Origin of the sequence: Kitasatospora sp. NPDC059160, assembly GCF_042755465.1 — a bacterium.
GTDB lineage: Bacteria > Actinomycetota > Actinomycetes > Streptomycetales > Streptomycetaceae > Kitasatospora.
Map to the genome: position 1 here is coordinate 11,670 of NZ_JBHZCN010000023.1, position 57,671 is coordinate 69,340.

A 57,671-nucleotide genomic window follows, 5' to 3' on the forward strand; every position below is an offset into this window, starting at 1 on the left:
GTTCATCGCCGGCCACTCGGATGTCGTCCTGGGTGCAGTCGTCACCGCGGACGACGACCTGTGGGCCGCCCTGGAGTCCAGGCGCCGCACCCTCGGCGCCCCGGCTCAGGACCGGGCGGCGAGCAGCGCGGCCAGGCCGTCCAGGCCCCGGTCGACGGTCGCCGGGTCCACCTGGCTGACGGAGAGCCGCAGTTGGCGCTCCCCGCCCGCACCGGGGTAGAAGTGGGACATCGGCGTCCAGATCACCCCGTACCGCGAGGCGGAGAGCTCCAGCAGGGCGTCGTCCACCACGCACGGCACCGTGAGCACCAGGAAGAAGCCGCCGCGCGGCTCGTTCCAGGTCACCCCGCCGCCCGGCGGGAAGCGCCGGGCCAGGCCCGCCAGCACCAGGGCGAGGTTGCGCCGGTAGAGCGCGGCGACCTCGGTGTTGGCGGCCCGCAGGCTGTGGCCGTGTTCGAGCAGCGCGCCGCCGATCACGGCCTGGGCGATCGGCGAGGTGTTCACCGTGGTCATGCTCTTGACCATGCCGAGCAGGTCGGCCAGCAGGACGCTGCCGCCCGCGCCGTCCGCCACCAGCTGGTCCGCGACCACGTAGCCGACCCGGGCGCCCGGGAGGGCCGTCTTGGCGAAGGACCCGAGGTGGACCACCCGCCGTGCGGTGTCCAGCGCCTTGAGCGAGGGCAGCCGCTCCTCGCCCGCGAACACGCAGTACGGGTTGTCCTCCAGGACCAGGAAGTCCTCCTCGGCGGCCAGCTCCAGCAGCTCCCGGCGCAGGTCCAGCGGCAGGCTGGCGCCGCTCGGGTTGGCCACGTCCGGGACCAGGTAGAGCGCCCGGGGGCGCAGCCCCTCGGCCCGGGCGTCGGCCAGCTGCCGGCGCAGGTCGGCGAGGTCGAGCCCGTCCGGGCCGTCGGCCACCGGCCGCACCGGCAGGTCCGCCAGCAGGGCGGCGCCGGTCAGCCCGACGTAGGTGGGCGAGACGGCCAGCACCACGTCCTCGGGGCCGCGGCGCAGCGCCCGCAGCACCAGGAACATCGCCTCCTGGCAGCCGACCGTCACCACGACCGACTCGGCGGGCACCTCGATGCCCTCGTCCACCGAGAGGTGCGCGGCGATCAGCTCGTGGATGATCCCCTTGGTCCGCCCGTACTGGAGCACCTGGCGCCGGGCCTGCTCCTCGGACAGGCCGCGCTCGCCGCGCAGGTGCGCGGTGTAGCGGTCCAGGTACCGGTGGACGGCGTCCAGGTCGAAGAACTGCTCGGCCGGGCGGCCGGCCGCGAAGGAGACCGCCTCCGGGTAGCGGATGGAGATCTCGTTGAGCAGGTTCATCGAGGTCATCGCCGGGTCGGCGAGGGAGGGGTGCAGGTCGGTCAGCCGCAGCTCGTGCGGCGGGGCGGTGACGGTCACGGGGCACTCCAGGCGGGGCAGGGCAGGGAGGTGGTGCGCAGCTCGGCGGCGGCGGTCAGGTCGGCGCAGCCGGCCAGGCCGAGGGCGTGGCGAAGCTCGGCGGCCAGCAGCTCCAGCACCCGGGCGCAGCCCGGTTCGCCGGCGGCCGCCAGGCCCCAGATCGCCGGGCGGCCGAGCAGCACCCCGGACGCCCCGAGGGCCAGCGCGGTGAGCACGTCCGCGCCGCCACGCACCCCGCTGTCCAGCAGCACCTGGCAGCCGCGCCCGGCCAGCGCCTCGGCGACGGCCGGCAGGGCCGTCAACGAGGGCACCGCCCGGTCGAGTTGGCGGCCGCCGTGGTTGGAGACCACCACCGCGGAGGCGCCCAGCTCGGCGGCCCGCAGGGCGTCCGACGGGTCGAGCACCCCCTTGACCACCAGCGGCAGCCGGGTGTGCTCGCGCAGCCAGCCGAGGTCCGCCCAGGTGACGGCGGGGGAGAGCAGCTCGGCGGTGTGCGCGGCCACCGCCGAGACCTCGGCGGTGCTCCGGTGCGCCCGCCCGGCGGCGCCGCCCTCCAGCAGTGCCGCGCGGACGTCCCCGGGCAGGGCGAAGGCGTTGCGGGCGTCGCGCAGCCGGCGGCCCATGTACGGCACGTCGGCGGTGACGACCAGGCACTCGCTGCCCGCCGCCTCGGCCGCCGCGACCAGGTCGAGCAGCCGGGCCCGGTCGCGCAGCCAGTACAGCTGGAACCAGAGCGTGGCCCCGGTCGCGGCCAGCTCCTCGAAGCCGACGCTGCTGAGCGTGCCGACGGTGAACGGCACCCCCGCCGCGGCGGCCGCCCGGGCCGAGGCGAGTTCCCCCTCGGGGTGGAACAGCCGGTGGTAGGCGATCGGCGCCACCGCCACCGGCAGGGCCGAGCGGCTGGCCACCAGGGTCGCGGAGGTGTCGCAGGCGGAGACGTCGGCGAGCACCCGGGGCACCACGGCCTGCCGGTCGAAGGCCGCCCGGTTGGCGGCCAGGGTGCGCTCCTGCTCCGCACCGCCGGCCAGCCAGTCCCAGACCGGGGCGCTCAGCGCGGCCCGGGCCACCCGCTCGTACTCGGCCACGGACAGCGGCTGCCGCGGCGCGGCGGTGCCCGCGCCCGGCGGGGTCAGGACCGGCGCGCTCATCCGGATACTTCGCTGGCGTTGCGCTGGAGTTCGACGGCCTCGTAGAGGGCGCGGATGTTGTTGCTGCCGAAGTTGCGGGCCCGGATGCGCTCGATCACCTCGAAGAAGAAGGTGCCGCGGGGGTGCTGGGAGCGGGTGAAGATCTGGAACAGCTGGCCGTCGTGGTCCTGGTCGACCAGCAGGTTCAGCTCGCGCAGCTGGTCGAAGGAGTGCCGCAGCGGGGTCAGCCGGGCGGGCAGGGCGTCGAAGTAGGTGCTCGGGGTGCGCAGGAAGGGCACGCCGCGGGCGGCCATGGTGGAGACGGAGTGGACGGCGTCCTGGGAGGAGAAGGCCACGTGCTGGACCCCGGCGCCGCCGTGGTCGGCGAGGAAGGAGGCGATCTGGCCGCCGGCGTCCGGGGTGAGCGGCTCGATCAGGGTGAGGGTGACGCTGTGGTCGGGGCTCTGCACGACCATCGAGTCCATGCCGAGGGCGCCGACCTCGATCCGCTCCTCGAAGACCATCCGGAAGCCGAAGACCTCCTGGTAGTGCCGGACGGTCGCGCGCAGCTCGCCGGAGGGGACGCAGACCGCGAAGTGGTCGACGGAGCGCAGGCCCACCTCCGCGGCACCGGTCACGGGCGGTGCGTCGGGCAGGCCGGGGATCCGGTCGGCGGGGACGTCCGGGCCCCGCTCGATCAGGGTGTGCACCACGTCGCCGAAGGCGCCGACCACGGCGGTGACACAGCCGTCCGCGGCCTGCGGCGGGCGCAGCCCGTCGGCGCCCCGCCCGGTCAGCGCGCGGTAGGCGGCGGTGGCGTCCGGGACCCGCAGGGCCAGTGCGGCCACGCCGTCCTCGTGCCGGGCCAGGTAGGCGGTGGCCGGGTGGCCGGCGGCCAGCGGCTGGGTGAGCAGCAGCCGGATCGCGGCCTGGCCGAGCAGGGCGGAGACGCAGCGCTCGGCGCTCGCGCCGCGCTCGGTGGGCGGGACGAGCAGGTCGAAGCCGTACTCCGCGGTCAGCCGGGCGACGTCGGCGGCGAGGTCGGTGACGTAGAACTCGACGTGGTCCAGGGCGAGTTCGAGCGGCTCCCCGGTGTCGGTGGTGAGGTCGGTGAGGTCGGTGAGGTCGGTGGGGAGCTCGGGAGAGGAACGGTCGGGCATCTGAGGGGCTCTCTCGTGAGGAGTGCGCGGAGGCCCGCCCCGGCGGCGGTGCGGTGCGGCAGGGCCGCCGCCGGGTGGGCCGGTGGCGTGGTGCGGGCCTGGGTGGTGCGGGACGGGAGGTGCGGGACGGTCAGGTGGACTGGAGGCGCGGGGCGGGCTCGGTCTCCTCGGCCGGGGCCTGGGCCTGGGCCGGGGTGAGCTCTCCGGCGGGCTGCTCCGCCGACTCCACCTCGTCCTCGTCGTCCTCGATCGCCGCGTCGGGCTTGCCCAGCAGGTAGAGGCCGGACAGCAGCGCGCCGATCACCATGGCGACCAGCACCGTGCGGAAGTCCAGCGCGGCCACCAGGCCGGCGCCGACGCCGATGGCGATCGCCTGCGGGGCGGTGAGGGCGAGGTTGACGGCCGCCTGGGTGCGGCCCATCAGCTGCGGCGGGGTCAGCGACTGGGCGGCGGTGGCCAGGCCGACCACGCCGGCCGGCATGCCGGCCCCGGCGATCAGCAGACCGGCCGCCACCACCCACACCGAGGGCGCCAGCAGCAGCAGGGCGCCGACCCCGAAGGTGGCCGAGCCGAGCATGACGGTCCTGCGGGGGCCGAGCTTGCCGATCAGGACGCCGCCCAGCACCGAGCCGCCGAGCGCCCCGACCGCCTCCACCGTCTCCAGCACGCCCAGGAACTGCGGCGAGCGGCCCAGTCCGTGCTGGATGAGCGAGAACAGCACCGGCTGGAGGAAGCTGAGCACGGTCGCGGTGGCGGTGGTCGCGATCAGCAGCGGCAGCAGCGAGGCGGTGGAGCGCAGGTGCTGGAAGCCCGCCAGCACCTCGGTGCGCCAGTGCCGCCCGGACGGCTCCGGCTTGGACTCGGGCACCCGCAGCGCCAGGAAGGCGAGCGCGGCCGCGAGCAGGATGCCGATGTCGACCAGGGCGACGGCCCGGCCGCCGAGCCACCCGTACAGGCCGGAGCCGACCAGCGGCGCGACCAGGGTGGTGCCCGCCCGCATGGTCTGGGTGAACCCGACGGCCGCGCCGAAGTCTTGACGCTCCGTCAGAATGGTGCGCAGCATCGCGCTCTGGGCCGGGGTGAGGACGGCCCCGGCCAGCCCGTAGAGCACCGCGGTGCCGTAGATGATCCACAGGTGGCCGCGGCCGTCGACCAGCAGCAGCGGCGAAACCGCCACCGCCAGACCGAGGTTGACCGCGACCAGCAGCGGCCGTCGGCGGACCCGGTCGGCGACCAGGCCGCCGAGCGGCAGCAGCAGCATCGGGACGGCGTAGCAGAACATGACCAGACCGGCCGCCGAGCTGCTCCCCGTCAGGACCTTGGCCCAGATGCCGAGGGCGATGAAGAGCGCGCTGTCCCCGAGGACGGACAGCGTCTGTCCCGCGATGTAGAGCCGGAACTCCGGCCGCGCCAGAAGTGGGTGCATGTCCTGTCCTGTCCTTGACTGCTGCGTGTGCGGTGGGTGGTGCGGGTCCAGCGGGTCCAGCGGGTCCAGCGGGTCTGGCAGGCCTAGCGGGGCGGTGCGCCGGCGGCCCGGTGGGCGCGGGTGAAGCCCTCGATCACGGCGTCGACGGCGTCCTTCTCGCCGACGGCGATCCGGATGCCCTGGCCCGGGTAGAAGCGGACGGCCACCCCGAGCCGCTCCAGCTCCGCCTTGACCGGGAGCTGCTCCTCGGGTGAAGGTGCCGTCACCCAGAGGAAGTTGGTCAGGCTCGGCGGCACCGACCGGCCCAGGGCGAGCAGTTCGGCCCGCAGCCGGTCGCGTTCGGCGGCGATCTCGGCGATCCGCCGGTCCACCTCGTCCTGGGCGGCGACGGCGGCCAGCAGGCCCGCCTCCTGGAGCCGGTTCACCGCGTACGGCACCTGGACGTCGCGCACCCGCCGCGCCACCGACTCCTCGGCGACGGCGTAGCCGATCCGCAGCGCGGCGAGGCCGTGCGACTTGGAGAGGGTGCGCAGCACCACCAGGTTGGGCCACTCGGCGATCCGGTCGGGCACCGCCGGGGCGGCCCAGCCCCGGGCGAAGTCGACGTAGGCCTCGTCCAGCAGGATCAGCGCGGTGGCCGGCACCTTGCGGAAGAAGTCGGTCAGTTCCGCCCAGGAGTAGACCGTGCCGGTCGGGTTGTGCGGGTTGCACAGCACGATGATCCGGGTGCGCCCGTCCACCCGGCCGGCCATCGCGGCCAGGTCGTGCCGGGCGTCCGGGCCGAGCGGGACGGACCGGGACTCGGCGCCGGCGATCGCGCAGAACAGCGGGTACGCGTCGAAGCAGGGGTCCGAGTGCACCACGTTGTCGCCGGGGCGGACGACGGAATGGAAGAGGTCCAGGGCGACGCCGGCCGAGCCGTGGCCGACCACGACCTGCGCGGCCGGGACGTCCTGCCAGTCGGCGATGATCCGGGCGAAGCGCTCCGGGCGGAAGTCCGGGTAGCGGTTCAGGTCGCCGACCGCCCCCGCCAGGGCGGTCAGCACGGACGGCAGCGGCGGGTACGGGTGCTCGTTCTGGGCCAGCAGGTGTGCGGCCCCGGCTGCGGCGGCCATCAGTCGGCCTGGAGGACGTAGAGCCAGCTGTGCGGGGTGGCCAGCGCCTCGACCCGGTCGATCCGCAGCCCGGCGTCGGTGAACAGCTGCTCGTAGGTCTCCTTGGTGTGCAGCGGCACGCCCATCATCGCGTGGGCCAGTTCGAAGCCGACCGAGAAGACCGGCATCGCGCTCTGGGACTCGCCCGGGCCGCGCAGCATGGTGTCGCCGAGCACGAAGGTGCGGGCCTTGGGGAAGGCCTCGCGCATCCGGGTGAAGATCGAGGAGCGGGTACTCGGGTCGGCGAGCAGGTCGTGCAGCAGGAAGAAGCTCATCACGGTGTCGACCTCGGCCACCTCGGCGGCCTCGGCGTCGTTGTCGATCTGGGTGCCGAGCAGGCCCAGCACGTCGGCCCGGACGGCGGTGACCCGGTCCTGCATCCCGGCGGCGGCGATGTCGGCGCGGGCGATGTCGGTGGCCGGGCGGCTGATGTCGATGCCCAGGCCGCGGCTGCCCTCGCGCTGGGAGACCACCCGGCGCACCCGGGCGGAGGTGCCGCTGCCCAGGTCGGCGATGGTGCGGAAGTCGATGCCGGAGAGCACGTCGGTGAGCTGCGCGGCGAACATCGACTGGTCGCACTGGGCGGAGCCGAGGGCGACCATCGCCTCGTCGCGGTACACGTCCTGGTTGTAGTGGTGCGAGCCGGTGCTCAGGTGCCCGGCGCGGCCGAACACGTCGTGGTAGCCGCCGACCGCCCAGGTGAAGTAGCCGCGGGCGGCGGCGATCTCGATGCCCGCCTCGGTGGGCAGGTAGCCGGCGCCGTCGGCCTTGAGGTAGCCGTAGTCGGCGGCGGCGCGCAGCACGGCCTCGGTGCGGGCGGTGTCGCCGCGCTGGGAGGTGGCCGTGGCGGCGGACAGCGCCTCGCCGCGGCCGATCTGCTCCAGCACGCCGATCCGGTCCAGCGCGAAGATCACGTTGGCGGCGATGAAGCCGTTGTAGGCGTCGGTCGACGAGATCGGCGCCGGGGTGACGCCGCGCCAGGTGTCGGGGATGACGGCAGTCTGCATCGGTGTGTCCATTCCTCGTGTGGGCCGGGTCGCGGCCGCTTGGCGTGGTGGTGCGGGGGGTGTCGCGGTGGTGCGGGGTGGTGCGGTGGTGAGGGGAGGCTCAGGGGCGGGGCGTGGGGGCCTGCGCGGGGTCGCGCAGGCGCTGGGCGAGCACCGGGCCGATGACCGCGAGGGCCTCCGGGCCGGTCATCGCGCCGTGGGTGCTGGGCACGTGGTGGACCTCCAGCCGGCCGCCCACGTGGGGCCGCCAGCTCTCGGGGTCGGGGGCGTCGGCCGGGCGGTCCTGGGTGGCGACGAAGACCAGCGCGTCGCCGTCGTAGCCGGGCAGCGGGGCGTCGCCGGCCAGCGCCAGGTTGGCCAGGAAGACCTCGACCACCCGGGCCACCCCGGCGCCGCTCAGCCCGGCCAGCGGGCCGGCGCCGTGCCGGACCAGCTCGGCGTAGCCCGCCTCGTCGGCGGGCCAGTCGGTGATCTCGCCGGCCTGCTGCCCGAGGGACTCCAGGATCGCGGCGAGCAGCGCCGGGTCGCGGTCGGGGGAGCCCTCGGTGGAACGGGGGCGGGAGCCGCCGGTGATCCGGTCGGGGGAGGCGCCGGTGATCCGGGCGTACTCGTCCAGCTCGGGGTAGCCGTCCAGCACGGCGAGCAGGTCGACCCGCTCGCCCTGTTCCCGCAGCAGCGCCGCCACGGCGTGGGCGACCGGGCCGCCGAAGGACCAGCCCAGCAGGGCGTACGGGCCCTCGGGGCGCACCGAGCGCAGTTCGGCCAGGTAGTCGCGGGCCATCTCCGCCAGGCTCGCCGGGTGGCGGGAGAGGTCGGCCAGGCCGGGGGCCTGGAGGCCGTAGATCGGCTGCTCGGCGTCCAGGTGGCGCAGCAGGCCGGTGTACACCCAGCTGATCCCGGCCGCCGGGTGCACGCAGAACAGCGGCGGGCGCGTGCCGCGGGTGCGGATCGGCAGCAGCACCGGGAAGTCCTCCTCGGCGGGGGCGCCGTCCCGGGCCGCGGCCAGCAGGTCGGCCAGCCCGGCGACGGTCGGCGCCCGGAACAGCGCCCGGACGCCGAGTCCGGCGCTGCCGGTCAGCTCGCGCAGCCCGGCGACCAGGCGCCCGGCCAGCAGTGAATGGCCGCCCAGCTCGAAGAAGTTGTCGTCGATGCCGACCCGCTCCAGGCCGAGCACGTCGGCGAACAGCCCGCAGAGCACCTCCTCCAGCGGGGTGCGCGGCGCGCGGCCGCCGCCCGCCCGGCCCGGCTCGGGGGCGGGCAGCGCCCGCTCGTCGAGCTTGCCGTTGGGGGTCAGCGGCAGGCGTTCCAGCGGCACCAGGGCGGCGGGCAGCATGTAGTCCGGCAGCTCGGCGGCCAGGTGGGTGCGCAGCGCGTCCAGGTCCGGCGCCCCGGCGTCCGGGGCCGGCACCAGGTAGCCGACCAGGCGCTTCTCGCCCGGGGCGTCCTCGCGCACCACCACGGCGGCGGAGGCCACTTCGGGACGGCGGCTGAGCACCGAGCCGATCTCGCCCAGCTCGATCCGGAAGCCGCGGATCTTCACCTGGGCGTCGATCCGGCCCAGGTAGTCCAGTTCGCCGGAGGCCGTCCAGCGGGCCAGGTCGCCGGTGCGGTACATCCGGGTGCCGGGGGCGCCGAACGGGTCGGCGACGAAGCGCTCGGCGGTCAGCGCCGGGCGGCCCAGGTAGCCGCGGGCCAGGCCGGCCCCGGCGACGTACAGTTCGCCGGGCACCCCGGCGGGCACCGGGCGCAGCCGGGAGTCCAGCAGGTACAGCCGCAGGTCCGGGATGCCGGCGCCGATCAGCGACCGGGACTGCCCGGCGGCCGTGGCGGTGTCCAGCGGGCGGTAGGAGACGTGCACCGTGGTCTCGGTGATGCCGTACATGTTGACCAGCACCGGCGCGTCCTCGGCGTGCCGCTCGTACCAGGGCGCCAGCCGGGCCAGGTCGAGCGCCTCGCCGCCGAACACCACCCGGCGCAGGGCGAGCCGGGAGCCGAGTTCCGGCTCCTCCTGGTCGGCCTGCATCAACTGGTAGAAGGCGGACGGGGTCTGGTTGAGGACGGTGACCCGCTCGCGCACCAGCAGCTCCAGGAACTCCCGGGGCGAACGGCTGGTCCCGAAGGGCACCACGACCAGGCGGCCGCCGTGCAGCAGCGCGCCCCACAGCTCCCAGACCGAGAAGTCGAAGGCGTAGGAGTGGAACAGGGTCCAGACGTCCTGCGGGCCCGGGGCGAACCAGTGGTCGGTGGCGGCGAACAGCCGGGCGACGTTGCGGTGCGGGATCACCACGCCCTTCGGCCGGCCGGTCGAGCCCGAGGTGTAGATGACGTACGCCGGGTGGTCCGGGCCGAGCGCGGGGGCGGGGGAGGGGGCCTCGGCGGGCGTCCGGGCCAGTTCGGCGGCCGTCCCCGGGGCGTCGAGCAGCAACAAGGGCAGCTGGGGGTCGGGCAGTCGGCCGGCGGCCGCGGTGGTGGTGAGCAGCAGCGCGGGCGCGGAGTCGGCCAGGGTGTAGGCGATCCGGTCGGCCGGGTAGTCCGGGTCGATCGGCACGTAGGCGCCGCCGGCCTTGAGCACCGCGAGCACGGCGACCACCAGCTCCACCGAGCGGGGCAGCGCCAGCGCCACCAGGCGCTCGGGGCCGACGCCGCGGGCGGCGAGGAGCCGGGCCAGCCGGTTCGCCCGGGCGTCCAGTTCGGCGTAGTCGATCCGCTCGTCCTCGTCGACCACCGCCACGGCCTGCGGGGTCCGGGCCGCCTGGGCCGCGAACAGCTCCGGGAGGGTGCGGGGTTCGGCGGCCGTGGGCCGATCGGTGGGCGCGCTCCAGTGGTCCAGGATCAGGGCCCGCTCGGCGGGGTCGAGGATCTCCGCCGCGTCGACCGGGCGGGCCGGGTCGGCCAGCACGGCGGTCAGCAGCCGCTCGAAGCGCTCGCCGACCGCCGTCACCGTGGCCGGGTCGAACAGCTCCTCGGCGAACTCGACGACCACGCCGATCCCGGCCGGGGAACCGTCGGCGGCCAGCCGCTCGCTGAAACCGAAGGCCAGGTCGAACTTGGCGAGTTCGGCCGCCGAGGGCTCCACCCGGGCGGGCAGGCCGGCGAAGTCGAGGGCGGCCTCGGCCTCGGGCCCGGCGGCGAAGGTCAGCATCACCTGGAACAGCGGGTGCCGGGCCGTCGAGCGGGCCGGGTTCAGCACCTCGACCAGCCGCTCGAAGGGCACGTCCTGGTGCTCGAAGGCGTCCAGGTTGGCCTGCCGCACCCGCTCCAGCAGCTCGTGGAAGCTCGGGTCGCCGGAGAGGTCGGCGCGCAGCACCAGGGTGTTGACGAAGAAGCCGATCAGCTCGTCCAGCGCCTCGTCGGTGCGTCCGGCGACCGGGGTGCCGAGCGGGATGTCGGTGCCCGCGCCCAGCCGGCCCAGGGTGGCGGCCAACGCGGCCTGCACCACCATGAACACGCTGGTACGGCTCTCCCGTGCCAACTCGACGACGGAGGCGTGGAGTTCGGCCGAGAGCCGGAACTCCACGGTGTCCCCGCGGCGGGTGGGTGACAGCGGCCGCTTGCGGTCGTAGGGGAGCGTCAGCTCCTCCGGGAGACCGGCCAGTGCCCGCTGCCAGTAGGCGAGTTGGCGGTGCTGGGCGCCGTCCGGGTCGTCCTCCGCGCCGAGCAGCTCGCGCTGCCAGAGGGCGTAGTCGGCGTACTGGACGGGCAGCGGCCGCCAGTCGGGCTCCGCGTTCGCGCGGCGGGCCCGGTAGGCGGTGTCCAGGTCGCGCAGCAGCGGGCCGACGGACCAGCCGTCGCTGACGATGTGGTGCATCAGCACCAGCAGTGCCTGCTCGCCCTGCGGCAGGGAGAACAGCGTGGCCCGCAGCGGGAGTTCGACGGCCAGGTCGAAGGCCTCCCGGCTCGCGGCGGCCAGCGCGGCCCGCAGCTGCGCCTCGTCGGCCACCGTGCGGGTGTGCAGGGCGGGTTCGGCGCTCGGGGCGACCAGCTGGTGCGGCCGGCCGTCGGCGCCGGGGAAGGTGGTGCGCAGCACCTCGTGCCGGGCGACCACGTCGGCCAGGGCGCCGGCCAGGGCGTCGGCGTCCAGGGTGCCGTCGATCCGGAGCACGAGCGGGGTGTTGTAGAGCGCGCTCGGGCCCTCGAACTGGTCGATGAACCAGAGGCGCTGCTGGGCGTGGGAGAGCGGGACCAGCTCCGGGCGCGGCCGGGGCAGCAGCCGGGCGCGGACCGGGCCGGTGCCCTCGCCCAGGTGGCCGGCCAGGGCGGCCACGGTCGGGTGGTCGAAGAGGGCGCGGATGGGGAGTTCGACGTCCAGGGCGGTGCGGATCCGGCTGATCAGCTTGGTGGCGAGCAGGGAGTGGCCGCCCAGGGCGAAGAAGTCGTCGTCGATGCTCAGGGCGGGCAGGCCGAGGGTCTCGGCGAACAGGGCGCACAGGGCCCGTTCGGCGGTGCTGCGGGGGGCGCGGCCCTCGGGGGTGCCGGAGTAGTCGGGGGCGGGCAGGGCGCGGCGGTCCACCTTGCCGTTGGCGGTGACCGGCAGCGCGTCCAGGGTGACGATCGCGGCCGGGACCATGTAGCCGGGCACCCGGTCGGCGAGGAAGGTCCGCAGTTCCCCGGGGGTGGCGTCGCCGGTGACGTAGGCGACCAGGCGCTTGTCCCCGGGCTGGTCCTCGCGGACCGTCGCCACCGCGTGCCCGACCGCCGGGTGGGCGGCCAGCGCCGCCTCCACCTCGGCCGGCTCGATCCGGAAGCCGCGGATCTTCACCTGGTCGTCGGCGCGGCCGAGGAACTCCAGCACGCCGTCCGCGCTCCACCGGACGATGTCGCCGGTGCGGTACATCCGCTCGCCCTTGCCGCCGAACGGGCAGGCCACGAAGCGCTCCGAGGTCAGGCCCGGGCGGCCGACGTAGCCCCGGGCCAGGCCGTTGCCCGCGAGGTACAGCTCACCGGGCACCCCGGCGGGGACGGGCCGCAGGGCGTCGTCCAGCACGTACGCCCGGGTGTTGGCCAGCGGGCGGCCGATCGGCACCACGGCCGGGACGTGCCCGCCGGGCGTCATGGTGAAGGTGGTCTTGATGGCCGTGGTCTCCGTCGGCGCGTACACCGCCACCACGTCCGTCTCCGGGCACGCCCGGAACAGCTGCCGGACGGCCTCCGGGGGCACCACGTCACCGCCGGTCCACACCTGGCGCACCCCGCGGAACGCCTCCGGGGTCTCCTCGGCCATCAGGCGCAGCAGACCGGAGGGCGCCTGCACCAGGGTGACGGCGTGCCGGGTGATGGTCGCGGCCAGCGCGGGGAGGTCGAGCTGTCCGGGGGCGGCCAGCACGATCCGCCCGCCGGTCACCAGCGGGGCCCACACCTCGGTGGTGGAGGCGTCGAAGGCGGTGGGCGAGTGCAGCAGGACGCTCTCGTGGTGGCCCTGGTGGAAGTGCGGGTTGGTGAGCAGGTCGACGACGTTGCGGTGGGTCACCGCGACGCCCTTGGGGAGGCCGGTCGAGCCCGAGGTGTACATCACGTAGAGCAGCTGGCCGGGGTGGGAGCGGCGGCCGGCGGGGGTCTGGGCGTTGGGGGTCCGGGCGGCGGGGGCGAGGCCGGTGGGGGCCTCGGTGACGTCGAGGGCGGTGAGGCCGGTGCCGGTGCCGTCGGTGCCGCTGTCGAGGACCGGGTGGTCGCGGTGGGTCGGGTCGACCAGGACGAGCTGCGCCCGGGTGTCGGCGAGGATGTGCCGCATCCGGTCCAGCGGGTACCGGGCGTCCAGCGGGACGTACGTGCCGCCCGCCTTGGTGACCGCCAGGATCGCCGTCACCAGCTCGGCCGAGCGGTCCATCAGGATCGCGACCGGCTCCTCCACCGCCAGCCCGCGGGCCAGCAGCACGGCGGCCAGGGCGCCCGCCCGGGCGTCGAGTTCGGCGTAGCTCAGCCGCCCGGTGTCGGACACCACGGCCACCGCCTCGGGGGTGGCGGCCGCCCGGGCCTCGAACAGCTCGGACAGCGTGCTGTCGGCGATCGGGACGGCGGTGTCGTTCCAGCCGGTGAGCAGCTGCTCGCGCTCGGCCGGGTCGAGGATCTCGATGGTGCCGATCGGCGCGTCCGGGTCGGTGGCGGCGGCCTCCAGGACGCGCAGCAGGCGCTCGGCGAGGGTGGCGACGGTGGCGTGGTCGAAGAGGTCCGCCGCGTACTCCACGGCCGCGGCCACGCCGAGCGGGGTGCCGTCCGCGTCGTGCTGCTCGGTGAAGTTGAAGTTCAGGTCGAAGTGCGCCTGGGACTCGCCCGCGCCCTCCAGTACCCCGCTGACCCCGCCCAGGGTGAGCGCGGGGGCCGGGCCGCTGCTCACCGTGAGGACGGTCTGGAAGAGCGGGTGGCGGGCCGGGGTGCGGGTGGGGTTGAGCTGTTCGACCAGGCGCTCGAAGGGGAGGTCCTGGTGCTCGAAGGCGTCCAGGGCGGTGCGGCGGACCCGGTCCAGCAGCTCGCGGAAGCCGGGGTCGCCGGAGGTGTCGGTGCGCAGGACGAGGGTGTTGACGAAGAAGCCGACCAGGTCGTCGAGGGCTTCGTCGGTGCGTCCGGCGACGGGGGTGCCGAGCGGGAGGTCGGTGCCGGCGCCGAGCCGGGTGTACAGCGCGGCGACGGCGGCCTGCACGACCATGAACAGGCTGGCCCGGTTGGCAGCGGCCAACTCGCTGAGCCGTCGGTGCAGTTCGGCGTCCAGCCGGTACTCCACCGTCCCGGCCCGGTGGCTAGGGGCGGCCGGTCGCGGCCGGTCGTACGGGAGCGCCAGCTCCTCCGGGAGCTCGGCCAGGGCCTGCTTCCAGTGGGCGAGTTGGGTGTGCTGGGCGCCGTCCTGGTCGTCCGCGGTGCCGAGCAGGCCGCGCTGCCAGAGGGTGTAGTCGGCGTACTGGACGGGCAGCGGCCGCCAGCCGGGTTCCGTGTGGGCCAGGCGGGCCCGGTAGGCGGTGTCCAGGTCGCGCAGCAGCGGGCCGACGGACCAGCCGTCGCTGGCGATGTGGTGCAGCAGGACGACCAGGGCGTGCCGTTCGGCGTTCAGGGAGAACAGCGAGACCCGGATCGGCAGGTCCTCGGCGAGCCGGAACACCGCGCCGGTGGCCTCGGCGACGGCGGCGCGCAGCTGCGCCTCGTCGGCCACCGTGCGGGTGTGCAGGGCGGGTTCGGCGTGCGCGGCGATCAGCTGGTGCGGCCGGCCGTCGGTGGCCGGGAAGGTGGTGCGCAGCACCTCGTGGCGGGCGACCACGTCGGTCAGGGCCCCGGCCAGGGCCTCGGGGTCGATCTCTCCGCTGAGGTGGGCGACGAACGGGGTGTTGTAGAGCGCGCTCGGGCCCTCGAACTGGTCGATGAACCACAGGCGTTGCTGGGCGGGGGAGAGCGGCACCAGGGCGGGCCTGGCCTGCGGGCGCAACGCCGGGCGGGCCGGGGTGTCGACGGTCGGCAGGGTGGTGGCCAGGGCGGCGACGGTGGGGTGGTCGAAGAGGGCGCGGAGGGGGAGTTCGACGTCCAGGGCGGTGCGGATCCGGCTGATCAGCTTGGTGGCGAGGAGGGAGTGGCCGCCGAGGGCGAAGAAGTCGTCGTCGATGCCGAGGGCGGGCAGGCCGAGGGTCTCGGCGAACAGGGCGCAGAGGGTCTGCTCGGTGCTGGTGCGGGGGGCGCGGCCCTCGGGGGTGCCGGTGTAGTCGGGGGCGGGCAGGGCGCGGCGGTCGACCTTGCCGTTGGGGGTGACGGGGAGGGCGTCGAGGACGAGGACGGCGGCCGGGACCATGTAGCCGGGGAGGCGCTCGCCTGCGAAGGCGCGCAGTTCGCCGGGGGTGGCGTCGCCGGTGACGTAGGCGACCAGGCGTTTGTCGCCGGGCCGGTCCTCGCGGACCAGAGCGAGGGCCTGGCGGACGGCGGGGTGGGCGGTGAGGGCGGCCTCGACCTCGCCGAGCTCGATCCGGAAGCCGCGGATCTTGACCTGGTCGTCGGCGCGGCCGAGGAACTCCAGCACGCCTTCGGTGGTGCGGCGGACGAGGTCGCCGGTGCGGTACATCCGGCTGCCGGGGGCGCCGTAGGGGTCGGCGACGAAGCGTTCGGCGGTGAGGGCCGGGCGGCCGACGTAGCCCCGGGCCAGGCCGTGTCCGGTGACGTAGAGCTCGCCGGGGACGCCGACCGGGACGGGCCGCAGGGCGTCGTCCAGCACGTAGGCCCGGGTGTTGGGGAGCGGGCGGCCGATCGGGACGCTGTCCGGCACCTCGGCCGCGGTGGTCATCCGGTGGTGGGTGGCGAAGGTGGTGGTCTCGGTCGGGCCGTAGCCGTCGACCACGGCCAGGCCGGGGCAGGCGGTCATGACGCGGCGGACGGCGGCGGCGGAGACCACGTCGCCACCGGTCCACACCTCCCGGAGGCCGGTGAAGAGGGTCGGCGCCTCGGTGGCCATGACGTTGAACAGTCCGGCGGTGAGCCAGGCGGCGGTGACGCCACCGCGCTGGAGGGTGTCGGTGAGTTCGGTGACGCCGAGGCGTCCGGGCGGGGCGAGGACGAGACGGCCGCCGGAGAGGAGCGGGGCCCAGAGTTCGTAGGTGGAGGCGTCGAAGGCGGTGGGCGAGTGGACCAGGACGCGTTCGTGGGCGCCGCCCGCGAAGGTGCCGCCGAGGGCGAGGTCGACGACGGAGCGGTGGGTGACGCCGATGCCCTTCGGCGTGCCGGTGGAGCCGGAGGTGTGCATCACGTAGGCCAACTGCTCGCCAGTGGGCACGAGTTCGAGGTTGGCGGCTCGTTCCTCGCCGACGGTGAGGGTGGTCAGTCCGGCCAGTGCGGGGTGGTCGCGGTCGGTGACGGCGATCCGGGCGCCCGCGTCGGCGAGGACGGCCGCGAGGCGCTCCTGCGGTTGGGCGTCGTCCAGCGGGACGTAGCTGCCGCCGGCCTTGAGCACCGCGAGCAGGGCGATGACCAGGGCGGGGGAGCGCTCCAGCAGCAGGGCGACTGGGGTCTCGGTGCCGACGCCCGCCTCGGCCAGGCGCAGCGCCAGGCCGTTGGCCCGGGCGTTGAGTTCGGCATACGTCAGCTCGGTGGAGCCCGCGACCAGGGCGATCGCCTCGGGCGTCGCGGCGGCCCGGGCCTCGAACAGCTCGGGCACGGTGCCCGCCGGAAGCTGCGCCACCGGCCCGTGCGAGCCGGAGAGCAGCTGCTCACGCTCGGCCGGGTCGAGGATCTCGATGGTGCCGATCGGCGCGTCCGGGTCGGTGACGGCGGCCCGGAGGACGCGCAGCAGGCGCTCGGCGAGGGTGGTGACGGTGGCGTGGTCGAAGAGGTCCGCCGCGTACTCCACCGCGCCGGAGAGGCCGCCCGGTACGCCTGGTCCGCCCGGTCCGGCCGAATCGCTCAGCTCGGCGAAGCCGAAGGAGAGGTCGAACTTGGCCACGTTGAGGTCGAACTCCAGCTCGCCGCACGGGAGACCGCCGAAGGTCTGCGGCGCCTTCGCCTGGTTCTCCAGGGCGATGAGGGTCTGGAAGAGCGGGTGGCGAGCCGGGGTGCGGGTGGGGTTGAGCTGTTCGACCAGGCGCTCGAAGGGCACGTCCTGGTGCTCGAAGGCGTTGAGGTCGGACTGCCGTACCCGGTCCAGGAGTTCGCGGAAGCTGGGGTCGCCGGAGGTGTCGGTGCGCAGCAGGAGGGTGTTGACGAAGAAGCCGACCAGGTCGTTGAGCGCCTCGTCGGTGCGTCCGGCGACGGGGGTGCCGAGCGGGAGGTCGGTGCCGGCGCCGAGGCGGGTGTAGAGGGTGGCGACGGCGGCTTGCAGGACCATGAACAGGCTGGCCCGGTTGGCGGTGGCCAACTCGCCCAGCCGCTGGTGCAGTTCGGCGTCGACGGTGAACTCGACCAGCTCGCCCCGGTGGCTCGGCGCGGCCGGTCGCGGCCGGTCGTAGGGCAGCGCCAGTTCCTCCGGCGCGTCGGCCAGGGACGCCTGCCAGAAGGCGAGTTGCCGCCCGATCAGGCTGTCCCGGTCCTCCTCGTCGCCGAGGAGTTCGCGCTGCCAGAGGGTGTAGTCGGCGTACTGGACGGGCAGCGGCTCCCACGAGGGCGCGTCTCCGTGGTAGCGGGCCCGGTAGGCCTCGCCCAGGTCGCGGAAGAGCGGGGCGACGGACCAGCCGTCGCTGGCGATGTGGTGGAGCAGGAGCAGCAGCACGTGCCGCTCGTCGGGCAGCGAGAACAGCGCCGCCCGGAGGGGCAGTTCGGTGGCGAGGTCGAAGGCGTGCGCGTTCGCCCGGTCCAGCAGCCCGGCCAGCTCGGTCTCGTCGGCGACGGTGGTGACGGTCAGGGTGGGCTCGACGGAGTCGGTGACCAGCTGGTGGGGCTGCCCGTCGGCGACCGGGAAGAGGGTGCGCAGCACCTCGTGCCGGGCCAGCAGGTCGTGCAGGGCGGCGGTCAGGGCCCCGGTGTCGACCGGGCCGGTGAGCCGGAGCGCGAAGGGGGTGTTGTAGAGGGCGCTCGGGCCCTCGAACTGGTCGATGAACCAGAGGCGTTGCTGGGCGTAGGAGAGCGGTACCGGCTCAGGGCGGGTGCGCGCCGTCAGCCCGGCCCGGCCCGGGGTGGTGTCCGCGCCGAGGTGCTGGGCGAGGGCGGCGATGGTGGGGTGGTCGAAGAGGGTGCGCAGGGGGAGTTCGGTGCCGAGGGCGGTGCGGATGCGGCTGGTGAGCCGGGTGGCGAGGAGGGAGTGCCCGCCCAGGTCGAAGAAGTTGTCGTCGATGCTCGGCTCGGCGGTTCCGAGGACCTCGGCGAAGAGCGCGCACAGGGTCTGCTCGGTGGCGTTGCGGGCCGCCCGGCCGGGGGTGGCGGCGGAGTAGTCGGGGGCGGGGAGGGCGCGGCGGTCGACCTTGCCGTTGGAGTTGACCGGGAGGGCGGTCAGCGTCACGACGGCGGCGGGGACCATGTAGCCGGGCAGCCGGTCGGTGACGAAGGCGCGCAGCTCGTCGAGCGGGGCGTCGCCGGTGACGTAGGCGACCAGGCGCTTGTCACCGGGCTGGTCCTGGCGGACCGTCGCGAAGGCCTGCCGGACGGCCGGGTGGGCGGCGAACGCGGCCTCCACCTCGGCGAGTTCGATCCGGAAGCCGCGGACCTTGACCTGGTCGTCCGTTCGACCGACGAACTCCAGTTCTCCTGTGGTGGTCCAGCGGGCGAGGTCGCCGGTGCGGTACATCCGGCTGCCGGGCGCGCCGTGCGGGTCGGCGACGAAGCGTTCGGCGGTGAGGGCGGGGCGGCCGACGTAGCCGCGGGCCAGGCCGTGCCCGGCGAGGTAGAGCTCGCCGGGGACGCCGACCGGGACCGGCCGCAGGGCGTCGTCGAGGACGTACACCCGGCTGTTGGGCAGCGGCCGGCCGATCGGCACCACGGCGGCCGGCACCTCGGCGGGGGAGGTCATCGCGCGGAGGGTGGCGAAGGTGGTGGCCTCGGTCGGGCCGTAGGCGTTCACCACCTTCAGCCCGGGGCAGGCTTCCAGGACGCGTCGCATGGCCGCCGGTGAGGCGATGTCCCCGCCGGTCCAGACCTCGCGCATCCCGGCGAAGGACTGCGGGGCCTCGGTGGCCAGCACGTTGAACAGGCCTGCGGTGATGAAGGCGCCGGAGACCTGCTGCCGGCCGAGCAGGTCGGCGAGTTCGGTGACGCCGAGCCGCCCGGGCGGGGCGATGACGAGACGGCCGCCGGAGAGCAGCGGGGCCCAGAACTCGTAGGTGGAGGCGTCGAAGGCGGTGGGGGAGTGCACCGCGACCCGGGCGAGGTGCTCCCCGGTGAAGGCCCCGCCGAGGGCGAGGTCGACGATCGCGCGGTGGGTGATGCCGATGCCCTTGGGGGTGCCGGTGGAGCCGGAGGTGTGCATGACGTAGGCCAACCGCGCGTCCGGGATGGCGAGTTCGAGGTTCTCCGCGGTCTCCTCGCCGACCGCGAGGGTGGTCAGCCCGGTCAGCGCGGGGTGGTCGCGGTCGGTGACGGCGATCCGGGCGCCCGCGTCGGCGAGCACGGCCGCGAGGCGCTCCTGCGGTTGGGCGTCGTCCAGCGGGACGTAGCTGCCGCCGGCCTTGAGCACCGCCAGCAGGGCGACGGCCAGGGCGGGGGAGCGCTCCAGCAGCAGGGCGACGGGGGTCTCGGTGCCGACGCCCGCCTCGACCAGGCGCAGCGCCAGGCCGTTGGCCCGGGCGTTGAGTTCGGCGTACGTCAGCTCGGTGGAGCCCGCGACCAGGGCGACGGCCTCGGGCGTCGCGGCGGCCTGCGCCTCGAACAGCTCGGGCACGGAACCGGCCGGAAGCTGCGCCACCGGCCCGTGCCGGCCGGTCAGCAGGTCCTCGCGCTCGGCCGGGTCGAGGATCTCGATGGTGCCGATCGGCGCGTCCGGGTCGGCGGCGGCCGCCCGCAGCACCCGGGCGAGGCGCTCGCCGAGGGTGGCGGCGGTGGTGTGGTCGAAGAGGTCCGCCGCGTACTCCACCGCGCCGGTCAGGCCGTTGGCGACGCCCTGCGCGTCGTGCTGCTCGACGAAGGCGAAGGACAGGTCGAACTTGGCGAGGTGCTGGTCGAGGACGTGTTCCCGGCAGGCGAGCCCGGCGAAGTCGGCGGGGAGGTCCTCGTCGCTGTCCAGCGTCAGCATGGTCTGGAAGAGCGGGTGGCGGGCCGGGACGCGGGCCGGGTTGAGCTGTTCGACCAGGCGCTCGAAGGGCACGTCCTGCTGGTCGAAGGCGTCCAGGTCGAGGAGGCGCACGCGCGCCAGCAGCTCGCGGAAGCTGGGGTCGCCGGTGGTGTCGGTGCGCAGGACGAGGGTGTTGACGAAGAAGCCGACCAGCTCGTCCAGGCCCTCGTCGGTGCGCCCGGCCACCGCGGTGCCCAGCGGGAGGTCGGTGCCGGCGCCGAGCCGGGTGTACAGCGTGGCGACGGCGGCCTGGAGGACCATGAACAGGCTGGCCCGTTCCTTCGCCGCCAACTCGGCCAGGTCCGCGTACAGTTCGGCGTCCAGGGCGAGTTCGGCGGCGCCGCCGAGCCGGGTGGGCGCGGCGGGTCGCGGCCGGTCGTAGGGGAGGGCCAGCTCCTCCGGGGCCTCGGCCAGGGCGCGCTGCCAGTGGGCGAGTTGGGTGGCGACCACGCTCTCCGGGTCGTCCTCCTCGCCGAGGAGTTCGCGTTGCCAGAGGGTGTAGTCGGCGTACTGGACGGGCAGCGGCTCCCACTGCGGCGCGGCGCCGGTGAGGCGGGCCCGGTAGGCGGTGTCCAGGTCGCGGAAGAGCGGGGGGACGGACCAGCCGTCGCTGGCGATGTGGTGCATCAGGACCAGCAGCACGTGCTCCTCGGCGGAGAGCGAGAACAGCGTGCAGCGGATGGGCAGTTCGGTCGCGAGGTGGAAGACGTGCCCGGCCGCGGCGGTGAGCCGGGCGGTCAGCTCGGCCTCGTCGGCGACCGGGACGGCGGCCACCTCGACGGCGGTGACGGCGGGGCTCTGCGGCTCGGCGATCGACTGCTGCGGGCGGCCGTCGACGGCGGGGAAGGTGGTGCGCAGCACCTCGTGCCGGGCGAGCACGTCGCGCAGCGCGAGGGTGAGGACGGCGGCGTCGAGCCCACCGGTCAGCCGGACGGCGAACGGGGTGTTGTAGAGCGCGCTCGGGCCCTCCAGCTGTTCGATGAACCACAGCCGCTGCTGCGCGAACGACAACGGGATCACGGTCTGCCTCCGACGGATGACGTGCTGAGTGGGGACTGGGCGTTCGGGCCACCGGGGACGGCCGGTGGCCCGCGCGACCTGCGACGAGCGGTGAGCTGCGGGGACCCGCGAGGACCGGGGAGGCCCTACGCCGGACCGCCGGGCCGGCGCATCGGCCGGAGGGCGGGCCGGGCCTTGCGGGCCGCGGGCAGCGCGTCGGCGAGCTCGCCGACCGTGGGGTGGTCGAAGAGGGTGCGGATCGTCATCTCGACGCCCAGGGCGGTGCGGATCCGGCTCACCAGCTTGGTGGCGAGGAGCGAGTGGCCGCCGAGGTCGAAGAAGTCGTCGTCGATGCTGACCGTGCCCAGCCCGAGCACCTGGGCGAACTGCTCGCACAGGCTCCGCTCCTGGGTGGTGCGGGGGGCGCGGCCCTCGGGGGCGCCGCTGTAGTCGGGGGCGGGCAGGGCGCGGCGGTCGACCTTGCCGTTGGCGGTGACGGGGAGGGCGTCGAGGACGAGGACGGCGGCCGGGAGCATGTAGCCGGGGAGGCGGTCGGTGACGAAGGCGCGCAGTTCGCCAGGGGTGGCGTCGCCGGTGACGTAGCCGACCAGGCGTTTGTCGCCGGGCCGGTCCTCGCGGACCAGGGCGAGGGCCTGGCGGACGGCGGGGTGGGCGGTGAGGGCGGCTTCGACCTCGCCGAGCTCGATCCGGAAGCCGCGGATCTTGACCTGGTCGTCGGCGCGGCCGAGGAACTCCAGCACGCCGTCCGACCGGCGCCGGACGATGTCGCCGGTGCGGTACATCCTCTCGCCCTTGCCGCCGTACGGGCAGGCGACGAAGCGCTCGGCGGTGAGCGCCGGGCGGCCGAGGTAGCCGCGGGCCAGACCGGCTCCGGCGAGGAAGAGCTCGCCGGGGACGCCGACCGGGACGGGCTGGAGGCCGTCGTCCAGGACGTACGCCCGGGTGTTCGCCATCGGCCGGCCGATCGGCACCGTGTCCGGCACCGAATCGGCGGCGGGCAGCGGCAGTTGGGTCGCGCAGAGGGTGATCTCGGTCGGGCCGTAGAGCACCCGCACGCCGATCCCGGGGACGGCCGCCAGCACCCTGCGCACGGCGGGCGCGGAGACCACGTCCCCGCCGGTCAGCACCTCGCGCACCCCGGCGAAGACGCCCGGGTCCTCCTCGGCGATGACCCGGAACAGGCCGGCGGTGACGTGCACGTGGGTGAGTCCGTGCGTCCGGACCAGCGCGCCGATCGCGGCCGCGTCCAGGTCGCCCGCCGGGGCGACGACCACCTGGCCGCCGGAGAGCAGCGGCGCCCAGATCTCGTAGGTCGAGGCGTCGAAGGCGTGCGGGGCGTGGAACAGCACCCGCAGCCCGTCGGGGTGCTGCCAGCACGGGTCGGTGGCGAGCTGGACGACGTCCCGGTGGGTGATGGCGATGCCCTTGGGCACTCCGGTGGAGCCGGAGGTGAACATCACGTAGGCGAGCTGTTCCGGGTGGACGGCGGGGCGGTGGGAGCGCCGCCGCAGCGGGCCGTCGAAGCGCTCCGGGGTGAGCGTCAGGACGGGGCAGGGGGCGTCGGCCGCGAGCGGGTGGTCGCGGTGGGCCGCGTCGACCAGGACGAGCGCCGCCCCGGTCTCGGCGGTGATCTGCCGCAGCCGCTCGGCCGGGTGCCGGTCGTCCAGCGGGACGTAGCTGCCGCCGGCCTTGAGGACGGCCAGCAGGGCGGTCAGCAGCTCGGCGGAGCGGTCCATCAGCAGGACCACCGGGGTGTCGGTGCCGACGCCCGCGTCGGCGAGGTCGGCGGCCAGGTGCTCGGCCCGGGCGTCGAGTTCGGCGTAGCTCAGCCGTCCGCCGTCGGTGACCACGGCCACCGCGTCGGGGGTGGCGGCGGCCCGGGCCTCGAACAGCTCGGGCAGGGTCGCGTCCGGGACGGGGAGCGCGGTGTCGTTCCAGCCGGTGAGCAGCTGCTCGCGCTCGGCCGGGTCGAGGATCTCGACGGTGCCGATCGGCGCGTCGGGGTCGGCCGCGACGGCGCGCAGCACCCGCAGCAGGCGCTCGGCGAGCGCGCCGGCGGTGGCCGGGTCGAAGAGGTCGGTCGCGTACTCGATCGCCACCGTCAGACCCGCCTGCGGGCCCTGTTCGGTGAAGCGGAAGGACAGGTCGAACTTGGCGACGTCCAGTTCGAAGGGGTGCTCGGCGCAGGCCAGGTCGCCGAAGGCGGTGGGGACGGCCGCGCGGCTCTCCAGGGCGATGAGCGTCTGGAAGAGCGGGTGGCGGGCCGGGGTGCGGGTGGGGTTGAGCTGTTCGACCAGGCGCTCGAAGGGGAGGTCCTGGTGGTCGAAGGCGTCCAGGTCGGTGCGGCGGACGCGGTCGAGGAGTTCGCGGAAGCCGGGGTTGCCGGAGGTGTCGGTGCGCAGCAGGAGGGTGTTGACGAAGAAGCCGACCAGGTCGTCCAGGGCTTCGTCGGTGCGTCCGGCGACGGGGGTGCCGAGCGGGAGGTCGGTGCCGGCGCCGAGGCGGGTGTAGAGGGTGGCGACGGCGGCTTGCAGGACCATGAACAGACTGGCCTGCCGATCGGCGGCCAACTCGGCCAGCGCGGCGTGGAGTTCGGCGTCGACGACGGCCGTGGCCAGGCCGCCGCGGTGAGTCGGCGCGGCCGGGCGCGGGCGGTCGTAGGGCAGCGCCAGTTCTTCCGGGGCGTCCGCCAGGGCCTGCTGCCAGTGGGCGAGTTGGGCGCTCAGCAGGGCGCTGGGCTGCTCCTGGTCGCCGAGCAGCTCGCGCTGCCAGAGGGCGTAGTCGGCGTACTGGACGGGCAGCGGCCGCCAGTCGGGTTCCGTGTGGGCGTGGCGGGCCCGGTAGGCGGTGGCGAGGTCGCGGAAGAGCGGGGCGACCGACCAGCCGTCGGCGGCGATGTGGTGCATCAGGACCAGCAGGACGTGCTCGTCGTGCGGCAGGGAGAACAGCGTGGCGCGGACGGGCAGGTCGCGGGCGAGGTCGAAGACCTCCCGGCCGGCCTCGGCCAGGGCGGTGCGCAGCGCTTCCTCGTCGGCCACCGGCACGGCCCGCAGGGGGAGTTCGGGGGCTTCGGTGACCAGCTGGTGCGGCCGGCCGTCGGTGGTCGGGACGAGGGTGCGCAGCACCTCGTGCCGGGCCACCACGTCGCGCAGCGCCAGTTCCAGGGCGGAGTGGTCGACCGCGCCGGTGAGCCGGACCGCGACGGGCGTGTTGTAGAGCGCGCTCGGGCCCTCGAACTGCTCGATGAACCAGAGGCGTTGCTGGGCGGGGGAGAGCGGCACCAGGGCGGGCCTGGCCTGCGGGCGCAGCGCCGGGCGGGCCGGGGTGTCGACGGTCGGCAGGGCGGCGGCCAGGGCGGCCACGGTCGGGCGGTCGAAGAGGGTGCGGATCGGCAGCTCCGCGCCCAGGGCGGCGCGGATCCGGCTGGCCAGCTTGGTGGCGAGCAGGGAGTGGCCGCCCAGGTCGAAGAAGTCGTCGTCGATGCTCACCGAGGCCAATCCGAGGACCCCGGCGAAGAGTTCGCACAGCGCCCGCTCGGCCCCGGTGCGCGGGGCGCGGCCCTCGGGGGTGCCGGTGTAGTCGGGGGCGGGGAGGGCGCGGCGGTCGACCTTGCCGTTGGGGGTGACGGGCAGCGCGTCCAGGGTGACGATCGCGGCCGGGAGCATGTAGCCGGGCAGCCGGTCGGTGACGAAGGCGCGCAGTTCGTCGAGCGGGGCGTCGCCGGTGACGTAGGCGACCAGGCGCTTGTCGCCGGGCCGGTCCTCGCGGACCACGGCGACGACCTGGCCGACGGCGGGGTGGGCGGTGAACGCGCTCTCGACCTCGCCGAGTTCGATCCGGAAGCCGCGCAGCTTGATCTGGTCGTCCGCTCGACCGGCGAACTCCAGTTCTCCTGTGGTGGTCCAGCGGGCGAGGTCGCCGGTGCGGTACATCCGGCTGCCGGGGGCGCCGTAGGGGTCGGCGACGAAGCGTTCGGCGGTGAGGGCGGGGCGGCCGACGTAGCCGCGGGCCAGGCCGTGTCCGGCGAGGTAGAGCTCGCCGGGGACGCCGACCGGGACGGGCCGCAGACCGCTGTCGAGGACGTAGGCCCGGGTGTTGGGGAGCGGGCGGCCGATCGGGACGCTGTCCGGTACCTCGGCCGGGGTGGTCATCCGGTGGTGGGTGGCGAAGGTGGTGGTCTCGGTGGGGCCGTAGCCGTTCACCACCCGCAGTCCGGGGCAGTGCTCCAGCACCCGGCGCAGCGCGACCGGCGAGACGACGTCCCCGCCCGTCCACGCCTCGCGCAGCCCGGCGAAGGCCTGCGGCGCCTCGGCGGCCAGCACGTTGAACAGGCCGACCGTCATCCAGGCGGCGGTGACGCCGCCGCGCTGGAGGGTGTCGGTGAGTTCGGTGACGCCGAGTCGCCCGGGCGGGGCGAGGACGAGGCGGGCGCCGGAGAGCAGGGGGGCCCAGAGTTCGTAGGTGGAGGCGTCGAAGGCGGTGGGGGAGTGGACCAGGACGCGTTCGTGGGCGCCGCCCGCGAAGGTGCCGCCGAGGGCGAGGTCGACGACGGAGCGGTGGGTGACGCCGATGCCCTTCGGTGTCCCGGTCGAACCCGAGGTGTGCATCACATAGGCCAACTGGGCGGCACGCAAGGGGAGATCGAGATTGGCGGCACGTTCCTCGCCGACCGCGAGGGTGGTCAGCCCGGCCAGTGCGGGGTGGTCGCGGTCGGTGACGGCGATCCGGGCGCCCGCGTCGGTGAGCACGGCCGCCAGGCGCTCCTGCGGTTGGGCGTCGTCCAGCGGGACGTAGCTGCCGCCGGCCTTGAGCACCGCGAGCAGGGCGATGACCAGGGCGGGGGAGCGCTCCAGCAGCAGGGCGACCGGCGTCTCCGCCCCGACTCCGGCCTCGGCCAGGCGCAGGGCCAAACCGTTGGCCCGGGCGTTGAGTTCGGCGTACGACAGCTCGGTGGTACCCGCGACCAGGGCGACCGCCTCGGGCGTCGCGGCGGCCTGGGCCTCGAACAGCTCGGGGACGCTCCCCGAGGGCAGCTCCGCCGCCGGCCCGTGCCCGCCCGCCAGCAGTCGCTCGCGCTCGTCACCGGTCAACACCTCGACGGTGCCGAGGAGTTCGGCCGGGTCGGCGACGATCCGGTCGAGCAGGGCGAGGAAGCGGTCCAGCAGCGTACGGGCCTCGGCGGGGCCGAAGGCGTCCGGCTGGTGGTCCAGCCGCAGCTGGAGGCCGTCGCCCGGGGTGAGGGCGAGCAGCAGCGGGTAGTGGGCGCTGTCGACGTCCTCGACCAGGGTGACCTGGGTGGCGCCGCTCGGGTCGGCCGCGTCCAGGGCGGACGGGTCGGGGTAGTTGCCGTACACCGTGACGGTGTCGAACAGGCTGCCCAGTCCCGCGAGTTGCTGGATCTCGGTGAGGCTGAGGTGCTGGTGGTCCAGCAGTGCGGACTGCTCGTGCTGGAGGCGCAGCAGCAGTTGCCCCCAGGACTCGGCCGGGTCGAGGGTGACCCGCACCGGCACGGTGTTGATGAGCAGGCCCATCATCCGCTCGACGCCAGGCAGGTCGTGCGGCCGGCCGGAGACGGTGGTGCCGAAGAGCACGTCGGTGCGGCCGGTGAGCCGGGCCAGCAGGACGCCCCAGGCGGCCTGGACGAGGGTGTTGAGGGTGACGCCGTAGCGGCGGGCGGTGCGGCCGAGCGCCTCGGTGGCCGCCGGGGTGAGGCCGGTGTGCAGGCGCAGCGGCAGGTGCGGGGAGTGGGTGGTGCGGCCGGGGGCGAGCAGGGTGGGCTCGTCCACGCCCGCGAGGGCCCGGGCCCAGGCGGTGCGGGCGGCGGCGCCGTCGCGCCGGGTGATCCAGCGCAGGTACTCCCGGTAGGGGGCGGCCGGGGGCAGCGGCTGCCGGAAGTAGAGGGCCCAGAGTTCCTCGGCGAACAGCGGGGTGGACCAGCCGTCCAGCAGGATGTGGTGGGCGGCGGCGATCAGCCGGTGCCGGCCGGGGGCGAGGGTGAGCAGGGTGTAGCGCAGCAGCGGCGGCCGGGTGAGGTCGAAGCGGCGGCCGTACTCGGCGGCGGCGATCCGGTCGGCCTCGGCCTCCGGGTCGGCGTGGCCCGTCAGGTCGAGGACGGTGAAGGGCAGTGCGGCTCGGTCCGGGACGGCCTGGACGGGCGGTCCGTCGGGGCGCTGGTGGAAGCCGGCCCGGAGGTTGGGCTGGCGCAGCAGCAGGGCCTCGGCGGCGGCGCGCAGCCGGTCGGCGTCGACCGGGCCGGTGAGGTCGAAGGTGCAGACCGAGGTGTAGACGTCGGCGCCGTCGGTGTCGTACGCGGCGTGGAAGGCCATGCCCTGTTGCAGCGGGGAGGTCGGCCAGACGTCCACCAGCTGTGCGGGGGCGTGGAGTTCGGCGAGCCGGTCGATCTCGTCCTGGTCGAGGGCGACGAGCGGGAAGTCGGCGGGGGTGTGCCCGCCGGCGTCCGGCCGTTCGGCGTGCTCGGCGAGGGCGCGCAGGGCGGTGAACCAGGCCTCGGCGAGGGCCCGCACCCGCTCCTCGTCGAGCAGTTCGCCGGCCCAGGACCACTGGGCGACCAGCAGCGGGCCCTGCGGGGTGTCGACGGTGGTGGCGTCCAGGCCCAGCACCCGGCCGAGCGCGAGGTCGGGGGCGGCGCCCTCGGTCATCGCCTCGGCCCCGGCGTGAACGTCGTCGGCGCTGACGCCCTCGGGCTGGAAGCGGCCCAGGTAGTTGAACTCGACCTGGGGGCTGGCGTGTTCGGCGAGCACCTCGGCGGTGGCCGGGTTGAGGTGGCGCAGCAGGCCGTAGCCGATGCCGTTGTCGGGGACGGCGCGCAGCTGCTCCTTCACCAGGCCGAGGGCCCGGCCGAGCGCCGGTCCGGCGGTGGTGACCTCGGCCCAGGTGAGCGGGCCGGGGGCGAGCCGGACGGGGTAGACGGAGGTGAACCAGCCGGCGGTGCGGTGCAGGTCGACGCCCTCGACCACCTCCTCGCGGCCGTGCCCCTCGACGTTCACCAGTACGGCGCCGTCGGGGTCCGTCGCGTCGCCGCGCCAGTGGGTGAGGGCGAGCGCCAGCGCCGTCAGCAGGACGTCGTTGACCTGGGCGTGGTAGGCGGCGGTGACCTCGGTCAGCAGGGCCCGGGTGGTGTCGGCGGGGAGCACGACGCGCATGGTGCCGCCGGTGGCGTAGGTGTCCTTCGCCTGGTCCAGGGGGCGGGCGCCGAGCAGCGGGTCCGGGGTGGCCAGTGCGGCCTGCCAGTACGGGAGTTCGGCGGCCCGGCGGTCGCTGCGGGCCTCGGCGGTGAGCCGCTGGGCCCAGCGCCGGAAGGAGGTGGGCACCGGCGGGAGCTCGGGGGTGCGGCCCGCGCGGGCGGCGGTGAGCGCGGCGAGCAGGTCCTCCTCGACGATCCGCCAGGTGACGCCGTCCACCACCAGGTGGTGGATCACCAGCAGCAGCCGGGCGGGCCGGTCCGGGCCGGCCTCGAAGCGGACGGCCCGGAGCATCCGGCCGTCCTCGGGCGAGAGCCGGTCGCGGGCGGCCTCGGTGGCGGCGCGCAGGGCGTCCGGGTCGGCCGGGCCGGGGACGCTGCTCAGCACCTCCTCGGCGGGGACGGCCCCGGGGGCGGGGACGTGCAGCGTCCAGGGGCGTTCGGCGAGCGGGGAGGTGCGGGCGCGCAGCAGGTCGTGGTGGTCGAGCAGCGCCTGGAGGGCCGTGGTGAGGTCCCGCTGCCCGGTCCCGGCGGGGAGGGTGAGCAGGGTGGACTGGTAGAAGCTGCCGACGGCGCCGCGCTGCTCGGACAGCCAGTGCACGATCGGGGTGGGCGGCACCTCGCCGAGGCCGGCGCCGGGCGGCTCGACGGCGACCGGGCCCTTCAGCGGGCGGGCGAGCAGGGCCAGCGCCTCGACGCTGGGCGCCTCGAAGACGGCGCGGGGGGTGAGCCGGAGTCCGGCCTGCCGGGCCCGGGAGACCAGTTGGATGGCGACGATGGAGTCGCCGCCGAGCTCGAAGAAGGAGTCGGCGACCCCGACCCGGGGCAGCCCGAGCACCTCGGCGAAGAGCCGGGCGAGGGCGTGCTCCACCTCGCCGGCCGGGGCCCGGCCGCCCTCCTCGGCGGTGCCGAGCGCGGGCGCGGGCAGGGCGCGCTTGTCCACCTTGCCGTTGGGCGTCAGCGGCATCCGGTCCAGCACCACGACGACGGGCACCATGTGGTCGGGCAGCTGCCCGGCGCAGTGGGCGCGCAGCTCGGCCGGGTCGGCGGTGCCGACGGTGTAGCCGACCAGCCGGCGCTCGCCCGGGCGGTCCTCGCGGACCAGTACCACGGCCTGGCGGACGCCGGGGTGGGCGGAGAGGGTCTGCTCGATCTCGCCGAGCTCGACCCGGAAGCCGCGGATCTTCACCTGGTCGTCGGCCCGGCCGAGGAAGTCCAGCTGGCCGTCGGGGCGGAGGGTGCCGAGATCGCCGGTGCGGTACATCCGCTCGCCGGGCGCGCCGAAGGGGCAGGCGACGAAGCGGTCGGCGGTCAGGCCGGGGCGGCCCAGGTAGCCGCGGGCCAGGTGCGGGCCGGAGACGTACAGTTCGCCGACGGTGCCCGGCTCCACCGGGCGCAGCCGCTCGTCCAGCAGGTGGATCCGCACGTCCTGGCAGGGGTGGCCGATCGGGGGCTGCTCGGTGCCGGTGAGCGGCTCGCTCATGGTGACGATGACGGTGGTCTCGGTCGGCCCGTAGCTGTTGAGCATCAGCCGGTCCCGGCCGAGCCGGGCGGCCAGTTCGCGCGGGATGGCCTCGCCGCCGCCGATCAGGGTGCGCAGGGTCGGCAGCGGGGCGTCCGGCAGGGTGGCGGCCATCGCGGTGGCGACGTCGGCGTGGGTGACGCCGTACCGGTCGATCAGCTCGGCCAGCGCCTCGCCGACCAGCTGGCTCTGCTCGCGGGGGAGGACGAGCGCGGCGCCGGTGGTGAGCGCCACGGCCAGGTCGGAGACGGAGACGTCGAAGCTGAGCGAGGCGGCCTGGAGCACCCGGCTGCCGGGGCCGACGCCGGTGGCGGCGACCTGGGTGCCGATCATGCTGGGCAGCCCGGTGTGGGTGACGGCCACGCCCTTGGGCAGGCCGGTGGAGCCGGAGGTGTAGATGACGTACGCGGTGTGGTCGGCGCTCAGCGGCCGGACCAGCTCGGCGGTGGTGAACGGGGTGCCGGGCCGGTCGGCCAGGTCGGCGAGGTGCGCGGCGGAGTCGAGCAGCAGCCGGGGGGCGCCGGTGTCGGGCAGCCGCTCGGCGGCGTCGGCGGTGGTGAGCACCAGCGCGGCGCGGGAGTCGGTGAGCATGTGGCGCAGCCGCTCGGCGGGGTAGGCCGGGTCGGCGGGCAGCCAGGCGGCGCCGGTCTTGGTGACGGCCAGGATCGCGGCGACCGCCTCGGGGGACTTGGGCAGGGCGAGCGCGACCACGTCCTCGGTGCCCAGGCCGCGGGCGGCGAGCACCCGCGCCAGCCGGTTGGCGCGGGCGTCCAGTTCGGCGTACGTGAGGGTGGTGGACCCGGCGTACAGCGCGGGGGCGTCCGGGGTGCGGGCGACCTGGGCGTCGACCAGGGCGCCGAGGGTCGGGCGCGGGTCGGCGGTGGTCGTGCGCGGGTCGGCGGCGGCCGGGGCCGCATCGGGAGCGGCCGGGGCCGGGTCGGCCAGCCGGGTGGCCAGATCGGCCGGGGTCGGGGCGTCCAGCAGCAGCGGCAGCGGCACCCGGAACCCGAGCTCGGCGCGCACCCGGGCCAGCAGCCGTACGGCGGCGGGCCGGTCGCCGCCCAGTTCGAAGAAGCCCGCCGCGGGGTCGACCGACTCCCGGCCGAGCACCTCCGCGAACAGTCGACACAGCACCTCGGCCGGTCCCGGCCGCGGGTCGGTTCTGTGCGTCTGCTGGTCCCCGGACATCTGCTTCTCTCTCCCTCGTTGCTGCGTGACCCGCGGGCGGTCGGCCCGGTCGGCGTGGTCGGCGTGGCTGATCGGTGGCCGGTCGGTGACGGCCGGTCAGGCCGGTCGGTCAGTGGCCGGACAGGTGGGCGACCAGGCTCTTCGGCCGCAGGTCCTGCCAGTTCTGCTCCACGTACTTGACGCACTCCGGCCGGCGAGCCGCGCCGAAGACCTGGTGCCAGCCGTCGGGCACCGGGCTGAACACCGGCCACAGCGAGTGCTGGCCCTCGTCGTTGGCCAGGACGAGGTAGTCGGCCTCGGGGTCGTCGAACGGGTTCGCCATCGTCGGTTTCCTCTCTGTTGGGAGAATTACGAGGAGGGGGGAATTTCGTCGGCGCGCGGTGAACGGCTCACGTCGGCCGGCGGTTCACCGGGTTCGCCCCAGTGCGTTCACGGGCCCCAGCCGGAGTCGTCCCCGTGCACGGCCGAGGGACCTGCGGCAACGGTGGACTGGTACGGTGCGGCGTGCATCTGGACGCCGATCCCGGCGACCACGAGAACGGCGAGAATCCCGAGCATCTTGTGAATGCGAACGGCAAGATTCGTCATGGCGAATTCCTCTTCCTGAGGCGGGCGGTGTGTGCGCTCCTCGCTGTGAATGAATCCTGCCGAGGCCCAAACTGGCGTGGAAGCTCTGGCCGTTATCGGGATCACGCAATGCGGGAACCGGAAGCGTGAACAGACTGTGCCAAAATCGGGCAGAACTGATGCAAAGAACACCTGGGTCTGTCAGATCAGTGGTGGGAAGGCGGGCGCACGGTGGCCCGGCGCGGCCGGAACCCCACCGCGGAGGCCGGGAGCCCGGGCCGACGGAGGTCGGGAGCGCCCACGACAGGTCACGGCCGGGATTGCTGAGATAAGGTCAACTATCGGTAAAGCAGAGGCAGTTGGACGGCATCAGCGCCGAGAGCCCCGGCGCAGCTCCGCACGGACGGCCGGCCAGTCCCCGGTCCACGGCCGGCGGGCCCCGGCCGGCGACTCCAGGGCGAGGGTCGCCAGGTAGACGCGCTTGAGCGCGGCCCGCTCGTCTCGCACCCGCCCCGCGGCCTGCTCGATCCGGCGCAGCCGGGCGTGCAGCCGCTCCAGCGCACCCCCGCCCGCCAGCAGCCGCCGTGCCTCCGGGCCGAACCGGAAGCCCGGGGCGAGCAGCGGCCACGCCGCCCGCCAGACCCGGAACACCTCGCGGTGGCCCGGCCCCCACTCCCGCTCGGCCCGGCCCAGCCGCTCCAGCGCCGCCGCCTCGGTGGGCGCCGTGCAGATCTCGTGCAGCACCCGGGCCAGCCCGCCCCAGTCCTCGCCCGGCGCGTGCCGCAGCGCGGCGTGCAGCAGGTGCGCCACCGAGGTGTGCACCACGGTGCGCGGCCACCGCGCGGCCGCCGCCTCGGCCAGCCCCGCACCGGCGGCACCGACCAGCACCCAGACCTCGCGCACCCCGCGCTCGGCCAGCCCGGCGAGCACCTGCGGCCACTGCTCGCCGTCCTCGGCGGGCCACAGGCCCAGCACCTCGCGCAGCCCGTCCGTGGAGATCCCCAGCGCCAGGTGCACCAGCGGGCCGCCCGAACGCCCGCTGCGCACCGAGTCGACGAAGACCACCGGGTACACCGGGTCCAGCGGGCGCCCGCGCCGGTCGGCGAGCTCGTCGAGGACCTGGTCGGTGATCACCGAGACGGTCTCCCGGCTGATCTCCACCCCGTACACCTCGGCCAGGTGCGCCACCAGCTCGCCCGAACTGAGGCCGCGCGCGGTGAGCGAGACCACCAGTCGGTCCAGTCCCGGCAGTCGGCGTGCCCGGGGGCGGACCGTACGGGGGGCGAAGCTGCCCTCCCGGTCCCGGGGGACCCGCACCTCGACCGGCCCGATCTCGGTCAGCAACCGCCTGGCCCGGGCGCCGTTCGGGCCGTTGGGGCCGCGGTGGCCGGCGGGCCCGCCGGAGCCGCCCGGGCCGCCGGCCGCCCCCGCGGGGTTGTTGGTGCCCGGGCCGCGCAGGTGCTCCTGGAACTCCAGCTCCAGCGCACGCTCGATCAACTGCTTGGCCAGCGCCTGGAGCAGGCCGCCGTCGCCGAGCAACTGCACCGAGCCCGCGCCGACCTGGGCCGCGGCCGCCTCGGCGAGCTGCCGCACCAGCCGCTGGTCCACCAGCCCGGCCGGATCCACCAGCCCTGCGGGGTCCACGAGCCCGGCCGGATCCACCGGTCCGGCTCGGTCCACCGGGCCGGGCGTCTCCACCGGCGGGGGCGGGTCGGGATCAGCTCGCAACAAGGGGGTGCCCTCCGTCCGTCCGTCGGCCGGGCCGGTCCACCGGCCCTTCGCTCCGGCCGCCCTGACGGGGCGACGCGCGCAATGCGGCGGCCATCCGCCCGTTACCGCAGCCGGGTACGGTCGTCCTCGCCGTCACCACCGTCGGACGCCGTTGCCGGGCATGCCCGGTTTCGCCGTCAACCGCTGATTTCCGCGCCTTTAGGGCGTACACTCGCGGCTGTCGTGGCCCGGGGGGGATGCGTCCGAACGGCAGGTGAGCACCATCCTGCCCTTCCGGACGTCTGGCTGTTGCCGGTGCGGGCATTCGTGAAAGCGCAATGCCGAAGCCGGAAGGATGCCCAGATGTGCCTATCCCAGGACACCAGCGCGGAAATGGGGACACCCCAACTGTGTGACCGGGGGGTCGAGTTCTACCGGATCGCACTCGCCGAGGGCGGTGCCAGCGCCGGACAGGCCCCGGAATGCCTGGTCAGCATGGGCCTGCTGCGCACCCTGCCCGGCGCCGGGCACCGGCTCGCCCCCGTCCCGCCCGACCTCGCGGTCACCGGCCTGACCCGGCCGCTCGAACTCGCCGTGCTGGCCCACCAGGAGCAGCTCGCCGAACTGCGCACCGCCTTCACCGCCGCCGAGCACGCCTACCGCGACGTGATGAGACAGGCCCAGCTCCCGATCCGCCTGCTGGCCGGCGAAGAGATCAACCCGGCGCTGGAGAAGGCCGTCGCGGCCTGCACCGAGGAACTGCGCACTGCCCAGCCCGGCGGCGGCCGCGGCGCCGACCACCTGGCCGCCGCCCTCCCGCGCGACCTCGCCCTCGCCGAACGCGGCGTCCGCCAGCGCACCCTCTACCAGCACACCGTCCGCTCGCACGGCCCGACCCTCGCCTACATCGAGCAGGTCTCCGCCCGCGGCGCCCAGGTGCGCACCCTCAACGAGGTCTTCGACCGGATCATCATCTGCGACCGCTCCACCGCCTTCATCCCGGCCGGCGCCCAGCGCGAGGCCGCCGCGGTGCTCATCCAGTTCCCGCCCCTGGTCGAGTACCTGCTCAAGATCTACGAGTTGATGTGGGAACGCGCCGAGCCCGTCACCTACCTGGAGGGCCACCACCGCCCCCAGCTGCTCACCGACCGCACCCGCCGCAACGTCCTGCGGCTGATGGTCAACGGGTTCACCGACGAGGCGATCGCCAGCCGCCTCGGGATGAGCACCCGTACGGTCTCCAGCCACATCCAGAAGGCCAGTGAGCTCCTCGGCAGCCGCAGCCGGGGCCACCTCGGCTACATCATCGCGCGCGAAGGCGTCCTGGACGAGCCGCTCGACGACCTCTGACGTCGATCCCGGTGACGACTCCCGGGTGCGACGGACCGGGTGGGAACGCCGGCAGGAGGCTCCGGGCAGCGCAGCCTCACGGTGGCCCCCGCGACGAACGGGTCCGCCTCCCGGGAAAAACCGGTCGCCACCGCCTCGCTCCGTGGGCGAAGCTGCTCGGATGCAGCGAGCGAACAGCCGGACCGTGACCGTCGACCTCACCCACGAAGGCGCCTACTACGGGCAGTTGGGCCCCTTCGAGACGGACCTCGGCTGGTGGTCGGCGGTGGACGGCGTGGTCGCCCGGGCCACCGAACTGGCCGGCGTGCCGGTGCTGGTGACCAGACTCCTCGACGGGCACAGCGCGGACCCGGGCCACGGCGGCCGGGTCCGCTACCACGCCGAGGCGCTCCGGGCGCCCGCCGCCCGGACGCCCCGCCCGCCGGACGCCGGGACGGCCGCGCTGCTGGCCCCCGCCGCCCGGCGGGCCGCCTGGGCCACCCCGGACGGGCTGCGCTCCGCGCTGGAATGGGCGCGGGAGCGGCTCGCCGACCTCGGCCGGCCGACCGGGGCGGCGCGGCAGATCCGGACCTGGAACCTCTCCGGCCTCTTCCGGTTCCCCTCCCCCGTCGGGGCCGACGCCTGGTTGAAGACCACCGGCCCGGAGTTCAACGCCGCCGAGGGGGAGGTGATCGCGCTGCTCGGCGGCGTCGACCCCGCCCTCGTCCCGCCGGTGCTCGCCGCCGACCCGGCCGCCGGCCGGCTGCTGCTCGACCACGTCCCCGGCGAGGACTGCTGGAGCCCGAGCGAGGCGACCGTCGCCGACGTCGTCCCGCGCTTCGTCGCCGCCCAGGCCGCGCTGGCCGGGCGGCCCACGGCCCTGGCCGGCCTGCGCGACCGCACGCCCACCACCCTGCACACCCAGCTGACGGCGCTGCTGGACCGGCTCCCCGCCGAGACCGACCTGACGGCACCCGAACGCGACCGGCTGCACCGGTTCGCCGCCGAACTGCCCGCGCTGCTGGACGAACTGGCCGCCTGCGGCCTCCCGGAGACACTGCTGCACGGCGACTTCCACCCCGGCAACTGGCGCACCGGCGACGCCCGCCCGGTCGTGGTCGACTACGCCGACGCCTGCCTCGGCCACCCGGCCCTGGACGGGCTGCGCCCCCGCGCCTACCTCACCCCGGCGGCCTGGCACCACCACGCCGAGGTCTGGACGGCGGCCTGGCGCGAGCACGCCCCGGGCTCGGACCCGCACCGCGCCCTCGAACTCGCCGCTCCGCTCCACCACGTGTCCTACGCGCTGCGCTACCAGGAGTTCCTGGACCACATCGAGCCCAGCGAACGCCCGTACCACGAGGGCGACCCGGCCGCCGAACTGCGCGCCGCCCTGGCCGCCGCCCCGCGCGGGGGAGCCCGCGACGCACGCTGATCCCCGGTGCCGTGCGCGGCGGAGGCCGTCGACACGACACCGGGGATCAGAAGGTCACGGGGCACCGGATCAGGTGGTCACCCGGTCCGGCGGGTCACACCGTCCGGCGGGTCACACCGTCCGGCGGGTCACACCGTCCGGCGGGTCACTCCGCCCGGTGCGTCACTCCGCAGGTTCGATCCGGTAGCCGCCGCGGGCCGAGAACAGGGTGAGCGCCTCGACCGGACAGAACTCCACCGCCTCGGTCAGCCCGTCCGTCAACTCCGCTCCGCCGGCGGCGTACCCGGCCACCGGCCGGGCCTGCCCGTCGGTGTCGAGGGCCAGCGACCCGGGGGCGCTCAGGGCGCACATCCCGGAGCCGATGCAGCGGTCCCGGTCGACCCGGACCAGCACGGATTCGGCCGCCGCCGGGTCGGCGGGCCCGGTCGGACCCCCCGTCACCAGGTGACCCTCAGGGTGTTGGGGCTGCGGGTGAGCAGCCCGCGCCGCCAGTCGATGTCCCGGGCCTCGTCGGCCAGCCGCAGCGCGGGCAGCCGGCGGGCCAGCCGGTGCAGGGCGAGTTCCAGCTCCATCCGGGCCAGCCAGGCGCCCAGGCAGTGGTGCGGTCCGGCGCCGAAGGTGAGCATCGGCGCGGCCAGCGGGGAGAACAGCTCGGTGCGCAGGTCCCCGGTGAAGACCTCCGGGTCCTGGTTGGCGGTGCCGGTGTCGGCGGCGACGACGCTGCCGGCCGGGATGACCACCCCGCCGATCTCGACGTCCTCCACCGTGCGGCGCAGCAGCCCGGGCATGTGCTCGGCGGCGTCGCCGAGCGGTACGGCGCGCAGGATCTGCTCGGTCGCGGCGGCGGCGCTGGCCTCGTCGGAGGCGAGCCGCTGCCAGGCGTCCCGGCCGTCCTGGAGCAGGTAGACCAGGGCGTTGCCGAGGCTGGTCATGGTGGTCTCGTGACCGGCCACCACGAGGCCGATGACCAGGGCGATCAGCTGCCCCTCGGTGATCGAGCCGTCCTCGGCGGCGGCCGACAGCAGGCTGCTGACCAGGTCATCGCCGGGTTCCGCGCGGCGCTCGGCGATCACCTCGGCGCCGAAGGCCGCGAACTCGGTCATCGCGGTGGCGATCGCCTCGGCGCTGTGGGCGGTGGTGGAGAGCGCGTGGTCGCTCCAGTGGGCGAGCCGTTTGCTGTCGAGGTTGTCCAGGCCCATCAACCGGCTGATCACCAGGACCGGCAGCGGCCGGGTGTAGGTGGCGACGATGTCGGCGGGCGAGCCGTGGTCGATCAGTTCGTCGATCAGCGACTCGATCACCGAGGCGACCCAGGGCTTCCAGCGCGCGATCGCGCGCGGGGTGAAGGCCCGTTGCACGGTGCGGCGCAGCCGCTGGTGCTCGGTGCCGTCGATGTTCAGCATGCTCTGCGGGTCGTCCAGGATGTTGGGCGTGACCATGAGCGGCGGGGCGTCCGGCGCGTAGAGCGGGGCGCGCCCGAGCCGCGGGTCGGTGAGCACCTGCCGGACGTCGGCGTGCCGGCTGACCAGCCAGACCGGCGTGCCGGTGGGCAGCGCCGCGAGCCGGGGCGGACCGGGCTCCAGGTGGCGCAGGCAGTGCATCGGGGGGAGCGGGGCGGTGCCGGTGCCGGCACCGGTCGCACTGTTCTCGGTGGACATCCGTACTCCAGACTCCAGGGCAGGGACCGCGCGGGGCGGCCCGACGGGGGGTGGATCCGGGGTTCGTGCGGGACGGGCGGTTCGGCCGGGGCGGCTCGACTCGGGGCCGGCGGTGCGGTGGGACGCGGTGGGACCGGGAACGCTGCCCGCGCGGGGGCGCGGGCCCGTCCGCGGGATGGCGCGGGATGGCGCGAAACGTGCGGGGGCGTACGGTCGGTACGCGCCCGGCACGAGCGGCGCGCGGTGGCGTGCCGTCAGGTGGGGCGGGTGTGCTGAGCGTGGTCGCGTGGACCGTCTCTGCTACGACCGTACGTGGACGGCGGGGTGCCCGTCTGCGGCACTTCCAGCCAACGGTGGCGCTTTCCGGGCAGTTCGTGGCACGTTGACGGGCGCTCACCGCCGCCCGCGCGCCCCTGGTCCGGGGCCGCGCCGGGGCCGCGCGGGGGCGAGTGCCCGGTGGGCCCGGCAGGACTGCCGGGCATGCCTGTGGCACATGCGCCCGGCCGGGCGGGCGCTACCCTTCGTAGGCACTCCTTCGGAAGTGCTTCTAGAGTTCTCTCGCAGTCGTTTGTCGCAGGTCACGCCGGTGCGTAGCCGTACCGGCCGACGGAGGTGGAATCGGATGGCCCAGCAGGTCAAGGCAGTCATCGCGCGCGCCAAGGGCGCACCCGTGGAGGTGACCACGATCGTGGTGCCGGACCCGGGGCCGGGCGAGGCGGTGGTGCGGATCCAGGCGTGCGGCGTCTGTCACACCGACCTCCACTACCGCGAGGGCGGCATCAACGACGAGTTCCCGTTCCTGCTCGGCCACGAGGCCGCGGGTGTCGTGGAGTCGGTGGGCGAGGGCGTCACCGAGGTCGAGCCGGGCGACTTCGTCGTCCTCAACTGGCGCGCGGTGTGCGGCCAGTGCCGGGCCTGCAAGCGCGGGCGCCCGCAGTACTGCTTCGCCACCCACAACGCGAAGCAGAAGATGACGCTGCTCGACGGCACCGAGCTGTCCCCGGCGCTGGGCATCGGCGCCTTCGCCGAGAAGACCCTGGTCGCGGCGGGCCAGTGCACCAAGGTCGACCCGGCCGCCGACCCGGCCGTCGCGGGCCTGCTGGGCTGCGGCGTGATGGCGGGCCTCGGCGCCGCGATCAACACTGGCAACGTCGGCCGCGGCGACACCGTCGCCGTGATCGGCTGCGGCGGCGTCGGCGGGGCGGCCGTGATGGGCTCCCGGCTGGCGGGCGCGGCGAAGATCATCGCGGTGGACATCGACGACCGCAAGCTGGAGAAGGCCCGCTCCCTGGGCGCCACCCACACCGTCAACTCCCGCACCACCGACCCGGTCGAGGCGATCCGCGAGCTCACCGGCGGCAACGGCGCCGACGTCGTGGTGGAGGCCGTCGGCCGCCCCGAGACCTACAAGCAGGCGTTCTACGCCCGCGACCTCGCGGGCACCGTCGTCCTGGTCGGCGTGCCGACCCCGGAGATGACCCTGGACCTGCCGCTGCTGGACGTCTTCGGCCGCGGCGGCGCGCTCAAGTCCTCCTGGTACGGCGACTGCCTGCCCTCCCGGGACTTCCCGATGCTGATCGACCTCCACCTCCAGGGCCGCCTGGACCTGGACGCCTTCGTCACCGAGCGGATCGGGCTCGACGAGGTGGAGCAGGCCTTCGAGCGCATGCACCACGGTGACGTCCTCCGCTCGGTGGTGATCCTGTGACCACCCGAGTGGACCGCCTGGTCACCGCCGGGACCTTCGAACTCGACGGCGGCAGCTGGGAGGTGGAGAACAACGTCTGGATCGTCGGCGACGACGAGGAGGCGGTGGTGATCGACGCCGCGCACGACGCCGCGGCCATCGAGGCCGCCCTCGGCGGCCGCCGGCTGCTGGCGATCGTCTCCACCCACGCCCACAACGACCACATCGACGCCGCCCCGGAGCTGGCCGCGCGCACCGGTGCGCCGATCCTGCTGCACCCGGACGACCTCCCGCTGTGGAAGCTCACCCACCCCGAACGGCTCCCGGACGGCGAACTCGCCGACGGGCAGCGGATCGAGGTGGCCGGCACCGAGCTGACCGTGCTGCACACCCCGGGCCACGCGCCCGGCGCGGTCTGCCTCCACGCCCCCGGGCTCGGCACCGTGTTCACCGGCGACACCCTGTTCCACGGCGGGCCGGGCGCGACCGGGCGCTCCTTCTCGGACTTCCCGACCATCATCGAGTCCATCCGCGAGCGGCTGCTGTCGCTCCCGGCCGACACGGTGGTGCGCACCGGCCACGGCGACCCGACCACCATCGGCGCCGAGGCCCCGGCCCTGCCGGAGTGGATCGCCCGCGGACACTGAGGCCCCGTACGCAGTCCCAAGGCTGCTCGCCGCGTTACCGTACGGCCCCCGGGGAGGACGCCGCCCCCGGGGCCGTACGATCGCGATCATGGCCCATGACCCGCGTGACCTCGACGACGCCTTCCTCGCCTTCTGGCGCGAGCGGCACATCGCCACCCTGACCACCACCCGGCCCGACGGCACCCCGCACGTGGTGCCGGTCGGTGTGACCTTCGACCCGGAGACCGGCACCGCCCGGGTGATCACCAGCCGTACCAGCCGCAAGGCGCGCAACGTGGCGGCGGCCGGACCCGAGGGCCTGCGCGTCGCGGTCTGCCAGGTGGACCGGGCCCGCTGGTCCACCCTGGAGGGCGTCGCGGTGGTGCGCGACGCCGCCGAGCAGGTCGCCGACGCCGAGCGCCGCTACGCCGAGCGCTACCGCCCGCCGCGCGAGAACCCGGACCGGGTGGTCATCGAGATCACCGTCACCCAGGTCCTCGGCCGCGCCTGACCGGGCCGCCACCGGGCTGCCACCGGGCCGCACCGCTCACGCGTCAGCGGCCGGTGATCCGCTCCGCCGCGTACTCCACGTACTCGTGCAGGCCGTAGGCGAGCCCGACGGCCAGCAGGGCCGAGCACACGACCGCGACGCAGAACGCGGCGGCGGCCAGGCGTGGTCTGCGCCCCTGCGGCCCGGCGGGCTCCGGTCCGAGCAGCGCCTGCACCCGCTGGGGCACCGGCCCCGTGTCCACGGCGAGCACCCGGCCGCCGCCGTGCCGTCCGTCGCCGTACCGGCCGCCGCCGTACCGTCCGGCACCGGCACCGGCCAGCGCGGCCCGGGCGATGGCGGTCGCGGCGGTCCGCCGGTCGGCCACCACCCGGGCCGCGGCCTCGTCCGCCCACCGCTCCAGGTGGAACTCCAGGGCGGTGCGCAGCCGCCCCAGCGCCGGATGGACGGCGGTGGCCAGGTCGGTGACACCCGCGAGCAGGTGGTGGCGTCCGTGCAGATGGGCCCGCTCGTGCGCGAGCAGCACCGCCCGTTCCGACGGTGTCAGGGCCCTGAGCATGCCCTCCGTCACGACGACCCGGCCGGCGCGCCCCCGGTGGCGGGGCAGGGCGAAGGCCTCCGCCTCCTCGCCCGGCACGACCAGGAGGTCGCTCCCGGGCGTGGCCGCGCCGGTCAGCTCCCAGGCACGCGCCAGGAGCGCGCGGTGGCGGCGCGCGGCCAGCGCGAGCCGGACCGCCTGCGCGGCGAGCAGCGCCCCGGCCGCGCAGGCCACCGGCAGCGCCGCCGGCCAGTCCGCGACCACCCGGCCGAGCGCCATGTGCTCCAGCCCCGCGAGGAACGGCACGTGGAGGAGGCCGACCAGCGCCGCTAGCGTGCCGCCCGCGAGGAGCACCGCCGCCCCGGTCAGCACGAAGGAGGCCGCGCGGGGCGGGAGCAGTCCGGCCAGGCGGTCCGCCGCGGGTACCGCTGCCCAGGGCAGGGCGACGGCGAGGGCGACGATCACGAGGAACAGCGTCATGCTCCGCCTCCCGCTGTTCCCGCTACTCCCTCGCCCGCCACGGCCGCGGGGGATCCGCCCTCCGCTTCGAGGAGGAGGCGGCGCAGGGCGTCCCCGTCGTCCGCCGAGAGCGAGGACACGAACCGCTTCAGGACGAGGTCCCGGTGCGGCTCCTTCTCCAGCTCCCGGCGCATCCGGCCGGCCGCCAGCCCGGCGGCGTCCGCGACGGGCGCGTACGCGAAGGAACGCCCCGGCCGGGTGCGGGCCACGGTCCCTTTCTCGTGCAGGCGGGTGAGGATCGTCGCCACCGTCGTCCGGGCGAGGTCCTGGTGCAGGGCGCCCTTGACCTGCTGGGCGGTCAGCGGCTCCCCGGCCGCCCACAGCACCGCCAGCACGTCCGCCACGAGCTCGCCGTGCGGGCGCCTGGCCTCCTGGCCGTCCCTCGCCATCTCTCTCCCCGGTCCGTACAAGTTAGGTGTGCCTCAGCTAACTTTACCGGGCCGGAGGCGGGCCACCGGAGGGTGTCCGGGCCGTGGACGGAGACGGCGCTCTCCGTATATCGGCTGTAGATCGGCGCTTGTGAAGGTTCTCCTGTCAGCCCGAACGGGCCGACGGAACGAGAGGAAGGACCGTCACCATGGACATGCAGCTGAACTCGCTCGACCTGGACGCCCTGGACGTCACCGGCATCGAGCTCGCCGAGGGCGACGCCATCGGTTCGCTGGCCACCGACAGCGCGCACACCGAGGTCGGCGCCTCCTGCGCCCCCTACGGCTGCCACTGCTACTTCAGCCTGACCTGATCGATCGGGCAGGGCACCCGCCCGACGGGTAGCCACTGAGGAGCGTCCCGCCGGTCCCGTCGGACCCGGCGAGGGCCTGCGGGACGCTCCCCTGCAGCACGACCACCGGTGACTGACCGGCGGTACCCCTCCGGCGCGCTGGGAAGAGCCCGTCGGACCCTCCGGAGACGAAACGGCGTTCCCACCGTGATTCCCCCCACCACCCCTGCCGTCCGCCGGTTCGCCGTCCGCGTCGCGGGCCTGCCGGCCGACGCCCTGCACGAACTGCGCCGACCGGCCGTCCGCTCCGCGGTGGACCACCTGCTCGCAGAACGCGACCGGCTGGCCCACGAGGGCACGCGCCTGGCCGACGCCTGCCACCCGGTGATCGGCGCGCTGGCCGGCTCCGAGCTGAAACCGCGGGTGGTGGCGCTGCGCCGCAGCCTCCACGGCGCGAGCGTGCCCGGCCCCGCGGTCTGGTCGGACCAGGTCCGGCAGGCCCTGCCGACCGCCCTCGCCGAACGGATCGACGCCTGGCTGGCCGCCCTGCGCGCCCACCGGGCGGACTTCGCGGCGCTCCCGGACCGCTACGACCGCGACCTCCCGGACGCCCTGTCCGCCGTACGCCGCCACACCGCGAACCCGGCCTTCCGCCACGGGCTGGTCCAGGGCAACCCGATGCTCTCGGACGCGCTCACCGCGTGGCTCGACTCCCCGGCCGGTACCGAGCCGGCCCGCCGCACCAGGCTGCGCCTGGTCAAGTACCTGGCCCGGGCGGCCGCCAAGACCAGCCCGTACGCGACCTTCACCGTGACCGGCCTCGGCGAGTGGCGCCGCTGCGGCTCCGCCGTCGCGCCGACCGGCGCGACGGCCTGGCACAGCGTCGTCGAGCCGAACGTCTGGGTGATGCAGCGGCTGGCGCACGCGCTGGCCGGGCCCCGCACGCCGCCGCGCGGCCGGGTGCTGCGGGTCAATCCGACGCTGTGCGAGGAGGACGGCCGCTTCTGGTTCGTCGCACCGGGCTGGTCGGAGCGGGTGCTGTCGGTCGCCGCGGACGGCGCGGCCCGGGCCTGCGTCGACCTCCTGCGGGCCGGCGGCCCGCGCACCGCCGCCGAACTGCGCGACCACCTCGCGGCCCGCGCCGGCGGGTCGGCCGCCCGGCCCGACGCGGCGACGGAGGTGGCGGAGGTGACGGCGGTGACGGCGGTAACCTCGGCGACGGCTGTGACGGAGACCGCGACGGCCTACCTCGCCAGACTCGTCGAGGTCGGCCTGCTGGAGGCGGGGCTGCCGTTCGCCGACCAGTCCCCGGACCACCTCGGCGAGCTGCTGCGCCACCTCGAACGCTGGGAACTCCCCGACGGACAGCGGCAGTTGCAGGCCGTCCGGCGCGCCCTGGCCGCCTACCCAGGGTCGTCGGCGGCGGTCCGGACGGCGCTGCACCGGCGGGTGGACCGGGAGATCACCGGCCTGCTGGAGACCTACGGCACGCCCGGCGACCGGACCCAGGCGCCGCCCCGCAAGAACCTCTTCCACGAGAACGCCGTCTTCACCGAGGTCGTCCTGCACGGCGACCCCCAGCGCTGGGCAGGCGCGCTCGCGGACCTCGCCGCCGTCGGGCGGCTGCTCGCGCTGTTCCGGCCCGACGCCGCACTGCGGCTGGTCGCGGCCGAGGTCTTCGCCGACCACGCCGGGCCCGTCCCGTTCCCGCTGTTCCACCGCGCCCTCGTCACCCGGCTCCGGGACGCCCGACCCGGCAGCGCCGCGGCCGAACTGCGCGCCCTGCTCAACCCGGCCACGGCCGGCGGGCACCCGCCGGGCGCCAGCCCGGTGCCCGCCGTCCGGGAGCTTGCCGGCCTGCGGGCCGAGGCGATCGGCTTCCTGCGCGACCACCCCGCCGACGGGGACGGCGTCGTCCGCCTCCCGGCCCGCGCCGTCGACCGGCTGCTCGCCGACCTGGCCCCCCACCGGTCGGCCCCGGGACCGCTGTCCTGCTACGTGCAGGAGGCCGGCCGGGACGACGACGGCGACCTCGACCTCGTCCTCAACGGCGTCGGCGCCGGCCACGGGCACGGCACCGCCAGGCTGCGCCGCGTCCTGCCGGAACTCGCCCAGGAGAAGGGGGACTTCGCCGACCGGACGGCAGAACCCGCCGACGGTCCGGCGGACCGCCCGGGCGGCGTGCTGTTCGCCGAGAGCGGCGGCGCCTTCGGCAGCAACCTGAACCTGCGGGCCGACGGCGTCCGCTTCGAGATCGACACCCCGGGCGTCGACAGCCACCGGCCTGCGGCCGAGCGCCTGCCCGCCGCCGCGCTCTTCGTCGACCACGACCCGGACCGGCGGCGGCTCGTGCTGCGCCACGGACCGGACGGGCCGGAGGTCCGGCCGCTGCACCTGGGCACCATGGCCGACCGGCTGCTGCCGCCGCTGATGCTGCTCCTGGTCAGGCTGTTCGGCGAGAGCCCCGGGCCTTCGGCCGGGCTGTGGGAGCTGCTGACGACCACGCCCGCCGCGCACTCCCGGGAGGTCCTGCACCGGCCGCGCACCGCAGTGGGCCGGGTCGTCGTGGCCCGGGCCTCGTGGTGCGTGCGGGCCGACGCCGTCCCGCGGCAGAGCCGCGGCGAGCACGAGGCCCACTACCTGCTGCGGCTGACCGACTGGGCCCGCCGGCACGGCGTGCCGGAGCGCACCTTCGTACGGGCCGTCCCCGACCGCCCCGCGCCGCGGCAGCCGGCCGGCGGGCGGGAGCCGCAGCGCCCCGGGGACCTCGGGGAACTGCGCGACCGCAAGCCGATGTTCCTCGACCTCGCCAACCCGGACCTGGCCCTGCTGTTCCACCGGCTGCTCACCCGCCCCGACCGCGTCCTGCTGTTCCAGGAGGCGCTGCCCGACCCGGCGGCCGCGCCCGTCCTCGGCGACCTCGGACGACGGGTCGTGGAGTACGTCGTCGAGGTCGACCCGAGTGCCGAGCCGAGTGCCGAGCCGGGTGCCGAGCCCGGTGCCGACTCCGCTGCCGACCCGGGTGTCGACCCCGAGGTCGCCCCGGGTGCCGACCCTCGGACGGCGGGGGCCGGTCGTGGCTGAGCCGGGGCGCGGGAGCGGCCGGGAGTGGCTGAGCCTGCACGCGTTCAGCACGGCCGACGCCACCGCGCTGCTGGTGCGGACCGTCCGGCCGCTGGTCGCCGACCTGCGGCGGGACGGGCTGATCGACGAGTACTTCTACCTGCGGTACTGGGAGGGCGGCCCGCACCTGCGGCTGCGGCTGCTGCCGCGCACGGCCGCCCGGGCGGAGGCGGTGCGGGACCGGGCCCGCACCGCGCTGGGCCGGCACCTCGACACCCACCCGTCCGCCGGCCGGATGCCTGCTGCCGACTACGCGGCCTGGGCCGAGCGGCTGGCCGCCGCCGAGGGGCTCGCCGACCACGACCGCTCGGTGCGCGAGCACGACGCCGTCGAGGAGATCCGGTACCGGCCCGAGGAGTCGGTGTTCGGCGGGCCGGAGGCGGTCCGCGCGGTGGAGCGGCACTTCACCCTCTCCAGCGACCTCGCCCTCGGGCTGCTCGCCGACGGGGCGACCGGGCCGCAGCGCGCGGGCTTCGGCGCGGACGCGCTGATCCTGGCGCTCGCGGTCTGGGAGCCCGACCGGGACCGGCTGGCCGCCGCGCTGCGCCCCCGCCCGGGCGGCGCGACCGATCCCGCGATGGCGGACCGGGTGGCCCGTGCCCGGCGGCAGGCGGACGGCCCGGTCACCGGCGACGGACCGAAGGACCGCTGGCTGCGCTCGGTGCGCGAGCTGCGGGCCGACCTGCTCGACCTGGACGCCCGCGGCCGGCTGCGGATCACCGCCCCCCACCCCACCGCCGTCCCGCCGCCCGGCTCCGCCGCGCCCGGGCGGCGCGCGGTGCTGGCCGTGCTGCTGCGCTGCGTCCACCTGCTGCACAACCGGCTCGGCCTCGACCACGGCGTCGAGCAGCGCATCCGGCGCCTCGTCGAGTCCGGGCTGGCCGCAGCCCCCTCCGGCGCCGGCCGCGCCGGCCCATCCACCGACCCCGCGAGGACCGGGTACCACCGTGACTGACACCCACTGGCGCAGCCTCCAGATCCGCTACTACCAGGACGACAAGGACGCGCTGCTGCTGGACGCCGTCCGCCCCCTGTTCGCCGAGCTCGCCGACGTGATCGAGCAGCCGTACTTCCAGCGCCACTGGCGGCGCGGCCCGCACGTGCGGCTCAACTTCCGTACCACGGACAGTGCTTGGCGCGGGACCGTGCAGCCGGCCGCCGAACAGCGGCTGGCCGCCTTCCTGCGGCGCAGCCCGTCCACCGCCGTCCTCGACGAGGCCCGGGAGACCGCGGGCCACGCCCGCAGGGCGGCCCTGCTGGACGAGCGCGGCCCGCTGTCGCCGTGGTACCCCGACAACACCCTCCAGAGCGAGCCGTACGAGGACCGCCGGCACGTCCTGGGGAGCCCGCGGCTGACCGAACTGCTGGACGAGGGCCACGCCGCGAGCAGCCGGCTCGCCCTCCCCGTCCTGGAGCACGTCCGCCGCACCGGCCACAGCCGGCTGCGGCCCGCGCTGTGGCTGATGTTCGCCTTCGCGCACACCAGCCTGCCGCCGGTGTCCCGGGGCTTCATGTCCTTCGCCTCGCACGCCGAGGGCTTCTTCGCCCAGTGCGCGGAACCGGACGACGTCCGGGCCGCCTTCGAGGCGCGGTTCCAGCAGCTGCGCGGCGAACTCGGCGACGACCTGGCCGCGGTGCTCGACACCCTGGACGGCACCGGACGGCTGCCCTTCGTCACCGAGTTCGCCGGGTACGTGCGGGACCGGAAGGCCGCCGCCCTGCCGCTGCTGGAGGGCGGCCTGATCGACCTGGACCACGCCGCCCGCACCCCCCTGCTCGCCGAGCCGCGACTCGGCGAACTGCTCGGCCTGCTGCTCGGCAACGCGTCGTACCGGAGCGAGGTGATGTCCACGACCTGGTTCCGCGGCCACCGGCTGGCGATCAACCAGCTGTACACCCACCTCGACCGGCTGGGCCTCTCGATGACCCAGCGCTTCCTGCTCTGCTACCTGACGGCCCGCACCGTCGAGGACGCCTTCGGGGTCAGCGCGCTGGACCGGGCCCGCGCCTACGCCGAGCGCCACCCCGCCGGAGCCGCCCCCACCGAGCTCCACCCCGCCGGAGCCGTCCCCGCCACCACCGACCCGCAGAGGAGCTGAGCCGGATGCGACCCAGACTCAACGACGACGTCCGCTGCGTGCCGGTCCCCGAGGGCGCCTACCTGCACGCCGGCCACCGCTCCTGGGTCCTGCCCGGGGCACAGGCGTACGAGTGGCTGCGACGGCTGACCCCGCACCTGACCGGCCGGCACACCCTGGACGAACTGACCGCCCCGCTCCCGGCGGACAAGCAGGGCGCCGTACGGGACCTCGTGCTGCGCCTGCACCGGCTCGGCTTCGTCAAGGACGCCCGGGAGGACCGGCCGCACGGCCTCGCCGAGCACGAACTGCGCGAGTACGCACCGGAGATCGCGTTCCTGCGGCACGCGCTGGACTCCGCCGAGCACCGCTTCCAGCGCTACCGGGACACCCGGGTGCGACTGATCGCCGACGGGCCGCTCCGGGAGGCGGCGCTGCGCGCGCTGCTGCGGACCGGGTGCCGCGACGTCGAAGTGGTCGCCGAACCGGCCGCGTTCACCGCACTGGACCGGTTCGCGTCGGCGCAGCGACGGGACCAGGACCAGCGGGTGCACCTGACGGACGGGTCGGACCTGCCGGACCGGTCGGACCGGTCGGACCGGTCGGAGCTGCCGGAGCGGCCGGAGCGGCCGGAGCGGCCGCGGGTCGGGGCCGTGCTGGAGGTCCGGACGGCGCACGAGGGGTTCGGGGCCGCCCGCCGGGCGCTCCTCGCGACCGCGGAGCACTGCGCCGCCGCCGGCCTGACCCCGGCCCAACTGCTGCTCGGCGGCGCCGAGGCCTGGTTCGGTCCCGCCGACGCCGGGGCCGCCGCATCGGGCTGGCGCCGGCTGCTGCCGCCGCGCGACGGCGAGCGCGAGGCGCCGCTGGGCGGCGCCGTCCCGGGCCTGCTCGCGCACCGCCTGGTGCTCGGCCTGTTCCGCGCCCTGACCGGCCTGGACGACCTGCCGCCCGCCCCCGGGACCTCCGCCGCCCCCACCCTGGCCCGCACCGACCTGCACACCCTGGCCGGCTCCCGGCACCTGGTCCTGCCCCACCCGGCGGCCCCGACCAGCGGTGCGGCGACGCCGTCCGCCGACGCTCATGCCGCTGCCGCTGCCGACGCCGACCTGCTGGTCCGCGCGGCGCGCGTCGTCGACGCCCGGACCGGCCTGCTCGGCGCGGTGGACGAGGCCGACTTCACCCAATCCCCGCTCTGGGTCTGCCGGGCCGTCCCGCACGGCTACCGGGGCGAGCCGCTGGACGTACCGGCCATCGGCTCGGGCCTCGAACGGGACGAGGCGCGGGTCACCGCCGTGCTGGCCGGTCTGGCGGCCTACGCCGCGGACGCGACCGCCGGCCGGGCCGCGGACGAGGGCCGGACCACCCTCCAGGGCGTGGACCTGGCCGACGGCCGGCCCGTCCCCGTCCCGGTGCCGACCGCGTTCCCGGACCGCACCGCCGGGCAGCGGCTGCGCGGCACGGCCGGCGGCCGCTCGCCCGAGGAGGCGCACTGGCTCGGCCTCGCCGACCAGGTCGAGGCCCTGCTGGCCCGGGCGCCCGGCGCCGCCCGGGCCGGGGCCACCGCACTCGATCCGGCGGACTTCGCCGCCGACCCCCGCACCGGCCACCTGCTGCGGCTGCTCGGCACGGTCGGCGAGCCCGCTCTGTACGACCTCACCGCGGTGACCGGCGTGCCGGCCTGCGCCACCCGGCTGGGCACCGGGACCGTCGCCGCCGCCGGACGGGACCTGGCCGAGGCGGTCGCCCGCTCCGCCGAACGCGCGCTGCTGGCCTGGCAGTCCAGCACGGAGGACCAGCCCGGGTACCGGCCCGAGCCGGTTCCGCCGGTTGCCGTGCCCGTGCCCGCGGTCGCGGTCGCCGTGCCCGAGCCCGCGGCCACGCACATGGCCGCCGCCCCGGACCCCGACCTGGCGGCGCTGGCCGCGGCGCTGCGGACCACCACGGGTCTGCGGGCCGTCGCCGTCCCGCTGGACCTCGACCCGCAGGCGACCGCCGTCCTGCCCGACCTCACCCGGGTGGTGCTGCTCCCGTGACCGGCCTCCGCACACCCGCCCGCGGCGCGGTCACCGTCGCGCTGCTCGGCTCGCCCTGGCTCGCCGCCGCCCCCGACCGGCGGACCGTCACCGCCGCCGACCCGTCGCAGCCCGGCCCGGACCTCCCGGACCTCCCGGACCTCCCGGATCTCCCGGAGGTCGCGGACGTCCTGGTCGTCACCACCGCCGGCCCCGGCGACCTCGAACCGCTGCGCCGGGGCCGCGCCTGGGCGGCCGCGCACCGCCGCCCCTGGCTGCCGGTCCGGCTGCTCGCCGGACAGGTGGTCCTCGGGCCCGCCGGCCTCCCCGGCCGCCCCGGCTGCCCGGGCTGCGCCGAGCTGCGCGAGCGCGACAACAGCGCGGAGCCGGCCCACCGTGAGCTGCTCCCGCCCGACCTGCCGGCGCTGCGGACCAACCCGCTGCTGCTCGACGCCGTCCGAGGCCTCGTCAGCGAGGAGACGGCCCGGCTCGCCGCCTTCGCCGGTCCCACCGCCGGCCCGCTCCCGCCCCGCACCGTCGACGCGGTGCTGCGGGTGGCGGCGGACACCGGCGAGACCTCCCGCAGCACCCTGCTGCCGCACCCGTACTGCCCGGACTGCGGCGCCCTGCCGGCCGACAGCGCGGCGGCGGCCGTCCTCGCGCTGCCGCCCGCGCCGAAGCTCCACCCGGACGTGCCCCGTACCGCCCAGCCGGACCCGGAGGTCCTCGCGGACCGCTACGTCGACCCGGTCACCGGCGTGATCGCCTCGGTGGACACCTGGTCCACCCCCGCCGCCCTGTGCGCCACCGCCCGGACGGCCCCCTCCCGGGCCGTCCACGCCAGCGCCAACGGCTACGGTCACGCCACCGACCTCGGCTCCACCCGGCTCGCCGCCATCCTGGAGGCCCTGGAGCGGCTGGGCGGCGAGGCCCCGCGAGGCCGGCGCACCACCGTCACGGCCCGGTTCCGCGACATCGCGGACCACGCCGTGGACCCCCAGGGGCTCGGCCTGCACCACCCCGAGCAGCACGGCCTCCCCGGCTTCCCGTTCGCGCCGTACACCCCCGACCGGGAACTGCGCTGGGTGTGGGGGTACTCCTTCGCCCGGGGCCTGCCCGTCCTGGTGCCCGAGAGCTACGCCTACTACAACCGCGGCCACCTCGACGACTCCTTCGTGTTCGAGACGTCCAACGGCTGCGCCCTCGGCAACAGCCCGGCCGAGGCGGTGCTGCACGGGCTGCTGGAGGTCGCCGAGCGGGACGCCTTCCTGCTCACCTGGTACGCCCGGCTGCCCGTCCCCGAGGTCGACCTGGCCTCGGCCGCCGACCGCCGGATCCCGCTGCTCGCCGAGCTCGCCCGGCACCGGCTCGGCTACCGGCTGCGCGCGTTCGCCACCACCACCGAGCACCGGGTGCCCGCGTTCTGGGTGCTGGCCGAGGCCGACCCCGCCGCCGGATCCGCCACGCCGCGCGGGTTGGACCTGCTCTGCGGCGCCGGCACCGCGCTGACGGCCGAACGGGCCCTGCTGCGCAGCCTCTCCGAGCTCACCGGCTTCCTGTCCGGCGCCGACCGCCGGCACGACCCGGACCGCGCGGCCCGGATGCTGGCGGACCCGGCCGAGGTGCGGACGATGGACGACCACGCCACCCTGTACGGCCACCCGGCCGCCCGGGAACGGCTGGGCTTCCTCGGCGCCGGCGCGCCGCCCGTGCCGCTGGCCGCCGTGGCCGCCGGCACCCCCTGGCCGGAGCACCGGGACCTGATCGGGGACCTCACCGAACTGGTCGGCCGGTTCACCGGCACCGGCCTGGACGTGGTGGTGGTCGACCAGACCTCGGCCGAACACCGGGCCGGCGGGCTGGCCTGCGTCAAGGTGCTGGTCCCCGGCACGCTGCCGATGACCTTCGGGCACCGGTTCCGGCGCACCCACGGGCTGCCACGGCTGCTGACGGTGCCCCGGCTGCTGGGCCACCGCGACCGGGACCTCACCCCGGCGGAGCTCAACCCGGACCCGCACCCGTTCCCCTGAACCGCCGCGACCGATCCGCCCCGTGCGACCGATCCGCCCCGCGCGACCGATCCGCCCCGCGCGACCGGCCGAGACCGGACCGCCACGACAATCCGCAGAGGTCACCCGTGTCACCCAGCGCTCCTCCCACCGACCCGGCACCGGGAGCGGCGGCCCGTGCCTACCTGCCGTACGGCCGCCACCCCGGACCGCTCCCGCAGTCCCCGGGCCCGCTCCCGCCCGCACACCTCGTCCACGCCGACCGCCCCACCGTGCCGCTGCCGTGGGAACCGGCGGACGGCGCCCACGACTGGCCGGCCGTCCTGGGCACGCTGATGCGCGAACTGCTCGGCCGGACCAGGGCGAACTGGATGTACCCGGTGGACCCGGCGACGGGCACCGCGCTCGCCGCCCCGCCCGGCCAGGGCGACTGCCGCCCCGCGCCGAGCGGCGGCGCCCGCTACCCGATCGAGGCGTACCTCGCGCTCGGCGCGGCCCCCGGCCTGCCGGCGGCGGTGTACCACTACGACGGCGTCGGGCACCGGCTGGTCGCCGTCCGCCCGGGGGACCACCGCAGGGCCCTGGCGCCGGGCACCGGCGAGGCGCCCGACCTGGTCCTCGTCCTCACGACGGTGTTCTGGCGCAGCGCCGTGAAGTACCGGGAGTTCGGCTACCGGCTGCAACAGCAGGAGACCGGGGTGCTGCTCGCCCAGGCCCAGGCGGTCGCCGAGGCGCTGGGCGCGGCCGTCGGGGTGCGGCTGCGCCAGGACGACCGGCCGGTCGACGCGCTGCTCGGCCTCGACCCCTACGGGCAGAGCGTGACGGCCGTCCTGACGCTCCGCCACCCGGCCGCCCCGGCGGCCGGCCCGGGCCCCGGCGAGCCGCCGTCGCTGCCGTCGGTGGCGGCCGTACCGGAGACACCGCCGACCTCGATCCTGGGGCTGCTGCCCTACACCGCCGCCGTGCACGGGGCCTCGCTGACCGAACGGCCGGACGCGGTCCAGCCCGCCCGGCCGCTTCCCGCGCCCGTGTCCGCGCCCGGGGCGGCGATCCGGCTGCCCGACGCGGCCCCCCTGGGCTCGGCCGGCCTCCGCGCGGGGGTCGCGCGGCGCGCCTCGGCGAGCAACGGGTTCCTGCCGGTGCCGATGGACCGGCGGGCGCTGGCGGCGCTGCTCGGCGCCGCGGCCGCCGGGTACCCCGGGGACCTCGCCGGGGTCGCGACGGCACCCGCCGCGGTCGCGCTGTGCTGCGTGGTCCGCGACGTCACCGGCCTCGCCGCGGGCTGCTACGCCTACCGCGACGGGGAGTTGGCCCCGCTGCCGGTCCCGCCCGGCGCACCGGGACGGATCGCCGCCGGGCTGGCCGCGCCGCCGACCCGGCTGGACTACCTGGAGGCGCCCCTGACGGTCCTGCCGGTCGCCGCCCTGGAGGCGGGCATCGACGCGTACGGCGACCGCTGGTACCGCCTGGCCCACATCGAGGCCGGGCTGGCCCTGCAACGCGCCGCCCTCGCGGCGGCCGCCCTCGGCCTGTCCGCCCGGATCCGCTCCGACGCCTCCTGCGCCGCCACCGACGAGGCCCTCGGCCTCCCCACCGCCGGGCTGACCAGCCTCAGCGCCCTCCACATCGGCACCCCCCGCCCCGGCCCGACACTCGGCTTCCCGGTCTAGAAGAGGAGCTCCGACGTCGGGTCCGAGCGAGAGCGAGCCGGCACCGGAGCCGGGCAGCGTCACCTTCGCGGTGCCGTACGACCTGGCCGCCGAGCAGGTCGTCCTCGGCGCGATGCCGCGCTCCAAGGACTGCCGACCCGACGCCCCTAACAGCCGGTCGTAGGCCTGTTCTGACGGGTCACCTCCGCGCGGGCGGAGCGGACTCGGGCTATCGGCGCGTACCGCCAAACTCCGTCGGGTCGTGAGCCTCGCCCCGGCCGGTCGGGCTATAGGCATCACGGTGCACGTCTGTCAGACTTCGGGCCGGACACTGCCGGACGTCGTCCGGATCAGATGTCCGATGTGGTCACGGGCGAGGGGGCTGGAGTGGAGCCGGTACTCATCCTTATCATCGGGCTGATTCTACTGCTGGCCCTGGCCCGACCGATCCGGGTGATCCCGCAGGCCCGTGCCGCGATCGTGGTGCGTTTCGGCCGCTACAAGCGCACCCTCAACGCAGGCCTGAACGTAGTCATCCCGTTCATCGAACGCGTCCGCGCCCGGATCGACCTGCGCGAACAGGTCGTGCCGTTCCCGCCGCAGCCGGTGATCACCCGGGACAACCTGGTTGTCGACATCGACACGGTGGTCCACTACAAGGTCACCGACCCGCGCGCCGCCACCTACGAGGTTGCCGACTACGCCGAGGCGATCGAGCAGTTGACCGACACCACGCTGCGCAACATCATCGGCTCGATGGACCTCGAATCCATCCTCACCTCCCGTGAGGTCATCAACGCCGGTCTGCGCAGCGTCCTGGACGAGGCCACCGGCAAGTGGGGCATCCGGGTCAACCGCGCCGAGCTCAGGACGATCAAGCCGCCGGCCTCCATCCAGGACGCGATGGAGAAGCAGACGCGCGCCGAGCGGGACAAGCGCGCGGCGATCCTCACCGCCGAGGGCCAGCGCCAGGCGCAGATCCTCAAGGCCGAGGGTGAGAAGCAGGCCGAGGTGCTCAAGGCCGAGGGCGAGGCCCAGGCCGCGGTGCTGCGCGCCGACACAGGGGCGGCTGCGGGGGTCGCCGCCGCGGTGGACAGTGGAGCACCGGCCGCTCCACCGCCGCCCTTGCAGGCATCGCTCGGGCCATGCCATCAACCGTTGAGGGGGGACGACCCGCGCAGTATCGGCCGCTACCAGCTGACTGCCCGGCTCGGCGAGGGCGGTATGGGAACGGTCTTCCTCGCACGCTCTGCCGGGGAGCGCCTGGTCGCGGTCAAGGTCATCAGGCCGGAGCTTGCCGCGGACGCCGAGTTCCGCCGGCGGTTCGGCCGTGAGATCGAGGCCGTGCGCCGGGTCGGTGGATTCCACACCGCGCCGGTGGTCGCTGCCGACCCGCAAGGTGATCCGCCCTGGCTGATCACCGAGTACATCCCCGGCCTGCCGCTGCACGAAGTCCTGAAGCACTACGGTGCGTTGCCGAGCCGGAGCCTGCACACCTTGGCCGTCGGTGTTGCCGAGGCGCTTGAGGGGATCCACGCCTGCAACATCGTCCATCGCGACCTCAAGCCGAGCAACATCATCATCTCCGGAACTGGGCCTCGCGTCATCGACTTCGGCATCGCTCGGGCACTCGACGACACCATGCTCACCCGTTCCGGCCAGCTGATCGGCACGCGGGGATTCCTGGCCCCGGAGCAGTACATCGGAGGGCCGGTCACGTTCGCCACGGACGTCTACGCCTTCGGCATGGTGCTGTGCCATGCCGGAGGGGCGGTGCCGGTGGATGAGAGTGAGGACCTGGAGTCCGTCCTCGGTCTGCTGCCGGCTCAACTGGCCGATCTGGTCGTCCGCTGTCTCGACCGTGACCCCCACCGCCGTCCGACATCCACTCAGATCGTCGAGGGCCTCTCCCGAAACCGCCCGGCCGCCGGGGACTGGTTGCCGCTTCCGGTGCGGACGATGGTCGACCTGCTCAGCGCGTCCACCAGCTAGGGGCTTCTCACACGGTCTACGGCCTGCACCCGAAAGGGGCTCATTCTGGGCTCGTCGGGGCTTGTGCTGTCCGAAGGCGGGGGGCGACGTAGCTGACTCGGTCTCCTCCGTTCCATTCGTGCCAGGAGTGGGCGGTGCCGTCCGCGGTGCCCAGGAGGTCCGCGAGCGTCAGCCAGAGCGATTCGCGGCCGAGCTGGGGCCCAGTACCCCGGGTTCGTCGGGGTGGATGCGGACCTGGGCGACGGTGAGGTTGACGATGCGGTCGGTGCTCTGGCCGTACTGCAGGACGAGGCAGCCGGCGACGCGGTCCGCGATCGGCAGGCTCTCGTCGGTCTCCAGCCTGAGACGTGGTCGGTGAGAAGCCGGGAGACCTGGTCGGGCCATGGTGCGATGCCAGCGGTCTAGAACTGCTGCTGGGTGAGCTCGAGCTCACCGGAGACCAGTACCTCCTGCTACTTGCCAGACACAAGACCTTCGAGCGGGCGGGGTGGACCCGCGGCTGCGGAACCTGTTGATCCCGCTCCTCGGGTCACCTCCGCACCGGCGGAATGGACCTGACGGGGGAGGTCGAGCTGCCGCGGACGTTCGGGTCACCTCCGCACGAGCGGAGCGGATGGGACGATCATCGTCCAGATGGTGCGCTTCGATGTCACGAAGGCAACCGACGTCGGCACCGAGATCACCCCAGCCGCCGAGGTCGAGCTCGTCCTTCATCCCGACGTGGAACACACCCTCGGGCGGGCGGAGCAGACCTCTCGGTCACCGGTTTGGTCCCGACGATCACCGGGTCACCTCCGCACGAGCGGAACGAGCCGCCAGGGCGCGATGAGGACGCTGGCCCGAGATCCGGGACGGGTCGTCTCTGCAAGGGCGAACCGACAGCGCGGTCGGACTGCTGCTGGCCGGCTACACGGAGGCGACCTCCACACCGGCGGAGCGGACCTGGGGTATCAGGCCTTGGGGCGACCTCCGCGAAGGCGGGGCCGATGTGCTCCCGGATGACGCGGACGGTGCTGATCAGGGGCCGCCCCCGCGCAGGCGGAGCAGACGGCTGGTGCAGACTTCAGACCCACGCCGGGTGCGCGCCGGGCAGGTCACCTCCACACGGGCGGAGCGGACGCCCTGCCGACGCCGCAGAACATGGGCGAGGACGGGCCACCTCCGCTCAGGCGGAGTGGACGTCTGCGGGTTCGCGGCCGGAATGCCCTTGAGCGGGGCACCTCCGCGCGGGCGGAGCGGACTGCCCCCGGCATCCGCGCAACAACACCACAGACGGGGCGCCTCCGGGCGGACGGAGCGGACGCCCGGCCTACCGTCTACAGATCGCGCCTTCTAGGGTCACCTCCGCGTGGGCGGAGCGGACAGCGGGGTCGTGGTCGGGCCGTCGAACAGCCCCGGGTCACCTCCGCGTGGGCGGAGCGGACCATCCCATACGACCAGACGCTCACCCTCACCACGGGTCACCTCCGCGTGGGCGGAGCGGACTTCCAGGCCGCCAGTGAGTCGAGGTGCTCGGCCGGGTCACCTCCGCGTGGGCGGAGCGGACGACATGCCCCGGGTGGAGGAACTGCTGAGGCGCGGGTCACCTCCGCGTAGGCGGAGCGGACGGGTGGTCACCGGGCTCCCCCGCCGCCCGGACAGGGTCACCTCCGCGTGGGCGGAGCGGACGAGGGCCTGGCGCAGCATGGTCGACCCGATCTCGGGTCACCTCCGCGTGGGCGGAGCGGACACCACCCACTAGGAGCCCACCATGCTCGGCACCGGGTCACCTCCGCGTGGGCGGAGCGGACCTTCGCGACCTGCGGCGCAGTGCGGCCTTTGCCATTTGTTGACCGTGTTGGCGAGGCTGGGTTGTGCTGTTGTGGTGTCAAGGAGCGCTCGCTGTCCATGGTGTCACGGCTCGCGGACAGCACCGCTGTGACGAGCTGCCCACGCGCTCACCCTGGCGGCGGCACTCCTCCCCGCGGGCGGAGCGGACTCGTCCAGGGTCTCCAGCACCTCGTGCAGCACCGGGTCACCTCCGCGCGGGCGGAGCAGACCGGGAGAGGATGTGGCATTGCTCCGGCGTGTACGGGCCACCTCCGTACGAACGGAGCGGACGCCGGCCTGGAGGCCGACATTGGGGAGCGGGTGCGCTGAACTCGTGCGAACAACGAACAGCTCCATCAGCTCGAGCTCGCCCTCGCGGCCCAGGTACCCCGCACAGGCGGAGCGGACGCACCGTACGACTCCGCACGGTCCGCCGGGTCCGGGGCACCTCCGCGCGAGCGAAGCAGACAGAACGGCGGCATTGATCGTCGTCGACGTCCAGCAAGGCGGGTCACCTCCGCGCGGGCGGAGCGGACCCCATCAACTCGAACAGGTCCGACCACGACAGCGGGCTACCTCAGCGCGGGCAGAACGGACGAGCAACTGGCGGCCGTGATCGACGGATTCGACGGGGCACCTCCGCGTGGGCGGAGCGGACCGGGAGAGGATGCGGCATTGCTCCGGCGTGCACGGGCCACCTCCGTACGAACGGAGCGGACACCAACCCTGGAGGCCGACGTCGGGGAGCGGGTGCGCTGAACTCGTGCGGACAGGGAACAGCTCCATCAGCTCGAGCTCGCCCTCGCGGCCCAGGTACCCCGCACGGGCGGAGCGGAC

At 75.4% G+C, this 57,671-nt stretch carries 28 protein-coding genes, 2 pseudogenes and 1 CRISPR repeat array; of the genes and pseudogenes, 14 read left to right on the forward strand and 16 right to left on the reverse strand.

Going from position 1 to position 57,671, the window contains the following annotated elements; translation table 11 throughout:
- Positions 1-105: 105 nt before the first annotated feature.
- The 11 genes from ACFXOZ_RS12460 to ACFXOZ_RS12510 all read right to left on the reverse strand — a co-directional run bounded on the left by ACFXOZ_RS12460 (position 106) and on the right by ACFXOZ_RS12510 (position 33,075).
- Complete coding sequence (locus tag ACFXOZ_RS12460; protein ID WP_380589846.1) at positions 106-1,335, reverse strand: PLP-dependent aminotransferase family protein; 1,230 nt, start codon at positions 1,333-1,335, stop codon at positions 106-108.
- A gap of 65 nt (positions 1,336-1,400) precedes the next feature.
- Positions 1,401-2,552 (reverse strand): alpha-hydroxy acid oxidase, encoded by a 1,152-nt coding sequence (locus ACFXOZ_RS12465; protein WP_380589763.1) that lies wholly within the window; start codon positions 2,550-2,552, stop codon positions 1,401-1,403.
- Entirely contained in the window at positions 2,549-3,691 is a 1,143-nt protein-coding gene (hppD, locus tag ACFXOZ_RS12470; protein WP_380589766.1) for a 4-hydroxyphenylpyruvate dioxygenase, read from the reverse strand. The genes ACFXOZ_RS12465 and hppD overlap by 4 nt, the downstream gene beginning before the upstream one ends.
- Before the next feature lie 130 nt (positions 3,692-3,821).
- A complete protein-coding gene (locus tag ACFXOZ_RS12475) occupies positions 3,822-5,117 on the reverse strand; it encodes an MFS transporter (protein WP_380522691.1) in 1,296 nt (431 codons plus the stop codon).
- Between the two features lie 83 nt (positions 5,118-5,200).
- Positions 5,201-6,232 carry an aminotransferase class I/II-fold pyridoxal phosphate-dependent enzyme gene (locus ACFXOZ_RS12480; RefSeq protein WP_380522690.1) on the reverse strand — a complete coding sequence of 344 codons (1,032 nt, stop codon included), beginning with the start codon at positions 6,230-6,232 and terminating at the stop codon, positions 5,201-5,203.
- The gene (locus ACFXOZ_RS12485) at positions 6,232-7,278 is read right to left on the reverse strand and encodes an SAM-dependent methyltransferase (protein WP_375891663.1); all 1,047 of its coding nucleotides are present in this window, start codon (positions 7,276-7,278) and stop codon (positions 6,232-6,234) included. Before ACFXOZ_RS12485 ends, ACFXOZ_RS12480 begins: the two co-directional genes overlap by 1 nt.
- A gap of 100 nt (positions 7,279-7,378) precedes the next feature.
- Positions 7,379-20,953 carry an amino acid adenylation domain-containing protein gene (locus tag ACFXOZ_RS12490; protein WP_380589769.1) on the reverse strand — a complete coding sequence of 4,525 codons (13,575 nt, stop codon included), beginning with the start codon at positions 20,951-20,953 and terminating at the stop codon, positions 7,379-7,381.
- A gap of 125 nt (positions 20,954-21,078) precedes the next feature.
- Positions 21,079-30,864: an amino acid adenylation domain-containing protein gene (locus ACFXOZ_RS12495; protein WP_380589772.1), complete on the reverse strand. Its 9,786-nt coding sequence runs from the start codon at positions 30,862-30,864 to the stop codon at positions 21,079-21,081.
- Between the two features lie 109 nt (positions 30,865-30,973).
- Positions 30,974-31,186: an MbtH family protein gene (locus ACFXOZ_RS12500; protein WP_380589775.1), complete on the reverse strand. Its 213-nt coding sequence runs from the start codon at positions 31,184-31,186 to the stop codon at positions 30,974-30,976.
- A gap of 107 nt (positions 31,187-31,293) precedes the next feature.
- Positions 31,294-31,422, reverse strand: coding sequence for a hypothetical protein (locus tag ACFXOZ_RS12505; protein WP_380522687.1), 129 nt, complete (start codon positions 31,420-31,422; stop codon positions 31,294-31,296).
- 378 nt (positions 31,423-31,800) lie between these two features.
- The gene (locus ACFXOZ_RS12510; protein ID WP_380589778.1) at positions 31,801-33,075 is read right to left on the reverse strand and encodes an IS256 family transposase; all 1,275 of its coding nucleotides are present in this window, start codon (positions 33,073-33,075) and stop codon (positions 31,801-31,803) included.
- 429 nt (positions 33,076-33,504) lie between these two features.
- Here ACFXOZ_RS12510 and ACFXOZ_RS12515 point away from each other — a divergent pair, with 429 nt between their 5' ends.
- Positions 33,505-34,491, forward strand: coding sequence for a LuxR C-terminal-related transcriptional regulator (locus tag ACFXOZ_RS12515; RefSeq protein WP_375891652.1), 987 nt, complete (start codon positions 33,505-33,507; stop codon positions 34,489-34,491).
- Positions 34,492-34,651: 160 nt separating this feature from the next.
- A complete protein-coding gene (locus ACFXOZ_RS12520; protein ID WP_380589781.1) occupies positions 34,652-35,905 on the forward strand; it encodes a phosphotransferase family protein in 1,254 nt (417 codons plus the stop codon).
- A 162-nt stretch (positions 35,906-36,067) separates the two neighbouring features.
- Here the strand turns inward: ACFXOZ_RS12520 and ACFXOZ_RS12525 are convergent, their stop codons facing one another.
- Entirely contained in the window at positions 36,068-36,346 is a 279-nt protein-coding gene (locus tag ACFXOZ_RS12525) for a ferredoxin (protein WP_375891648.1), read from the reverse strand.
- Positions 36,343-37,563, reverse strand: a complete 1,221-nt coding sequence (locus tag ACFXOZ_RS12530; RefSeq protein WP_375891646.1) for a cytochrome P450 — start codon at positions 37,561-37,563, stop codon at positions 36,343-36,345. Before ACFXOZ_RS12530 ends, ACFXOZ_RS12525 begins: the two co-directional genes overlap by 4 nt.
- A gap of 622 nt (positions 37,564-38,185) precedes the next feature.
- Here ACFXOZ_RS12530 and ACFXOZ_RS12535 point away from each other — a divergent pair.
- From ACFXOZ_RS12535 to ACFXOZ_RS12545, 3 genes are all read left to right on the forward strand, one after another.
- Positions 38,186-39,271: an S-(hydroxymethyl)mycothiol dehydrogenase gene (locus tag ACFXOZ_RS12535; RefSeq protein WP_375891644.1), complete on the forward strand. Its 1,086-nt coding sequence runs from the start codon at positions 38,186-38,188 to the stop codon at positions 39,269-39,271.
- The gene (locus ACFXOZ_RS12540; RefSeq protein ID WP_380405249.1) at positions 39,268-39,897 is read left to right on the forward strand and encodes an MBL fold metallo-hydrolase; all 630 of its coding nucleotides are present in this window, start codon (positions 39,268-39,270) and stop codon (positions 39,895-39,897) included. Before ACFXOZ_RS12535 ends, ACFXOZ_RS12540 begins: the two co-directional genes overlap by 4 nt.
- Positions 39,898-39,985: 88 nt before the next feature.
- On the forward strand, positions 39,986-40,387 hold the full coding sequence (locus ACFXOZ_RS12545) for a pyridoxamine 5'-phosphate oxidase family protein (RefSeq protein ID WP_375891640.1): 402 nt from the start codon (positions 39,986-39,988) through the stop codon (positions 40,385-40,387).
- A gap of 43 nt (positions 40,388-40,430) precedes the next feature.
- Here the strand turns inward: ACFXOZ_RS12545 and ACFXOZ_RS12550 are convergent, their stop codons facing one another.
- Together ACFXOZ_RS12550 and ACFXOZ_RS12555 are read right to left on the reverse strand one after the other, a co-directional pair.
- On the reverse strand, positions 40,431-41,402 hold the full coding sequence (locus ACFXOZ_RS12550) for a M48 family metalloprotease (RefSeq protein WP_380589785.1): 972 nt from the start codon (positions 41,400-41,402) through the stop codon (positions 40,431-40,433).
- On the reverse strand, positions 41,399-41,830 hold the full coding sequence (locus tag ACFXOZ_RS12555; protein WP_380589788.1) for a BlaI/MecI/CopY family transcriptional regulator: 432 nt from the start codon (positions 41,828-41,830) through the stop codon (positions 41,399-41,401). Before ACFXOZ_RS12555 ends, ACFXOZ_RS12550 begins: the two co-directional genes overlap by 4 nt.
- Positions 41,831-42,018: 188 nt before the next feature.
- Here ACFXOZ_RS12555 and ACFXOZ_RS12560 point away from each other — a divergent pair, with 188 nt between their 5' ends.
- The 9 genes and pseudogenes from ACFXOZ_RS12560 to ACFXOZ_RS12600 form a co-directional block, all read left to right on the forward strand.
- Complete coding sequence (locus ACFXOZ_RS12560; RefSeq protein WP_360234200.1) at positions 42,019-42,183, forward strand: hypothetical protein; 165 nt, start codon at positions 42,019-42,021, stop codon at positions 42,181-42,183.
- 186 nt (positions 42,184-42,369) lie between these two features.
- On the forward strand, positions 42,370-45,246 hold the full coding sequence (locus ACFXOZ_RS12565) for a lantibiotic dehydratase (RefSeq protein ID WP_380589791.1): 2,877 nt from the start codon (positions 42,370-42,372) through the stop codon (positions 45,244-45,246).
- Positions 45,239-46,240 (forward strand): lantibiotic dehydratase C-terminal domain-containing protein, encoded by a 1,002-nt coding sequence (locus tag ACFXOZ_RS12570; RefSeq protein WP_380522680.1) that lies wholly within the window; start codon positions 45,239-45,241, stop codon positions 46,238-46,240. Before ACFXOZ_RS12565 ends, ACFXOZ_RS12570 begins: the two co-directional genes overlap by 8 nt.
- Positions 46,233-47,384, forward strand: coding sequence for a thiopeptide maturation pyridine synthase (locus ACFXOZ_RS12575; RefSeq protein ID WP_380589794.1), 1,152 nt, complete (start codon positions 46,233-46,235; stop codon positions 47,382-47,384). The genes ACFXOZ_RS12570 and ACFXOZ_RS12575 overlap by 8 nt, the downstream gene beginning before the upstream one ends.
- Positions 47,385-47,389: 5 nt before the next feature.
- Entirely contained in the window at positions 47,390-49,396 is a 2,007-nt protein-coding gene (locus tag ACFXOZ_RS12580) for a hypothetical protein (protein ID WP_380589797.1), read from the forward strand.
- Positions 49,393-51,405, forward strand: coding sequence for a TOMM precursor leader peptide-binding protein (locus ACFXOZ_RS12585; protein ID WP_380589800.1), 2,013 nt, complete (start codon positions 49,393-49,395; stop codon positions 51,403-51,405). The genes ACFXOZ_RS12580 and ACFXOZ_RS12585 overlap by 4 nt, the downstream gene beginning before the upstream one ends.
- Positions 51,406-51,512: 107 nt before the next feature.
- Positions 51,513-53,054: a SagB family peptide dehydrogenase gene (locus tag ACFXOZ_RS12590; protein ID WP_380589803.1), complete on the forward strand. Its 1,542-nt coding sequence runs from the start codon at positions 51,513-51,515 to the stop codon at positions 53,052-53,054.
- 366 nt (positions 53,055-53,420) lie between these two features.
- Positions 53,421-54,140: pseudogene (locus ACFXOZ_RS12595) on the forward strand (SPFH domain-containing protein); the annotation flags it as partial.
- 96 nt (positions 54,141-54,236) lie between these two features.
- Positions 54,237-55,025 (forward strand): annotated as a pseudogene (locus ACFXOZ_RS12600) (serine/threonine-protein kinase); the annotation flags it as partial.
- A gap of 168 nt (positions 55,026-55,193) precedes the next feature.
- Here the strand turns inward: ACFXOZ_RS12600 and ACFXOZ_RS12605 are convergent.
- The gene (locus tag ACFXOZ_RS12605; protein ID WP_380589806.1) at positions 55,194-55,409 is read right to left on the reverse strand and encodes a hypothetical protein; all 216 of its coding nucleotides are present in this window, start codon (positions 55,407-55,409) and stop codon (positions 55,194-55,196) included.
- Between the two features lie 706 nt (positions 55,410-56,115).
- Positions 56,116-56,815: direct repeats of the CRISPR family, unit length 28 nt; unit sequence GGGTCACCTCCGCGTGGGCGGAGCGGAC.
- The last annotated feature ends 856 nt before the right edge of the window (positions 56,816-57,671 follow it).

Bases quoted from the DNA above. Each gene is read 5' to 3' on its own strand.
- ACFXOZ_RS12505 (WP_380522687.1), bottom strand. From the start codon at position 31,422: ATGCTCGGGATTCTCGCCGTTCTCGTGGTCGCCGGGATCGGCGTCCAG.
- ACFXOZ_RS12550 (WP_380589785.1), bottom strand. From the start codon at position 41,402: ATGACGCTGTTCCTCGTGATCGTCGCCCTCGCCGTCGCCCTGCCCTGG.
- ACFXOZ_RS12465 (WP_380589763.1), bottom strand. From the start codon at position 2,552: ATGAGCGCGCCGGTCCTGACCCCGCCGGGCGCGGGCACCGCCGCGCCG.
- hppD (WP_380589766.1), bottom strand. From the start codon at position 3,691: ATGCCCGACCGTTCCTCTCCCGAGCTCCCCACCGACCTCACCGACCTC.
- ACFXOZ_RS12475 (WP_380522691.1), bottom strand. From the start codon at position 5,117: ATGCACCCACTTCTGGCGCGGCCGGAGTTCCGGCTCTACATCGCGGGA.
- ACFXOZ_RS12530 (WP_375891646.1), bottom strand. From the start codon at position 37,563: ATGTCCACCGAGAACAGTGCGACCGGTGCCGGCACCGGCACCGCCCCG.
- ACFXOZ_RS12515 (WP_375891652.1), top strand. From the start codon at position 33,505: ATGTGCCTATCCCAGGACACCAGCGCGGAAATGGGGACACCCCAACTG.
- ACFXOZ_RS12520 (WP_380589781.1), top strand. From the start codon at position 34,652: ATGCAGCGAGCGAACAGCCGGACCGTGACCGTCGACCTCACCCACGAA.
- ACFXOZ_RS12560 (WP_360234200.1), top strand. From the start codon at position 42,019: ATGGACATGCAGCTGAACTCGCTCGACCTGGACGCCCTGGACGTCACC.
- ACFXOZ_RS12545 (WP_375891640.1), top strand. From the start codon at position 39,986: ATGGCCCATGACCCGCGTGACCTCGACGACGCCTTCCTCGCCTTCTGG.
- ACFXOZ_RS12605 (WP_380589806.1), bottom strand. From the start codon at position 55,409: ATGGCCCGACCAGGTCTCCCGGCTTCTCACCGACCACGTCTCAGGCTG.
- ACFXOZ_RS12500 (WP_380589775.1), bottom strand. From the start codon at position 31,186: ATGGCGAACCCGTTCGACGACCCCGAGGCCGACTACCTCGTCCTGGCC.
- ACFXOZ_RS12460 (WP_380589846.1), bottom strand. From the start codon at position 1,335: ATGACCTCGATGAACCTGCTCAACGAGATCTCCATCCGCTACCCGGAG.
- ACFXOZ_RS12555 (WP_380589788.1), bottom strand. From the start codon at position 41,830: ATGGCGAGGGACGGCCAGGAGGCCAGGCGCCCGCACGGCGAGCTCGTG.
- ACFXOZ_RS12485 (WP_375891663.1), bottom strand. From the start codon at position 7,278: ATGCAGACTGCCGTCATCCCCGACACCTGGCGCGGCGTCACCCCGGCG.
- ACFXOZ_RS12480 (WP_380522690.1), bottom strand. From the start codon at position 6,232: ATGGCCGCCGCAGCCGGGGCCGCACACCTGCTGGCCCAGAACGAGCAC.
- ACFXOZ_RS12495 (WP_380589772.1), bottom strand. From the start codon at position 30,864: ATGTCCGGGGACCAGCAGACGCACAGAACCGACCCGCGGCCGGGACCG.
- ACFXOZ_RS12535 (WP_375891644.1), top strand. From the start codon at position 38,186: ATGGCCCAGCAGGTCAAGGCAGTCATCGCGCGCGCCAAGGGCGCACCC.
- ACFXOZ_RS12580 (WP_380589797.1), top strand. From the start codon at position 47,390: ATGCGACCCAGACTCAACGACGACGTCCGCTGCGTGCCGGTCCCCGAG.